General features: G+C 65.9%; 50 protein-coding genes and 2 pseudogenes (2 of these 52 cut by a window edge). 15 read left to right on the forward strand and 37 right to left on the reverse strand.

Translation table 11 applies throughout. The annotated features are described in order from the left end of the window. Window positions 1-84, forward strand: partial view of a response regulator gene (locus tag DES44_RS19185; RefSeq protein ID WP_170156702.1) — the final stretch only. Its footprint begins 294 nt before the window's first position; only the last 84 of its 378 coding nucleotides appear in the window; its start codon lies off the left edge, out of view; it ends in the stop codon at window positions 82-84. Between the two features lie 89 nt (window positions 85-173). Here DES44_RS19185 and DES44_RS19190 read toward each other — a convergent pair whose 3' ends face one another. From DES44_RS19190 to DES44_RS19230, 9 genes are all read right to left on the reverse strand, one after another. Further along, a complete protein-coding gene (locus DES44_RS19190) occupies window positions 174-629 on the reverse strand; it encodes an SWIB/MDM2 domain-containing protein (RefSeq protein WP_058936949.1) in 456 nt (151 codons plus the stop codon). Between the two features lie 226 nt (window positions 630-855). Next, complete coding sequence (locus tag DES44_RS19195) at window positions 856-2415, reverse strand: sulfite reductase subunit alpha (RefSeq protein ID WP_058936950.1); 1560 nt, start codon at window positions 2413-2415, stop codon at window positions 856-858. 13 nt (window positions 2416-2428) lie between these two features. Next, entirely contained in the window at window positions 2429-3529 is a 1101-nt protein-coding gene (locus DES44_RS19200) for an FAD:protein FMN transferase (RefSeq protein WP_232309877.1), read from the reverse strand. 97 nt (window positions 3530-3626) lie between these two features. Then, window positions 3627-4565: a DUF4198 domain-containing protein gene (locus tag DES44_RS19205; protein WP_058936952.1), complete on the reverse strand. Its 939-nt coding sequence runs from the start codon at window positions 4563-4565 to the stop codon at window positions 3627-3629. Between the two features lie 20 nt (window positions 4566-4585). Next, entirely contained in the window at window positions 4586-5122 is a 537-nt protein-coding gene (locus DES44_RS19210) for a DUF2271 domain-containing protein (protein ID WP_058937676.1), read from the reverse strand. Between the two features lie 181 nt (window positions 5123-5303). Beyond that, window positions 5304-5996: a PepSY-associated TM helix domain-containing protein gene (locus DES44_RS19215; protein WP_058937677.1), complete on the reverse strand. Its 693-nt coding sequence runs from the start codon at window positions 5994-5996 to the stop codon at window positions 5304-5306. Window positions 5997-6007: 11 nt separating this feature from the next. Then, window positions 6008-6688 carry a Fe2+-dependent dioxygenase gene (locus DES44_RS19220; protein ID WP_058936953.1) on the reverse strand — a complete coding sequence of 227 codons (681 nt, stop codon included), beginning with the start codon at window positions 6686-6688 and terminating at the stop codon, window positions 6008-6010. A gap of 82 nt (window positions 6689-6770) precedes the next feature. Further along, entirely contained in the window at window positions 6771-9044 is a 2274-nt protein-coding gene (locus tag DES44_RS19225; protein ID WP_058936954.1) for a catecholate siderophore receptor Fiu, read from the reverse strand. A 374-nt stretch (window positions 9045-9418) separates the two neighbouring features. Then, window positions 9419-10399 carry a TerC family protein gene (locus tag DES44_RS19230; RefSeq protein ID WP_058936955.1) on the reverse strand — a complete coding sequence of 327 codons (981 nt, stop codon included), beginning with the start codon at window positions 10397-10399 and terminating at the stop codon, window positions 9419-9421. A gap of 293 nt (window positions 10400-10692) precedes the next feature. On the opposite strand from DES44_RS19230, the gene DES44_RS19235 reads away from it, so the two are divergent. Continuing rightward, a complete protein-coding gene (locus DES44_RS19235) occupies window positions 10693-11049 on the forward strand; it encodes a phage holin family protein (protein WP_058936956.1) in 357 nt (118 codons plus the stop codon). Between the two features lie 102 nt (window positions 11050-11151). Here DES44_RS19235 and DES44_RS19240 read toward each other — a convergent pair whose 3' ends face one another. After that, window positions 11152-12804: a M48 family metalloprotease gene (locus tag DES44_RS19240; protein WP_058936957.1), complete on the reverse strand. Its 1653-nt coding sequence runs from the start codon at window positions 12802-12804 to the stop codon at window positions 11152-11154. Window positions 12805-12888: 84 nt separating this feature from the next. Between DES44_RS19240 and moaC the strand changes: the two genes are divergently transcribed. After that, a complete protein-coding gene (gene moaC / locus DES44_RS19245; RefSeq protein WP_058937678.1) occupies window positions 12889-13371 on the forward strand; it encodes a cyclic pyranopterin monophosphate synthase MoaC in 483 nt (160 codons plus the stop codon). A 95-nt stretch (window positions 13372-13466) separates the two neighbouring features. On the opposite strand, the gene DES44_RS19250 is transcribed toward moaC, so the two are convergent. The 15 genes from DES44_RS19250 to recA form a co-directional block, all read right to left on the reverse strand. After that, window positions 13467-15392: a PglL family O-oligosaccharyltransferase gene (locus DES44_RS19250; protein WP_083525943.1), complete on the reverse strand. Its 1926-nt coding sequence runs from the start codon at window positions 15390-15392 to the stop codon at window positions 13467-13469. Window positions 15393-15531: 139 nt separating this feature from the next. Then, the gene (locus DES44_RS19255; RefSeq protein WP_083525944.1) at window positions 15532-17322 is read right to left on the reverse strand and encodes a PglL family O-oligosaccharyltransferase; all 1791 of its coding nucleotides are present in this window, start codon (window positions 17320-17322) and stop codon (window positions 15532-15534) included. A 78-nt stretch (window positions 17323-17400) separates the two neighbouring features. Continuing rightward, complete coding sequence (tfpZ, locus tag DES44_RS19260; RefSeq protein WP_147307143.1) at window positions 17401-18153, reverse strand: TfpX/TfpZ family type IV pilin accessory protein; 753 nt, start codon at window positions 18151-18153, stop codon at window positions 17401-17403. Window positions 18154-18157: 4 nt separating this feature from the next. Then, window positions 18158-19594 (reverse strand): O-antigen ligase family protein, encoded by a 1437-nt coding sequence (locus DES44_RS19265; RefSeq protein WP_058936961.1) that lies wholly within the window; start codon window positions 19592-19594, stop codon window positions 18158-18160. Between the two features lie 90 nt (window positions 19595-19684). Then, a complete protein-coding gene (locus DES44_RS19270; protein WP_058936962.1) occupies window positions 19685-20122 on the reverse strand; it encodes a pilin in 438 nt (145 codons plus the stop codon). Window positions 20123-20352: 230 nt separating this feature from the next. Beyond that, window positions 20353-20805 (reverse strand): pilin, encoded by a 453-nt coding sequence (locus tag DES44_RS25705; protein WP_058936963.1) that lies wholly within the window; start codon window positions 20803-20805, stop codon window positions 20353-20355. 329 nt (window positions 20806-21134) lie between these two features. Continuing rightward, the gene (locus DES44_RS19280; protein WP_058936964.1) at window positions 21135-21917 is read right to left on the reverse strand and encodes an MBL fold metallo-hydrolase; all 783 of its coding nucleotides are present in this window, start codon (window positions 21915-21917) and stop codon (window positions 21135-21137) included. Between the two features lie 221 nt (window positions 21918-22138). Next, a complete protein-coding gene (locus DES44_RS19285; RefSeq protein WP_058936965.1) occupies window positions 22139-22804 on the reverse strand; it encodes an FHA domain-containing protein in 666 nt (221 codons plus the stop codon). Between the two features lie 39 nt (window positions 22805-22843). Continuing rightward, window positions 22844-23638: a Stp1/IreP family PP2C-type Ser/Thr phosphatase gene (locus DES44_RS19290; protein WP_058936966.1), complete on the reverse strand. Its 795-nt coding sequence runs from the start codon at window positions 23636-23638 to the stop codon at window positions 22844-22846. Continuing rightward, window positions 23635-24762: a serine/threonine-protein kinase gene (locus DES44_RS19295; protein WP_058936967.1), complete on the reverse strand. Its 1128-nt coding sequence runs from the start codon at window positions 24760-24762 to the stop codon at window positions 23635-23637. The genes DES44_RS19290 and DES44_RS19295 overlap by 4 nt, the downstream gene beginning before the upstream one ends. An 18-nt stretch (window positions 24763-24780) precedes the next feature. Beyond that, window positions 24781-25512 carry a TerC family protein gene (locus DES44_RS19300; protein ID WP_058936968.1) on the reverse strand — a complete coding sequence of 244 codons (732 nt, stop codon included), beginning with the start codon at window positions 25510-25512 and terminating at the stop codon, window positions 24781-24783. A 192-nt stretch (window positions 25513-25704) separates the two neighbouring features. Continuing rightward, window positions 25705-26598, reverse strand: a complete 894-nt coding sequence (gene sucD / locus DES44_RS19305; RefSeq protein WP_058936969.1) for a succinate--CoA ligase subunit alpha — start codon at window positions 26596-26598, stop codon at window positions 25705-25707. A gap of 27 nt (window positions 26599-26625) precedes the next feature. Beyond that, window positions 26626-27786, reverse strand: coding sequence for an ADP-forming succinate--CoA ligase subunit beta (gene sucC, locus DES44_RS19310; protein ID WP_058936970.1), 1161 nt, complete (start codon window positions 27784-27786; stop codon window positions 26626-26628). A 479-nt stretch (window positions 27787-28265) separates the two neighbouring features. Then, window positions 28266-28982, reverse strand: a complete 717-nt coding sequence (locus DES44_RS19315; protein WP_058936971.1) for a regulatory protein RecX — start codon at window positions 28980-28982, stop codon at window positions 28266-28268. Between the two features lie 9 nt (window positions 28983-28991). Beyond that, entirely contained in the window at window positions 28992-30035 is a 1044-nt protein-coding gene (recA, locus tag DES44_RS19320) for a recombinase RecA (protein WP_058936972.1), read from the reverse strand. A gap of 259 nt (window positions 30036-30294) precedes the next feature. On the opposite strand from recA, the gene DES44_RS19325 reads away from it, so the two are divergent. Both DES44_RS19325 and DES44_RS19330 read left to right on the forward strand, forming a co-directional pair. Continuing rightward, window positions 30295-30966: a response regulator gene (locus tag DES44_RS19325; RefSeq protein ID WP_058936973.1), complete on the forward strand. Its 672-nt coding sequence runs from the start codon at window positions 30295-30297 to the stop codon at window positions 30964-30966. 78 nt (window positions 30967-31044) lie between these two features. Next, window positions 31045-32532 carry a sensor histidine kinase gene (locus tag DES44_RS19330; RefSeq protein ID WP_058937679.1) on the forward strand — a complete coding sequence of 496 codons (1488 nt, stop codon included), beginning with the start codon at window positions 31045-31047 and terminating at the stop codon, window positions 32530-32532. A gap of 26 nt (window positions 32533-32558) precedes the next feature. Here the strand turns inward: DES44_RS19330 and rodA are convergent, their stop codons facing one another. The 5 genes from rodA to DES44_RS19355 all read right to left on the reverse strand — a co-directional run bounded on the left by rodA (window position 32559) and on the right by DES44_RS19355 (window position 38714). Beyond that, the gene (gene rodA / locus DES44_RS19335) at window positions 32559-33713 is read right to left on the reverse strand and encodes a rod shape-determining protein RodA (protein WP_058936974.1); all 1155 of its coding nucleotides are present in this window, start codon (window positions 33711-33713) and stop codon (window positions 32559-32561) included. Then, window positions 33710-35932: a penicillin-binding protein 2 gene (gene mrdA / locus DES44_RS19340; protein ID WP_083525945.1), complete on the reverse strand. Its 2223-nt coding sequence runs from the start codon at window positions 35930-35932 to the stop codon at window positions 33710-33712. The genes rodA and mrdA overlap by 4 nt, the downstream gene beginning before the upstream one ends. 20 nt (window positions 35933-35952) lie before the next feature. Continuing rightward, the gene (gene mreD / locus DES44_RS19345; RefSeq protein ID WP_058936975.1) at window positions 35953-36474 is read right to left on the reverse strand and encodes a rod shape-determining protein MreD; all 522 of its coding nucleotides are present in this window, start codon (window positions 36472-36474) and stop codon (window positions 35953-35955) included. After that, a complete protein-coding gene (mreC, locus tag DES44_RS19350) occupies window positions 36471-37538 on the reverse strand; it encodes a rod shape-determining protein MreC (protein WP_083526134.1) in 1068 nt (355 codons plus the stop codon). Before mreC ends, mreD begins: the two co-directional genes overlap by 4 nt. 132 nt (window positions 37539-37670) lie before the next feature. Next, window positions 37671-38714, reverse strand: a complete 1044-nt coding sequence (locus DES44_RS19355; protein WP_058936976.1) for a rod shape-determining protein — start codon at window positions 38712-38714, stop codon at window positions 37671-37673. 403 nt (window positions 38715-39117) lie between these two features. Here DES44_RS19355 and gatC point away from each other — a divergent pair, with 403 nt between their 5' ends. Genes gatC through gatB form a run of 3 tightly spaced genes read left to right on the forward strand, consistent with a single transcriptional unit; the run spans window position 39118 to window position 42376 of the window. Further along, on the forward strand, window positions 39118-39417 hold the full coding sequence (gatC, locus tag DES44_RS19360; RefSeq protein ID WP_058936977.1) for an Asp-tRNA(Asn)/Glu-tRNA(Gln) amidotransferase subunit GatC: 300 nt from the start codon (window positions 39118-39120) through the stop codon (window positions 39415-39417). Beyond that, the gene (gene gatA / locus DES44_RS19365) at window positions 39414-40916 is read left to right on the forward strand and encodes an Asp-tRNA(Asn)/Glu-tRNA(Gln) amidotransferase subunit GatA (protein WP_058936978.1); all 1503 of its coding nucleotides are present in this window, start codon (window positions 39414-39416) and stop codon (window positions 40914-40916) included. The genes gatC and gatA overlap by 4 nt, the downstream gene beginning before the upstream one ends. A gap of 5 nt (window positions 40917-40921) precedes the next feature. After that, window positions 40922-42376, forward strand: a complete 1455-nt coding sequence (gene gatB, locus DES44_RS19370; RefSeq protein WP_058936979.1) for an Asp-tRNA(Asn)/Glu-tRNA(Gln) amidotransferase subunit GatB — start codon at window positions 40922-40924, stop codon at window positions 42374-42376. 96 nt (window positions 42377-42472) lie between these two features. Here the strand turns inward: gatB and DES44_RS19375 are convergent, their stop codons facing one another. The 3 genes from DES44_RS19375 to DES44_RS19385 all read right to left on the reverse strand — a co-directional run bounded on the left by DES44_RS19375 (window position 42473) and on the right by DES44_RS19385 (window position 46441). Next, entirely contained in the window at window positions 42473-43273 is an 801-nt protein-coding gene (locus DES44_RS19375) for a hypothetical protein (protein WP_147307144.1), read from the reverse strand. An 83-nt stretch (window positions 43274-43356) separates the two neighbouring features. Further along, a complete protein-coding gene (pyrE, locus tag DES44_RS19380; RefSeq protein ID WP_058936980.1) occupies window positions 43357-44052 on the reverse strand; it encodes an orotate phosphoribosyltransferase in 696 nt (231 codons plus the stop codon). A gap of 154 nt (window positions 44053-44206) precedes the next feature. Further along, window positions 44207-46441: a TonB-dependent receptor gene (locus tag DES44_RS19385; RefSeq protein WP_058936981.1), complete on the reverse strand. Its 2235-nt coding sequence runs from the start codon at window positions 46439-46441 to the stop codon at window positions 44207-44209. A gap of 392 nt (window positions 46442-46833) precedes the next feature. Between DES44_RS19385 and DES44_RS19390 the strand changes: the two genes are divergently transcribed. Then, complete coding sequence (locus DES44_RS19390; RefSeq protein ID WP_058936982.1) at window positions 46834-47619, forward strand: exodeoxyribonuclease III; 786 nt, start codon at window positions 46834-46836, stop codon at window positions 47617-47619. A gap of 69 nt (window positions 47620-47688) precedes the next feature. On the opposite strand, the gene DES44_RS19395 is transcribed toward DES44_RS19390, so the two are convergent. The 3 genes from DES44_RS19395 to DES44_RS19405 all read right to left on the reverse strand — a co-directional run bounded on the left by DES44_RS19395 (window position 47689) and on the right by DES44_RS19405 (window position 50331). Further along, window positions 47689-48447: an aldose epimerase family protein gene (locus DES44_RS19395; protein ID WP_058936983.1), complete on the reverse strand. Its 759-nt coding sequence runs from the start codon at window positions 48445-48447 to the stop codon at window positions 47689-47691. Between the two features lie 123 nt (window positions 48448-48570). Next, window positions 48571-49704 carry an HD-GYP domain-containing protein gene (locus DES44_RS19400; protein WP_058936984.1) on the reverse strand — a complete coding sequence of 378 codons (1134 nt, stop codon included), beginning with the start codon at window positions 49702-49704 and terminating at the stop codon, window positions 48571-48573. Window positions 49705-49860: 156 nt separating this feature from the next. Then, window positions 49861-50331 carry a Cd(II)/Pb(II)-responsive transcriptional regulator gene (locus DES44_RS19405; protein ID WP_058937680.1) on the reverse strand — a complete coding sequence of 157 codons (471 nt, stop codon included), beginning with the start codon at window positions 50329-50331 and terminating at the stop codon, window positions 49861-49863. Window positions 50332-50386: 55 nt separating this feature from the next. On the opposite strand from DES44_RS19405, the gene DES44_RS19410 reads away from it, so the two are divergent. From DES44_RS19410 to DES44_RS24745, 6 genes and pseudogenes are all read left to right on the forward strand, one after another. Next, window positions 50387-52918 (forward strand): heavy metal translocating P-type ATPase, encoded by a 2532-nt coding sequence (locus DES44_RS19410; protein WP_058936985.1) that lies wholly within the window; start codon window positions 50387-50389, stop codon window positions 52916-52918. A 165-nt stretch (window positions 52919-53083) separates the two neighbouring features. Continuing rightward, window positions 53084-54619 carry a peptide MFS transporter gene (locus DES44_RS19415; protein WP_058936986.1) on the forward strand — a complete coding sequence of 512 codons (1536 nt, stop codon included), beginning with the start codon at window positions 53084-53086 and terminating at the stop codon, window positions 54617-54619. Window positions 54620-54971: 352 nt separating this feature from the next. Further along, window positions 54972-55088, forward strand: a pseudogene (locus DES44_RS26080) (ESPR domain-containing protein); the annotation flags it as partial. A 339-nt stretch (window positions 55089-55427) separates the two neighbouring features. Next, a pseudogene (locus DES44_RS26085) lies at window positions 55428-55826 on the forward strand (two-partner secretion domain-containing protein); the annotation flags it as partial. Between the two features lie 45 nt (window positions 55827-55871). Continuing rightward, window positions 55872-56273: an Imm45 family immunity protein gene (gene imm45, locus DES44_RS19425; RefSeq protein ID WP_116001784.1), complete on the forward strand. Its 402-nt coding sequence runs from the start codon at window positions 55872-55874 to the stop codon at window positions 56271-56273. Beyond that, window positions 56254-56508 carry a hypothetical protein gene (locus tag DES44_RS24745; RefSeq protein ID WP_147307145.1) on the forward strand — a complete coding sequence of 85 codons (255 nt, stop codon included), beginning with the start codon at window positions 56254-56256 and terminating at the stop codon, window positions 56506-56508. Before imm45 ends, DES44_RS24745 begins: the two co-directional genes overlap by 20 nt. A gap of 28 nt (window positions 56509-56536) precedes the next feature. Here the strand turns inward: DES44_RS24745 and DES44_RS26030 are convergent, their stop codons facing one another. Beyond that, window positions 56537-56756, reverse strand: the 3' end of a protein-coding gene (locus DES44_RS26030; RefSeq protein ID WP_269465240.1) for a methyl-accepting chemotaxis protein. 1331 nt of this gene lie beyond the right edge of the window; 220 of the gene's 1551 nt are visible here — the last part of the coding sequence; its start codon lies beyond the right edge, outside the window; it ends in the stop codon at window positions 56537-56539.

The raw sequence follows: 56756 nt of genomic DNA on the forward strand, positions 1-56756 counted from the left end.
CGCGCCCGCGCGGCCGGTTTCCAGGACTACTGGCTCAAGCCAATTGACGTGCGTCAATTGCGCCTGGCGCTGGAGCGGATGTAGGGCCCATCCAGCCCCACCCGATGCCGATAAAAAAGCCCGCTTGAGGCGGGCTTCATTCTGATCACAGGCCCCGAAGGGCCCGCTGGACCTCAGTCCTTGAGATGGCTGTTGATCAGCTTGGTCATCTCGAACATGTCCGCCTTGGCCTTGCCGAAGACTTCCTTCAGCTTGGCGTCGGCATTGATGACGCGCTTCTGCGCTTCGTCCTGCAGCTTGTTCTTCTTGATGTATTCCCAGACCTTCTTGATCACGTCCGTGCGCGGCAGCGGCTTGTCGCCGACGATCGCGCCCAGGGCGGGACTGGGGGTCAGGGCCTTCATGAAGGCTGCATTGGGCGTGCGCTTCTTGGCGGGCGCAGCAGCCTTCTTTGCAGGAGCGGCCTTCTTGGCAGGAGCCGCCTTCTTGGCGGGGGCTGCTGCCTTCTCCGTGGCCTTCTTTGCAGGCGCAGCCTTCTTCGCAGGAGCAGCGGCAGCCTTCTTTGCAGGAGCCGCCTTCTTGGCCGGTGCTGCCTTCTTGGCGGGCGCGGCCTTCTTCGCAGTTGCCATTTCGATTCTCTCCATCAAGGGTTGTTGATGTGCCGGGCCCTGGTGAAGGTCTGACGCCTTCGGTACTCGTTAGCACCCTGCGCGGGCAATGGTACTGCGGCCCTCTGTCATTGAGAAGGCTTTACTGGAGAGAAATCGGCCCTCGAGTCAATGGCGAGCCCACTGTTTGTCGCGGTCTCGCATCATTTGAAGCGGTGCATCGACCACAGCAGGCGTCTGCGCGGGCTCAGTAGACGTCGCGTCGGTAGCGTCCCTGCTGCAGCAGCGCGTCCACGACGGGCTCGCCGAGGACCTCGCGCAGCACGTCATCCACCGCGCCGGCCATGCCTTGAAGACTGCCGCAGACATAGATCGCCGCATCGTCCGCCACCCATTCGCGCAGTCGCTGAGCGTGCCGGGCGAGCAGATGCTGGACATGCAGGCGCTCAGCCTGATCGCGTGAGAACGCCAGGTCCGCGTGACGCAGAACACCGTCACGAAGCCAGCTGTCGATCTCGTCGCGGTAGAGCGCGTCGTGGGCGGACTGGCGTTCACCAAACACCAGCCAGGCGGCGGCGGGTGGTGAGGCGGGCTGCGGTTCACCCTCGCGGGAGGGCACGGCGGCATCGCGCATGGCGTGGGCCCGTGCCAGTGCGCGCGCCTGCAGATGCGCACGCAGTCCGGCCAGCCCGGTGCCATTGCCGATCAGGATCAGCGGACGCTGATGGTTGTCCCCAATGCGGAAGCTGGGATGCGCGCGCACGCGCAGCGAGAGCTCGCCGTCCAAGGGCAGACCCTCTGTCAGCAATCCGGAGGCCTGGCCCAATTGGCCGTCGTCGCGGCGGGTCTGCCGGACCAGCAATTCAATGCGGCCACAGCCCGGCAAGGAGGCGATGGTGTATTCCCGAGGGCGGGTGCGCTCCGGATCGGCGAGAGGCTCATCGGCGGAGGAGGAGGCCGAGGCCGTGGCGGCGTTGGTGGCGTTGGTGGCGTTGGTGGCGTTGGTGACGACTGTGGCGGCGGCGGCGCTGGGCAGGAGGGACACCGGCAGCACCTGCACCAGGTCCCCGGCTTCCCACGTCGGCAGCGGCTGCCCCGGTGGGGGCACCAATGCGAGATGGAACACCGGTCCGCCCTGACTGCCCGGATTGAGATGCCGACGTTCGATCAGACGCCAGGGTTCGAATGCCGGTCCGGACCAGTCGCTGGTCTCCGGCAAATCCGCCGTCCCCGCGACATGACTCAGCCGCTGCTGCCACAGCGCCACCGCCGCAGGATCTTCCCGGTCCACCTCGATGCGATCGAACAGCGGCTGGGCGCCGCACTGCAGCAACCAGGCGTCCACCGCGCGGCCGAAACCGCAGTAGTGGGCATAGGTCGCATCGCCCAGCGCCATCACCCCCATCTTCAGATGACGCAGGTCCAGGCCCCCAGGTCGGCCCATCAGATCCCGCGCAAACGGGGCGGCACTGTCGGGGGCATCCCCTTCCCCGTAGGTGCTGGCAATCACCAGCAGATGACGGGAGGACTGGAGGTCCTGCGCGCTCACCGTTCCCAGCGGCGCCACCCGTACCGGCATACCGGCCAGATGAAGAAACTTGCCGGTGTGCCAGGCCAATGCCTCGGCCTGCCCCGTCTGGCTGGCATGCAGCACCAGCACGGGAGGGCCCGCGTCGGCGGTCGGCAGCAAGGCGGCGGCCTGCGCGGCTGCCGCGCGCTGCAGCCGGCGGTGGCGCCACCAGACCGCCGCGCACAGTACGCCATAGAGCAGGACAAACAGCAGCGCCAGCGCCGGACGAGACCCCATCACAACAGAACCATCACATCAAAAGCGCCTGCAGCGCGGAAGACAATCGCTCATCAAAGCGGCCCGACGGACGTCGGATCACGAAGCGGGCAGCCAGTTGCTGCTGCTCGGCCAGTCGCAGACCCTCATCGGGGCCCAGCACCATCAAGGCGGTGGACCAGCCGTCGGCCCACATCGCGCTGGGATGGAGCACGGTGACCGACGCCAGCCCATGCATCACCGGTCGCCGCTGGCGAGGGTCGATGGTGTGGGAGACGCGTTGGCCCTGCGGGTCCAGGTAGGTCTTTCGGTAGTCGCCGGAGGTCGCGATGGACAGGCCATGCAGGGCGACCCGCATCGGCGGCAGTGCGAAGTCGGACTGCGGCGGCTCCAGGTCCACCCACCAGGGCTGGCCCTCCGGCTTGAGACCGGCGCCGCGCAATTCGCCGCCCACTTCCACCAGATGATGCGCAAGGCCCAGGCCGGTCAGCAGCTCACTGAGCCGATCGACCGCATCGCCCTTGGCAATGGCCGAGAGGTCCAGCGTGGCGCCCCCCGGTTGGGTCAGCAGGCGACGCGCGGCATCCCAGCGCAGCGATTGCCAGCCGCAATGGGCCTGGGCGCATTGCTCTGGCGAGGGGGTGCGGAATTGCGGATCGTCGTGGCGGGGCCAAGTGAAAAGTCTGGCGTCGCCGGCTCCAGCTCCAGCTCCAGCTCCAGCTCCAGCACCTGCACCTGCACCTGCACCTGCATCAGCATGTTCGGACTGGCCGGCGGGACCAAAACCCCACATGCCGACCAAGGCGCCCGCAGTAGGGTCGTACGCGCCGTCGCTGAGCTCCGCAATGTGCAGCGCCGCCTGGAGCACCCGCGCAAAGCCTTCCGGCAGCGGATGGTCCGACCCAGGCGCTGCGTGATTGAAACGGCTGAGCACCGAGTCGGACGTCCACTGACTCATCTCCTGGATGACGTCGTTGCAGACCCGCTGGATGGCGCTGTCGATGGGGCCCAGCCGCAACCCCGGCGGCCCCACGAATGCGACCGACCAGGTGGTGCCCATGGTGGTGCCGGACAGCCGATGGACCGGCTGTCCGAGCGCTGGCGGCTCGCCCGCGATCTCATGAGGAACGGCCACCCGCGGCGCCAGGGGATGACCCTGGGGCGCACGGGAAGCTGTTTCCCCGGACCGGGACGGCACCGTCGCGCTCATCGACTCACCTTTTGATGCCGCGTTACTTGGGCAGGACTTCAAAGGTCGCGCTGACCGCGGCACGCTGCAGCGGTGCATCGCGGGTGCCGCGGTTGGCACCAGCGGCTGCAGGAGCCCCGGCATTGCCGCCGGCACCAGGCCCTGCTGCGCCGCCCTGAGCGCCCGGGCCCCCTTGACCTGCGGGGCCAGCCGGGCCGCCGGCATTGGCGCCCGCACTGGCACCGACCCAGTAACGGCCCGGCTCGGCCCACGACACGGTGAACTCGCCCTGCGCATCCGTCTTGAGCGACACCTCGCCCAGCTTGTAGCGGTAGCGGTTGCCATCACGCAGCACCTTCACCGCCACATCCGCCGCAGGCTTGCCGTCCAGCAGCAGGCGAAAGCGCGTCTTGTCGCCATGGCTCAGATCGGTCACCGGACCCAGCGGCAGCAGTTCCAGGCCCTGGCCTTCCGGCGCGAACTGCACCTTGCCCGGTTCTTCCTTGCTGACGAAGGTCTGCTGGCGGTTGGTCATCAGCGTCAGCGACGTGATCTCGGCGTCGGCCGGCACGTCCTTGGAGAACGTGGCCGGCGTGCTGCGGAAACGCTTGGTCTCCGTGCCCTGCTTGTAGGTGCCCATCAGCGACTGGCTGACGTTGCTGATGCGATAGGTGCCGTCCTGCGGCAGCTTCACATCGAAGCTCTCGCGGTGACGGGCGCTGCTGCGGTTGTCCGCGTCCAGGCTCTGGCCGTTCGGGCCGGTGATGCGCAGCGTGTCCAGCTTCAGGGCCCGTTCGAAGTTGAACAGGTCTTCCGACACGGCGGCGTCCACCGACACCACGCCATCGCGGCCGGTGACATTGGCGGTGTTGGGCAACAGCCAGGTCATGTGGGCGCTGGCCGACAGCGGCAACAGCAGCGCAGTGGCCAGGGCCAGCGGGGACAGGCGGGCCAGGACAGCAGGGGTCGAGAAAGTCTTCATGGAGGGCTCCTCAGTTCGTCTCAGGGCTTGGCCGTGAATTCCAGGGCGCCGAGCTCGTGCTCGCCTTGCGCCGCAGCCTTTTGCGCCGACTTGATCGGCCAGGTCAGCGGCAGACGCTGCACTTCGCGGCCGCCGGCTTCGCGGCTGGACTCCACGACGATCTCGTAGTTGCCCGCCGGCAGGTTGGCCAGGCTCGGGTGGTTGTCCAGGCTGATCACCTGCTCGCCGGGCGCGCGGGTGGCGCCGCTGATGCCGTCGGCCGGCACCGTCAGGTTGCGGCCGCCCTGGCGCCACCACTGGCGCATGTCCCGCAGCCATTTCGTGCCGCCGTTGTTGGGTTTCTTCAGGTCATACCAGACGGCCAGCTGGGCCACGGCCGGACCCGATTCGCCGGCCTTTTCCAGCCAGACCGCCACATAGGGGCGGTGGTATTCAGCGACGTTGAGCCGGGGAATTTCCAGCTTGAGCTGCGCGGTGGCGGCCCAGGCGGACGATCCGGCGGCCAGGGTGCCAAGGGCGCCGAGCGCAACGAGAGAGTGACGGGTGGTGGGATTCATGGTCATCGTTCGTGGTGCTTGATTCAACAAGGGTGGAGGCTTGCAGGAGCCCTGGCGGCGGCTGGGCGGACTGGAGTTGTCGCGGATGGGTGTTGCTGGCGTGTGTGTGGGGTCTTGATGTCGGGGGGCTTGCGGGTGGCTGGTGGCTTGCTGGGCGGCTGGTGGCTCCGGTCGCTACGGATCAGTGCATGAACAGGAGCGCCAGCAGCGCCGGAATCAGAAAGCCCAGACCCACGATCGGCCAGGTGGTGGGCCGGCTGACCGCATGGAACTTCAGGATCAGCAGACCGGTGATCGAGAACAGCAGGCAGGCGACCGCGAAGAGATCCAGGAACCAGCTCCACGCCACGCCCGCATGGCGGCCCTTGTGCAGGTCGTTGAGATAGGAGATCCAGCCGCGATCGGTGTCCTCGTATTCAACCTCTCCGGTGCCGCGGTCGATGCGCACCCAGGCGTCCCCACCGGGCCGAGGCATGGAGAGATAGATCTCGTCGCGCGACCATTCGGCCTCGCGGTCATCGATCCTGCGGCCCAGGGTGTTGGTGAGCCAGTCGCGCAGGGGGGTGGGCAGCGCGGCCTTGTGGTCCTGGGTGTGGCGGGACGTCGGGGCGGGGGCCTGTGCCTGTGGCTGTGCCTGTGCTTGGGTCGGAGCAGATGCAGCGGCGTCCGGGTCCAGCGCGGCGAGCAACTCCGGCGGCAACTGCGCCTGCCGGTTCACCACTGTCGGCGTGGCCTCGATGCTCGACGCGTGGTTGAGCGTGATGCCGGTGGCAGCAAACAGCAGCATGCCGATCAGGCACAGAGCGGAGCTGATCCAGTGCCATTGGTGCAGCGTCTTGAGCCAGGCCGAGCGGGAGGCGTTGGATCGTGGCATCTCTTGCGACATCAGGTCTCAGCCCAGAGGCGCAGCAGGTTGTGATAGTGGCTGGTCAGGGTGGTCGTCTCGGCGTTGTCGCCCAGGGTCGCCCGCAGGCGCTGGATGGTCTGGTCCAGCTCGAACAGCATGTGGCGCTGCCAGTCCTGGCGGATCATGCTCTGGGTCCAGAAGAACGAACACACGCGTGCGCCGCGGGTCACCGGCATCACCCGGTGCAGGCTGGTGCTGGCGTAGACCACCATGTCGCCCGCCGGCAGCTTGACCTCATGGGTGCCGTAGGTGTCCACCACCTCGAGCTCCCCCCCGTCGTATTCCTCCGGCTCGCAGAGGAACAGCGTGGTGGACACGTCGCTGCGCAGCGGCTGCGGCGTGCCCTGCTGGCGCATGATGGCGCCGTCCACATGGAAGCCATAGTGCTCGCCACCTTCGTAGCGATTGAACAGCGGCGCCAGCGTTCGCAGCGGCAAGGCGGCCGACAGGAACAGCGGATGGCGCGACAGCACCTGCTGGATGTGCTCCCCGATCTGCCGTGCCGCCGGATGGTCCACCGGCAGCTGCCGGTTCTGCTTGACCCGTGCGCCCTGCTCGCCAACGGTGGCGCGGCCATCGGTCCAGTCGGCGGCGTCCAGCAGGCGGCGCATCTCGCGCACGTCCTGTTTGCTGAGCACTTCGGGAATATGAAGAAGCATGTCGGTCTCGGTCTTGAATGCCCGCAGGCCCGCCCGCCCCTCGAGCGGGGCGGAACGGGCCTGCTACCCTACACCATGCGGATCAGAAGCCGAAGTTGGCCGTCAGCATCGTGGTGCGCGGGGCTCCCAGGCCTACACGCACGCCGCCGTTGTTCAGGGAGGACATGTACTGCTTGTCGAGCAGGTTGGTGACGTTGAGCTGCAGGTTGACGTTCTTGTTCACGCGGTAGGCGGCCATGGCGTTGACCACGGTATACGCGGGCAGTGCGGCCAGACCGGTGCTGGGAGCGGCCGCCACCGTGATGACACGTTTTTGCTCGGCGGTGTGGCTGACGCCGCCACCGAAGGTGAAGTCACCCCACTGGTACGACGTCCACAGCGTCGCGGACCACTTCGGCGACCAGCGGACACCGTCGGTGATCGTCTGGACACCAGTCGTGGTGTTCACGCTGCGCTGGTTGATCTGCTTGGTGTTCATCGTCTGCACACCGGCGGTGATCTGCCAGAAGTTGGTCAGTTGACCGACCGCGGCCAGCTCAATGCCTTCCACCCGGGTCTTGCCGCCCTGGGTGGCGACGTTGGTGACCGGATCCACGCTGACCTGGCCATCGTTCTCGCTGCGATACAGCGCGGCCGTGAGGTTCAGGCGCTTGTTCAGCAGATCCCACTTGGTGCCGACTTCATAGTTCTTGGCTTCCTGCGGGTCGGAGGCCGTCGCGTTCTGGCCGGATGCGGCCAGCGTGAAATTACTGCCGCCCGGGGGCAGGATGGAATTGGCGGCGGCGGCGTACACCGTGCCGTTGTCCGCCAGCTTGTAGAGCAGCGCGGTGTTCCAGCTGGTCACCCACTTGCCGGCGTTGAACGACGCGGTGGCGGTGGCGTACTTGCTGGTGTAGTGATCGGTGCGCAGGCCCAGAGTCAGCTTGAGCGCATCCGTCAGGGACACCGTGTCCAGGGCGTAGATGGCCTGAGTCGTCGTGCTGCCGGACGTGTCACCGGCCGGGTTGCGCACCGACCCGCCCAGGTCCACGTACGGGTTGGGGTTGTAGAGGTTCGCGGCCGGGACGGCGCTCTGGCCGGTCGGCGGCGTGGCGGTGAAAGCCTTGTTGTCCTGGCTTTCGTAAGTCAGCTCAATGCCGGTGGCCAGATCATGCTTCACACCAGCGGTGGTGAAGCTGGTGCTCAGGCTGGTCTGGTTGGTCAGGATCTCGTTGGTCTGGTTGATGTGCTGACGCGAGCGGCTGATCGTCCAGGTGTTCGGATCCGCTGGGGTGACGGCGGTGATATTGATGATGCCGGTGACCGTGCGGTCCATGTAGGTGCGACCGTATCGCGCGATGTTGCGCACCGTGGTGCCGCCGCCCAGGTCCATCTCCAGCTTGGTGGTGACCATGTCGGCCTTCACGTCCTCGTAGTCGTGGACGCTGCCATAGAAGTTGCTGGTGTCCACTTTACGGGCGGACAGGAGCGCACTGCGGGCCGGCTCGGTGACGGTGGCAGCCAGGCTGTAGCCCGGCCAGCCGATGGCCGGAATGCCGCCGTCAGGCAGGTTGTTCTGGCGGATGTGCTGCGAGTAGAGATAGAAACGGGTGGGTGTGCCCAGGCCAAAGGCCACCGACGGGGCCAGGCCGTAAGTCTTCTTCTTGACCACGTCGCGGCCCGGCACGCCGGAGTCTTCCCAAACGGCATTCAGGCGCACGGCCGTGCCTTCGGCCAGCTTCTGGTTCACATCCACCGAGGCGCGCTTGCGGTCGGCGGTGCCCACGGTCGCGGTGCCTTCGATGAAGGAATCCGCCTGCGGCAGCTTGCTGATCAGGTTGATGTAGCCGGCGCTGGCGGCACGGCCGGTGTCGGCACCGGCGGGGCCCTTCACCACTTCGATCTGTTCGGTGTTGAACACGTCGCGGGTCACGGCGCCCAGGTCGCGGATGCCATCCACAAAGGTGGAGGTGCTGGCGGAGAAACCGCGCATCTGGAAGGTGTCACCGGCGGAGGTGTTGCCGTTCTCGCCCAGCTGCATGGTGATGCCCGGGGTGTTCTGCAGCGCGTCCATCAGCGACACGGCGCCCTGCTCGCGCAGCACTTCCTTGCGGATCACCTGGATGGTCTTGGGCGTTTCCAGCAGCGGCTGCGTCAGCTTGGACGAGGCGCTCTTGTCCACCTTGTAGTCAGAAGCGGCCGTTCCATCGACCCGCACGGTCGGCAGGAAGGTCGAGCTGCTGGTCGAGGGGGTCGTCTCGGCCGCAGCGGGCGCCGGGGCCGGGTCGGCCTGGGCGACCATCGGAAGGGCAAAGGAAGCTGCCAGTGCCGCCAGCGGTGCCACCGCATGCTTGCGGCTCTTGATGTACGTAGCCATGAAGGAAGAGCTCCGAAATCTTGTCTGAATAGGGTCGATGGGCTCTGCTGGCTGCGTGGGGTGGTCGGCATTGGCGCTTGTCGGCGCACCTGATGCATCGGCCCCTCCCTGTCCACGACTGGCTGGCGGCAACTCGTTTCCGTCGCCGGATCCGAAAGCGCAGATGCTAATTATTCGCATTTGGGTGGTCAAAGCCTTCCTGCCGGCCCTGACATCCGTTCGTGGTGGGCACACCACGAAATGATCCGGAAACACGCTGCAAAAGAGAAACGGGCACCGCTGGGGTGCCCGTTGTGAGGAGTGGGACGAGGGGCCGCAGCCCTGTCCTGACGCGGCCTAGGCCGCCGAATGGCTGGTTTTGCGGGGCTGGTCCGTCAGCCTTGCGTGTCGAGCTGCTCGCCCGCCTTCAGCTTGGGCGCGGTGCGCACACTCATGATCATCGTGACCGCCAGGATGCCGATCACCACCCCCAGCGAGATCAGCACCGGGATCTTGATCACGTCGATCAGGATCATCTTGGTGCCGATGAACACCAGCACCAGCGCCAGGCCATAGCTGAGCAGATGGAACTTGGAGGCCATGGCCGACAGCAGGAAGTACATCGCCCGCAGGCCCAGGATGGCGAAGATGTTGGACGTCAGCACGATGAACGGGTCGGACGTGATGGCGAAGATGGCCGGGATGGAGTCCACGGCGAAGATCACGTCGGTCATGCCCACCAGAGCGATCACCAGCAACATCGGTGTGGCAATGCGCTTGCCGTTTTCGATGGTGAAGAACTTCTCGCCATCAAACTGCTTGCTCACCGGCATGATCTTGCGCAGCAGCTTCAGGGCCGGGTTGCTTTCCAGGTCTGGCTCCTGACCCGCCGCCCACCACATCTTGATGCCGGTGACCAGCAGGAACACGCCGAACAGGTAGAGCACCCAGTGGAACTTGGCGATCAGCAGGCCGCCCACCAGGATCATCACCGTCCGCAGCACGATGGCGCCGATGATGCCGATCATCAGCACCCGCTTCTGGAAGGCGCTGGGCACCGCGAAGTAGGTGAAGATCATCAGGAAGACAAAGATGTTGTCCACCGCCAGGGATTTCTCAATGAGATACCCGGTGATGAACTCCAGCGCTTTGGTATTGGCCAGCTCGGTGCTGCCGGTGCCGTCCCGCACCGCCCACCAGAGCAGTCCCATGAAGGCTACGCTCAAGGCCACCCAGACGATGGACCAATTCACCGCTTCCTTGACGGTGACGTCATGCGCGCCCTGTTTGCGCAGCACCACGAAGTCCAGGATGAGCGCCAGCACCACGATGCCGACGAACACTCCCCACAACCAGACAGGCACGATCGTGCTCATGAAATCCCCTTGCAAGCAGAGCGCCCATGATGATGCGGCGCTCCGAGTGACACCAGTGCCTGTCCCCTGTGCGGGCCCAAGCGCTTCACGCCGAAAGGTCTTGCAAGGCTGGCGATGGGACCGAGGCGTCCCCGCCAGGTGCAGCGTCCGGCTGTCCGCAGACAACGTATTGACGAATCGCTGCCGCGGCAAAACCGCGTGGCTACTCCCCTTTCGGAAGTTCGGATTATGCGGATGGGTCGTCAGATTTCAATTCGGTTTTTTCTACGCTCAGCTCCCGGTATGCTGACGGTATGAAGACCTTGATCCGTTGGTTGCTGCTGGCTGGCGCCCTGCTGCTGGTGGCTCATCTTTATCCTGGCGTCCAGGTGAAAAGTTTCACCACCGCGCTGATTGCGGCGCTGGTGCTGGGCCTGTTCAACACGCTGCTGCGGCCGGTGCTGGTGCTGCTGACGCTGCCGGTGACGCTGCTGACGCTGGGGCTGTTCCTGTTCGTCATCAACGCCTTGCTGTTCTGGGCGACGGCTTCGGTGCTGGACGGATTCACCGTGACCGGCTTCCCGGCTGCCTTGATTGGGTCGCTGATCTACAGCCTGTGCGGCATGGCGATCGATGTGCTGATGGAACGGCTGTTCCCGGACAGCGAGTGACGGCCCTCGCCTCCCCAATGAAAAGGGCCTGCCGCGACACCGCTGGCAGGCCCTTGTGTATTTGTCTGTGGTGAACGCCGCCGCGCCAGTGGCCCAAGACGTTCACTGCTCGGCGCCGGGCGGCACTCCGCGCGGGTACATCTCTGCCAGCATCTGGCGCCGTTCGTAGACCAGCGTGCGCAGGCGCGCATCGATGACGGAGGCCTCGATCTGATCGGAATCCCGGCCCCGCGACAGCCGCGACGCGGACCGCAGACGATCGATGGCCCCCACGATATCGCCCATCGCCGCACGTGCTTCTCCCTGCGCCCGCACCGACCGCAGCGGCTGATCGAGCTGCTGCCACAAGGGGGCGATTTCCTGCCACCCCAGCGCATCGTTGCCGTTGAGGCTGAGCCAGGTCTGCAGCGAATCGGCCACGGCCCGCTTGACCTCGGGCCGCTCATCGGCCTTGGCCAGCTCGGCCTTCATCATCAACAGCGGGCGGGACCGCTCGTCCTTCAGCGCTTCCAGGGCGGCCATGCCGGCGGCTGGTTTTCCGCGGGCGAGCTCGAACTCCGCATGCAGGTAGACCATCATGCGCTTGGCGCCGGCATCCGCGCCCAACATGCCGGCAATGGCGTCGGCCGTCTTGAGGGTGGTTTCTGCCCGGGAGAAGTCCCGCAGCTTGATCGATGCCAGCGCACTGGCGTAACGCGCGGCGAGTTGGTCCATCGGCGCGCCGCCCTGGCGCGCGCCCGCATCCAGCCCCTGCAGTTGACGCCAGGCCTCGGCGCGCTGATCCATCAGCACCTTGGACCGGGCGGCCATCAGGGCATGTTCGGTGGTGCCCACCACACGCGTTTCACCGTTGGTGCCCAGACGCGCCCGGGCTTCACCGATCCGCTCGCTGGTCAGCGGGTGGCTGCGCAGATAGGGATAGGAGCCGGAGTCCATCAGGTGATAGGCCTGCTCCATGCGTTCGAACATGCTGGCCATGCCGGCAGGCGCGTAGCCGGCCTGGGTCATCACCTGGAAACCGACGCGGTCTGCTTCCCGCTCCATGTCCCGCGAGAAGTTCAGCGAGGCCTGTGCGGCCGCGGCCTGGCTGCCCAGCACCGCGGCCTGGACACCGTCCGTGCTGCGGCTGCGGGCGGCGGCCAGGATGCCCAGGATCATGCCGGCGGTGGCCAGCAAGGAGTTGCGAGACTCCCCGATATAGCTGCGGGCAATGTGCCGCTGCGTGACGTGGGAGAGTTCGTGGCCCAGCACCGAGGCCAGCTCATCCCGCGCGCCCGTCATGGAGATCAAGCCCAGATGCACCCCGATGTAGCCGCCGGGGAGCGCAAACGCGTTGACCGACTTGTCCCGCACCAGGAAGACCTCCCAGGCGAAGCGGTCGGACGTGTCGTCGCTGATGTTGCCCAGCTTGCGCGCGGCCTGCACCAGTGGACTGAAGGTGCCCTGCACGTATTCGAGCAGCAGCGGGTCATCGAGGTAGTCGGGGTCGGGACGGATCTGGCGCATGACCTGATCCCCCAGCTTCTTTTCCGCGCTGATGCTCACTTCGGCCGACACCGAGTCCCCCAACGCCGGCAGGTTGACCTGGGCCCAGGCGCTTGGGGTGACGCTCTGGGTCAGCAGCGCGGCACCGAGCAGCGCGGCTAGGCAGCGCCGGAGCGGTCGCACCGGCTCACGCCGCGACGCTGGCGGGCAGACCGCGCCCGTGTCATGACGCCCCGCATCACGGCGGGCGGTGGGACCGATAGCATTCACTTGCTTCAAGGCATCTCCAAGACCACGATCTATCATGGCGCCATTCTGGTTTCCCGATTGTTGCCCTTGTGGCGCTACCCACGCATGAGCTCACCTCTCACCCATTTTGACGCCGAAGGGCAGGCCCACATGGTGGATGTCGGTGGCAAGGCAATCACCCATCGGGTGGCTCGGGCTGCTGGCCGTATCCGTATGCTGCCAGAGACCTTGGCCTTGATCGTCAAAGGCGAGGCAAAAAAAGGCGATGTGCTGGGGGTTGCCCGCATCGCGGCCATCCAGGCCGCCAAGCGAACGTCCGATTTGATTCCGCTGTGCCATCCGCTGCCCATCACCCGGGTCGCCATCGAATTCGAGATTGATGAAGCGGCCAATGCGGTGGTGTGCACCGCGCAGGTGGAGACGCTGGGGCGCACGGGCGTGGAAATGGAAGCGCTGACGGCCGTGCAGATCGGCCTGCTCACCATCTACGACATGTGCAAGGCGGCCGACCGCGGCATGGTGATGGAGCAGATCCGGGTGCTGGAGAAGCACGGCGGGAAGTCGGGCGATTGGGTCGCAACGGTTTGACGAGAGGCTCTGCGCAGTCCCATGCGCAGTCGCCCCCGCGCAGTCTCCTTGCGCGCGCCCATCGCTACATCAGCGCCATCAGCGGTGAAGTCACCTCACCGCATCTCGCGGAACCCATAGTCGCGTGACGGCACTTCGCACTGGAAGGGCCGGGGCACGAGCCGGGCCTGGTCAGCGATCTTGCATTCCTCGAAGAACTCGTCTCCGACCGGATTGCGGAACTCCTTGAGTCGCTGGGCGAGATACCGGGCCTTGTCCACTTCGCCCACGGCGGCCAGCGAGCGGGCCCAGGCCACCATCAGGCGGGTGTCGATCAGATGATGGCCCGTCCGCTGCGCGGCGACCAGGGCCTCGGCACCGGCCGGGAGGACCGTCGCCACGGCATAGTCGGCCTGCAGATCGAACAGCGGCGAGCGCTGGCCCGCGGCCATGCGGTCTTCCAGCGACGCGGCATCGGCCGGCGGCGCGTAGATGTGCACGATGCGCAGATAGTCCCACACCGTCAAAGGGACCAGCAGGACCGCGGCGGCGCCCAGCAGCACCAGATCCCAGCGCTTGGTGGCCCCAGGGGCGGCGACAGCGGCATTGGATGCAGGGCTCTGGCGGCCCTGACCTTGAGGGGCAGCGGACCACGAGGCTTGCGTCGAGGTTGCAGGCGCGGATCCGACCGGCGCGCGCCGCAGGGACAGGCCGAAGGCAAACGCGGTCGGCAGCAGGAAGTAGGCGTACCAGAGCGGGTATTCCGACATGCTGTGCAGCCCGATCATCAAGACCACCATGAAGGCGCAGAAGCTCGCGCCGCTGCGGTCGGCGTGGCTGCGCACGCCGGCCAGCACAAACCCGGCCAGCAGCAGCAGCACGACCAGCAGGCCGGCGGGCCACCCCAGCTCCACCAGCAGCTGCAGCACGATGTTGTGGCAATGATCGAAGAACGCCACGGGGCGATCGGGGAACGGGGTCATCGTCCAGGCGAAGTTGAAATCGCCCCAACCGGTGCCGGTCCAGGGGTTCTGCTGGAGCAGCGACCAGGTATTGCGCAGGATGGCCAGGCGCGAGGGCGACCCGGCGCCTTCATCACTCAGGCGTGTCTCGGCGCCGAAGGCATGGCCGCTGGCATGGGTCCAGAAGCGCACCAGAAGCCAGCTCAGACCGAACATGACTGGCGTCAGGGACAGCGCCAGCCGGGGTCCCGATCGAAGGCGGGTGGCCGCGGGCTTGACCACGCTCAGCAGCGCCTCGACCAAGCCCCATGCGGCGAGCAGGCCGACACCGATGAAGCCCGTGCGCGAGGCGCTGAACAGCACGCACAGCACGAAGAGAAACAGCAGGAGGCACAAGGCGACGGTGGCGCGGCGTGCCGATCCCAGGCGGCGCTCCAGCCAGCCGCCCTGCCCCAGCCAGACGGCTGCCACACAGCTCCACAGCAGCAGGCTGGCCAGATGGTTGGGCTGGCGCATGTTGCCCACGGCCCGGCCGGCCAGGCCCGTGCGCGCGATGACAGTGCCGTCCGCCCAGGAGGGCACGAAGAACTGCACAAAGCTGACGGCGGCGCTCAGCAGGCCAGCACCCACCAGGGCCAGGCAGAACAGGGTGATCAGTCGGTCGCGCTGGTCGGTTCGCACGGCCTGCGCGGCTTGCACCAGCACCACGGCGCCCAGCAGCATGGCCGCACCCGAGAGCGAGATCGACCAGGGCAACCCGTTGAGCATCGGCGCGGTCAAGGCCGCCGCCAGCATGACCAGCAGCGCGATGGTGACCGGCTCCGGTCGCCAACCGCGCTCCAGGACGCCGCCCAGGCCCAGGCCGATCAGGGTCAGGCCGAAACCGAAAAGGGCCAGGAGTTGGTTGTAGAGAGTGGCTGAAGGGGTTTGGTTGAAGGCGAAGAGGGGGGCGAGCGTGACGCCGATGGCCAGACCCATCACGATCCACCAGTGCCCACGCCCCCACGATGCCTGGGAGCTCGGGGCGGCGGCGGAAGCAGGCACAGATTGCGTCACGGGCGGGCGCGCGTCGATCGTCATATGAAATCCAAGGCGGCGGACAAGGCGGAACTCTAAACGGTCCGGGCGGGCGACCGGGTGCTAGCAGCGCGCGAGGGCAGCGCAGAGCATTTCCGGAATAGCTGCTGCCCAATGCCTCCCGTGCGAATGCTGCGGTCCTCTAGCGGAGCTGATCCCAGGAATACGACTGCATCGGCGCTTCACATTGATAGGGCTGTTCAGCCCCCGCTGGCGCACCTTTGCAGTCCTTGAAAAACTGCTGCGCGGCGCGCTGCTCCGACGGCCGGATGATGGCGGCGAGAAAGCGCGCCTTGTCCATTTGGCCCGTCGCGTTCAGTGCATTGGCCCAGTCGATCAACGTCTGGGTGTCGATGAAGCGACGAGACGCACGCTGCACCAATTGCAGCGACAAAGGTCCGGGAGGGAGAACCTGCGCAGCGGCACCATCGGCGTGCGGGCTGAAGAACAGGGATCGCTGACCTTGGCCCAGTCGGTCGATCAGCTCGGCAGGACTGCTGCTGGGTTGATAAATACGAACGATGTCCGCGTATTCCTTCGCTGCCAGCACGGTACCCAACGCCATCACAACTCCGGCAAAGGCCAGTTTGCTATTCGCTCTGGCCGGCATATTGTCTGACGCCCCAGTGCCGGGGCTGGCCCGAAAAACCGCCAGACAGCAGCCGACCACCAACGCCGATGGGAGCAGAAAGTAGGCGTACCAGAACGGATACTCCGTCATGCAATGCGCGCCAATGGTGAGCAGTAGCATCAGGCCGCACACGCTGGTCGGGGAGGCATCGCGTGGGACGGATTTCACCAGTTGCACGCCCCCCCACAGCAGCAGCAGGCTGGCCAACCCGCCAAGCAGCAGGCCCATTTCTGCAAACAGCTGTAGGAAAAGGTTGTGCGTGTGATCCACCAGCAGCAGATGTCCCTGCGGGAACGGCGTCACCGTCCAGACAAAATTGAAGTTGCCCCAGCCCGTACCCCACCAAGGATGCTGCATGATCAGCACCCACGCATCATGAAGAATGCTCATCCGGTCCGCAGAATGGGTGGCTTGGTCCCCTATCTTTTGCTGCGCGTAGAAGCCCAAACCGCGGGTTTCCATCCATCCGCTCACAAGGGGCCAGGCCACCGCAAACGCAGGAGCCATCAGGGCCAGGCCGAGGCGGCTTTCGCGGCTCAGCCGCCCTGCACCGCGGCCCCGACCAAAGGCGTCCCAAAGAACCCAAACGACCAACAGCGCAATCCCGACCATTCCGGTACGCGACGCGGTGAGCAGCACGCCAACAGCGAAAGCTGACGGCATCACCAGTAAGGCGGCTCGGGCCGCAGCGGCGCTCCACAGCAGCCTTGTCAGGGCGCCACTCTCTTTCAGCGCGACGAGCGCAATGCAGCTCCACAGAAACAAGCTGGCCTGATTGTTGGGCTGGCGCATGTTGCCGATCGCCCGTGCTTCTGCACCCGGCACAGCTACGAGGAGTCCGTCTGCAATCGAGGGCAGGAAAACCTGAATCCATGCGACCGCAAGGCTGGCAAGCCCTGCCACCACCAAGGCGCCGCAGAGCGATGCAAACACCGTCTGGCGCGTGGACGCCGCCAAGTTGGCCCCCACTTGCACCAGCAAGAGGGCCGACGCCACCGCCACGGCCATCGTCAGCATGACGGCCATAGGCAAGCCCGTGGTGGCGGGCACCACCAGCACGGTCAGCAATATCAGCACGAGCGCCAGGCTGACCCCGTCCTTGCTGAAGTGGCGCACGTTGATTCCGGACACCGCCAGCCCCAGTAGGAACAACCCAAAACCGCCGTAAGCCAGCAATTGGTTATAGATTGACAGTAGCGGGCGCTCGCTGAAGGCACACAGGGGTGCAAGCGCCACGCCCACCAGAAGCCCGATGGCGATCAACCATTGCCCGGCGCGTTGCTGGGAAGAAGAAGGTGGCATGGGGCGAGCGATGGTGTAAGGGGTGAAAGATACCGAATGCGTCAGGTCGCCGGTGCGAGGTACTGCCGAGTATGTCGATCAATGATCGATAGGAGCGAAACCGACCGGATCCCCGGTAGTGCGGTCCACCAGGACGGACCAGTCTGTCCGGCGGGCCAGCATGGGCAGGAACAGCAGTTGTTCGACCGGTCGTCCGGTGCGAGCGGCCGCGTCGCGGACGGCGGTCGCTTGCTCAGGGTTGCGCTTGAGCCAGTCGTCGAGCGGCTGGCCTTTCTTAACCGTCTGTGCGCGCGCAGCGGCGTCCCAAGGACGCCAATAGCTGGGGCGCGCGCCCAGATCAAAACCACTGAAGCTGAGCATGATCGCGTCGGAGCGCTGCTCATTTGTCGGCGTGGCCGTGTTGACGAGTTCGGGGCCCGTCATCGACAGGGAGCGGTACTGGGGCAGCGCCTCGGGCAACTCTGAGACGCGTACATCGTTCGCGGTGGTCACCCTGAAACGATCCACTTCAAGCGCCAGGACAGCGGGCCGAGCCAGATACACCGTGCGCAGCCCATAAGCCAGTGCCAGCACCTGCAGCACCACGATGATGAGCAGGTCACGCCGAAGCTCTTTGCGCGGCTTGGCGAGATTGAAGACGGCCAAGGTAAGCAGCGGCCCGATCACCACATCCACCGCCATCAGGATGAAGAGCAACTCTTGCCCACCCGACACGATGCGGTAGGGCCAGGGATACCACATCAGCAGCACAACGGCCGCAGCCAGCGCGGCCACGAGGAGCGAGGCAAGCAAGTGGAAGCCGAACGCACGAAATCTGACACGCCAATTCATTTGATCAAAACCAGCCGTGGGTCCAAAAGCGAGGATTGGTATTGTCTACGTCCGGGCGTCCCGCAACGGGGCCGGAGGTGTCGAACTGTGGCGATGAGGTGACGGCGCACGTGACCAATGCCTTTATTGCCATGACCGAGATGGCGATGGCGAGAGTGGCCTTCAGCGCAAAAATGAGAAATGTCGGCAGGACACGGGCACGGGTCCACGGCGATGCTAGGAGCGGTGGACGGGCCGATGTGATGGCCACGCCCTGCGCGAAAATCCTAGCGGTGGCCATACACAGTCCGATCAACACGGCGATCCACAACTGAGACACTGGCATGACGAAATTGCCAGAGAAAGCACCGTCCACCGCGACACCGACCAAAGCGACCATCAGGCCGATCGCGATGCCGGCATGGGCCGGGATCGCGGCGCGCAGCGAACCAAGCATGCGGCCCATCCATTGCAAAGCCGGGCCCAGAATCAGTACCGCGCCAATGGCGCCGTATTCCGCCAGGACCTGCGCGTAGATGTTGTGCGGGTGTGCAGCCTCCCCGTTGTACCAGTGCGAGAAATGCATCGGACCAACACCGACCCAAGGCGACGTCTGCCAAAGCTTGAAAGCACATGCCAGTAGGTAGTCCCGGAAATGAGCGCTGGACAGTCCCTGCACGTCAATGGAGTGGCCCGCCGGTTGCAGCCAGTGCAGGTAGACCAGCCACATCAGGCCCATGCCTAACAGTGTGAAACCTGCCGAGCGACGGGCATAGGCCGCTGCGTTGCCGCGGAAACAGACTAAGGCTGTCAGCAATCCGAGTAACAAGGCCAAGATGGTGGCACGGCCCAGCGTGATGAAAAGAATCATGCCGCTCAGGACCAGCGTGACGACCGCCCACCGCCGCCATAGCGGCCGGGCATCGTGCGTCGCGACCGCAGCCACCAGCGGCAGCACCACGGTCTGTGCGTGATTGAGAAAGCGAGGATTGTCGAATCCCACCAGCGCTTCCCAGGGGTAAACGTTCCCTCCGCCAGCAATGGCAAGGGCAAGAATCAGCAGCACCAAGATGGCATGCGCAGCCGTTCCCACCACGACGAACCGCAGAAATATGCAGATCTCGTCGGCGGATCGCAGACCCTGGCTCAACAGAGCCATCAGTCCAAGAAGCCCTGCCCACATCACGACTTCGTGAACAGCCACGACTGGGTGGGCAGCAAGAAGAGAGGAGACGGTCACCAGCAGCACGATGGCGCTCCATCGGACGACGTTCCGCAAGGACACCTGAGCAGGCCGGTTGGGCGTCGACAACAACAGTCCGATAGCGGCGGCCGCGATGATCACCAACTGACAGACTCGGGCCACGTCATGCGCGGTGGAGCCTGTTTGCAGGGCCGGATAAAGCAGCGGGATGCCCCACAACACGAGGGGAAGCCCGAGCAACACTCTGCCTTTTCTCATCTCCGAGCTGCACTTCCTTCAGGGAACATTTCAAAAAAGCAAAAAGGGGAGCAAACGCTCCCCTTTTGTGCTGAATCAACGAGTCGTTGATTAGCTGTGCTTGCAAGAAGCCGACAGGTACTTATTGTCGATGTCGCCAGCGGCGCCGCAAGTCCAGGCCAGAGCTTGGGTGCTGGAGTCAGCCACACCCACCAGGCTCAGCGTACCACCGTCAACACCGGCGCCGATGTTCTGGGCCGTGGCAACCAGCGTAGCGGTGCTGCCGCTCGGCTTGTACTCGATCTTGGACATGTACTTGCTGGTGCCGCTCACCGGCAGTTCGGCCGTGGTCGGCAGCTTGTTCATCGTGGTGGTGAACTCTTGCAGCGGCTGCTTGTAAGCCGACAGAGCCAGGATCAGTTCGCTGACCTTGGACTTCTTCATGTAGTCCGAGTAAGCCGGCAGTGCCACAGCAGCCAGGATACCGATGATGGCCACAACGATCATCAGTTCGATCAGGGTGAAACCCTTTTGGATAGCGCGCTTCATAAAAACTCCTAAGGAAAAAGGGAGGGAGATTCGGTCGAGACACTGCTTCTGAATGCAGGGGATGTGCCAGGGCCTGCGCAGGTCAAAATCCGTGGAAAACAGCACATCCGAGGGGTGATGGAACGATCTGGGTGACGATTTCTGTCCGGCGCACTCGCAAAGTTCGTCCACCTGTCGGAGCCGGACAAAATTTGTCAGTCGCGCCGAAACGAGCGGTTACCGATGCCAATTCATGCGTTCGGCCGGCAAGCGGCCGCCAGGTACCGGGCCGGGATGGTGCCAGCGCACGTCCACTCGACAGAGCCGTTGGACAGTCCGCCGGATCCCGGCTTGCCAGTGAGCACCAGCTGAAGCCCATCCACATCGGGGGCAATCGACCCGCTGCGGACCACGGCGGTGATGTTGACCTCCGCGTCGCTGACCTTGTTGTAAGTCACGCTGTCGACATACTTGCTGCTGCCCCCAGACCATGACAGCTGACTGGCCGCGGGAAAACTGGCGTTAGTGTTCACATGCTCCATGACCAACGCCTTGGGCGGTGTCAACGCCAGCAGCACTTCGCTGAGCCGAGTTTTCTTGATGTAGTCGGCATAGGTGGGGAGCGCCAGGGCGGCGAGGATGCCGATGATGGCCACCACAATCACCAGTTCGATGAGGGTGAAGCCTTGTTGAGAGCGTTTCATGACGGGAGGCGGTTGAAGGGATTGCCTTCACAACTGCAGGGGTCATGCCACCGGCGGCCCAGCATCCCGCGTGGAAGCCCGCCATAGGTGCCCGCTCCGGCGTCTGTCATGAAAGTGACAGGTTGCGTCAGCACCTCACGGCGCGGTTGGTCGCTTTGGCACGATGGGCGCCGAAAAATGTCACGTTTTATTCGGGGTGGCTGCGGCGTAACAGTCGCTAGCGCCATCGCTTGCGACGTCCGTCGTGCCCCGCGAATCGGGCACTGCACCCCGCCCGTCGCTACCGGGCTGCTGCCCGGGGGGTCATCGAGACCCGCTCCGAATTCGGGCTATTTCAGGCTGAATTCCTGAAAATGCTCCAGCGCCGTAATCCGATGCTCGGTCTCCAGCGCTTCCACCGCCACCATCACGGCGGCCCGCTCGCCCGGCTTGATATGGGTGATGTGCACCCGCATCGGTGTGCGCAGCTTCTTCAGCTCCTCCCCCAGCGTGCAGGGGCAGTGATGCTGGCTGATACCCGCCAGCTCACATTCGTCATTCGCGAATGCGCATTCGATGACCAGGTCGGACAGCGAGAGCTGGCCCAGCCGCTCCCACAGCGCGGGGTTGGGTCCGGTATCCCCGGTGAACACCCAATGCGTCCCCGAGCCAGGATTCACCGCAAATCCCACGGCCGGCACGGTGTGCGCCGCGCTCAGCACCTCGATCTCACGCCCGGCGCCCAGGTCCAGCCGATCCCCCACGGCAAACGGATGAAAACTCAGCGCCGGTCGCTCCACAGACGGCAGGCGGGTGAAATCCGGCCAGATGACGCCATTGAAGATGTGATCCTTCAAAGCCTTGAGCGTGTCCGGGAGGGCATGCACCTGCACCGCCGGTCGCCCTTGCTGCGCGCGGCTGCGCTGCACGGTGTCGGCCAGAAGGCCCACCGACAGCACATGGTCCAGATGGGAATGGGTCAGGAAGATGTGATCAACCCGGGCCATCGCATCGGCCGACAGCTCGCCCACGCCGCTGCCGGCGTCGATGAGCACATCGTCGTCCAGCAGGAAAGAGGTGGTTTTGTGGCCGGCTGCCATGGCACCGGCGCACCCGAGCACGCGAATCTTCATGAGCCCACTGTAGGGCCAGCCACCGTGCTTGCTAAGCGCTGAATTGGGCAATCCCCGAGTTTTTGCCTCAGGTTACGACTGCCCAGGGCAATGCCGTGAAAACCTCCACGTGTAGGCAATTGCACTACACGGGCCAGCCGTGCATCGGCGGCGCCATGCGGACGTCAAATCCGCGTTGTTGGCGCTTGGTTACGTGCGCCACCGCACGCTCCAAAGCCGATTCAGCCCTGCATGAACTGCATCTGCGTGCCGGCCAGCTCAATCACGTCGCCGTTCTTGAGCGGGACCGATTCAGCGGCCAGCGGCGCGCCGTTCACCACGGGCCGGGAGACCCCTTCCACGTGGGCAAACACATACCCGCTGGGGCGCTTGGTGATGGAGGCGACCTGGACGCCAGGCTTGCCGACGGTGGTGACCACCTTGGACAGCGCCACCTCGCGGCCTGCAGCCGGACCATTGAGCACCTTGATGGCAGCCGGCGCGGCAGTCGCCGCCGGGGCGCCGCCACCCAGCCCGCCGAAGGACGAGGGCAGACCGAAACCGCTGCTGGGGGCCGTCTGGCCCGGGCGCAGGATCATGGTCTTTTCGTAGTCGGCGTTGTCCTCGACCAGATACTTGATCTTGTACTTGCCCACTTCAATGACGTCGCCGTGGGACAGCAGCTGCTTCTTCACAGCCTTGCCATTGATGTAGGTGCCGTTGGTGGAGTTCAGGTCTTCGATGAAGACGTCCGACCCAACCATCTGCATCACGGCATGCTCACCGCTGACGGCGAGGTTGTCGATCACGATGTCGTTGTAGGGGCGCCGACCCAGCGTGGTCTTGTCCTTGGTGACTTGCACCTCTTTGATCACCACACCGTCGAGCGAAACCACCAGTTTGCCCATCTTTGACCTCGTGTCCTGTCTATAGTTGTGATGGCGCGCTCAGCGACGCCCGTGGTTACGACTGAAGGGCCACCATGCCCACGGCTTGGTACGACTTTCCGCGCGAACCAGAACGATCGCAATATTATCCTTGCCGCCCATGTCATTGGCGGCGTCCACCAGCGCCTGCGCAGCCTCGGGAAGATCCGGGTGACTTTGCAGGATTTGTGCGACGGAGGCGTCATCCACCATATCAGACAGCCCGTCGCTGCACAGCAGGATCTCGTCGCCGGGTTGCAGTTCATGCTGGTGGATTTCCAGCATGACGGTGTCTTCCACCCCCACCGCCCGGGTCACCAGATTCTTGTTGCTGGAAAACACCGCTTCTTCAGGCGTAAGCAGACCAGCATCGATCTGCTCTTGCAGTAACGAATGGTCTCTCGTCATCTGGACGAGTTGCCCGTCCCGCAGGCGGTAAGCGCGAGAATCGCCCACATGCCCCAGCAGCACACTTTGCTCCCGAAACACGGCCACCACCAGCGTCGTGCCCATGCCGGCATAACGCGGATTGGTATTGGCGGCGTTGAAGATGGCGCGGTTGGCGTTGTCCACGCAGATGTCCATCGCACGGCGTACATCGGCATCGGAGGCATGCTGCCCGGCTTCGGCCAGCCAGCGACCGAGTTCCGCCTTGATGAAGGACGTCAGCATCTGGCTGGCGACTTCACCGGCGTTGTAACCACCCATGCCGTCCGCGAGAACAGCCAGGCCGACGCCTGGATCCAGGGCGATCGAGTCTTCATTGTTGTCGCGCACTCGTCCGGTGTCGGTGGCGCTGAAGAACTCCAGGGTCATGTCTTGCGGGCGGGATCGTCTGGGGGAGGATGATTGTGCACCGCCGCGCTGCTGCGCAGGCGTAAAGTTTCCTCGAAAGCCAGCCCCGCTGTCGGGGGGGTTGTGGTGGGATCGCCCTCATCGGTGCGCTTTGCGCTCCCACCTGCGGGGGATGCTGAAACGTCGCCCCGGCTGTTGGCCAGACCGACCGGAAGGTCGGCCAGGACCGCTTCCAGGTCCTGCGCCAGTTGCTCACCGGACTGATAGCGAAGTTCAGGCCGCTTTTCAAGCGACAACGCCACCACCATGGCCAGCGACTCCGGCAGTTCCTGGCGGTACAGACGGACGTCGGGCGGGGGCTGGTTGGCGATTTGATGCATCAGGGACGCCATGGACTCCGATTGATGGGGCAGATGCCCTGTCAAAAGCTGAAACAACATGACGCCTAAAGAATACAGGTCGCTGCGGCCATCCACCTTCAATCCGGCCAACTGTTCCGGGGACATGTAGGAGGGGGTGCCCAGGACCAGCCCGGTCCGGGTGCGGCTGCCGTCCGCCACGCGGGCGATGCCGAAATCCATGATCTTCACGCTGCCGGTGGGCCGGTCGAGCATGACGTTGGCCGGTTTGATGTCCCGGTGCACCACCCCGTGGCTGTGGGCGTAGTGAAGCGCCCGCGCGAGCCGGGCGCCCAGCAGCAGCACCTCGCGCAGGGGCAGGCGCTGGCTTTCGCGGGTGTAGTGGCTCAGGTCGTGCCCGACCACCAGTTCCATCGCGATCCAGGTGTCGCCGCCACTTTCGCCAGCATCGAGCACCCGTAGGATGTCCGGATGCGTCAGATGCAGAGCCGCGCTGGCTTCGCGGATGAAGCGCTCGCGCACATCCACCAGGTCTTCCGGCGCGAACTCGCGCTGCAGGGACAGCCGCTTGATGGCGACCGAACCGCCGCTGCGCCGGTCCACCGCCTGGTGGACCTTGGCCATGGCGCCCCGACCGATTTCCTGGCCGAGCTCATAGTTGTCCAGCCGGGAGCCGGCCCACCGGGGCATGGGCTGCGTGGTCTGCAGCGCGCTGGGCAGGTCCTCCACCGCCGGCGGCGGAAGGGATCGTCCCAGCAATCGCTTGAAGAACCCTGCAGCGGTCATGACATGGTGGTGCTTTCGTCAGGCTTGGGACGGGCGGCGGTTGGCCAGCATCTTGCCGATGCCCAGCACCAGAAGGGCACCCACCACACCGGCGCCGTACTGAAGCCACGGCACCACCACCGTCGTGCCAGGCTTGCTGCCCGGCTGATCCAGAACCCAGCCCCGGAGGGCCGGATCCGTCACGAGCATCGTACCCGCAATCCAGCCCAGCAACATGGCGCCCAGGGTGATCACTGCGGGATAGCGGTCCATCAGTTTGATGACCAACTGGCTGCCCCAGACGATGATGGGAATCGAGACCAGCAGGCCGAAGATCACCAAGATCAGCTGGTGATCGTGACCCGCCCCCTCGGCGGCACCGGCGATGGCGATCACGTTGTCCAGCGACATGACGAAATCAGCCACGATGACGGTCTTGACGGCCGCCCAGAGTTTGTCGCTGGCCTGGATGTTGGCGTGGTCGTCGTCCTCTTCCGGCAGCATCAGCTTGATGCCGATCCAGAACAGCAACAGGCCACCGACCAGCTTGAGGAACGGCAGTTGCAGCAGCTGCAGCGCAAAGAAAATCAGCACCACCCGCAGGATGATGGCGCCCGCGGTCCCCCAGAGAATGCCCTGGGTGCGGAGCTTGGGTGGCAGCTTGCGGCAGGCCAGGGCGATCACGACGGCGTTATCGCCGCCGAGCAGGATGTCGATCGCGATGATCTGGAGAACCGCCAGCCAGAACGGGGCGTGGAGAAGCATGTCCATAAGCGAAGACCTGCTGGATGCGACGTCAGGCGCCCATCCAGTGTAGAGCGGTTGCGGGATGCAAACGACAGAAGGGGCCTTGCGGCCCCTCCTGGATCGTTGGCGGAAGCTGACGCATTGTCCGCGCCCGCCCCACAGGTTTCCGATGCGTGGAACTACGCACCAGACGAACCTGCAGGTTTTTCCTGTCGCTTACAGCAGGCTCTTGAGCAGCTTGCCCATTTCCGACGGATTGCGGGTCACCTTGAAGCCGCACTCTTCCATGATGGCGAGCTTGGCATCGGCGGTGTCGGCACCGCCGGAGATCAGCGCGCCGGCGTGGCCCATGCGCTTTCCGGGAGGGGCAGTCACGCCAGCGATGAAGCCCACCACCGGCTTCTTCATGTTGGCCTTGCACCAGCGGGCGGCTTCGGCTTCGTCCGGACCACCGATTTCACCGATCATGATCACCGCATCGGTGTCCGGATCGTCATTGAAGGCCTTCATCACGTCGATGTGCTTCAGACCATTGATCGGGTCGCCGCCGATACCCACGGCAGAGGACTGGCCCAGGCCCAGGTCGGTCAGCTGAGCCACCGCTTCATAGGTCAGCGTGCCGGAGCGCGACACGACGCCGATGCGGCCCTTGCGGTGGATGTGACCGGGCATGATGCCGATCTTGATCTCTTCCGGGGTGATCAGGCCGGGGCAGTTTGGGCCCAGCAGCAGCGTCTTCTTGCCGCCAGCGGCTTCCTTGGCGCGCATCTTGTTGCGCACTTCCAGCATGTCGCGGACGGGGATGCCTTCCGTGATGCAGATGGCCAGGTCCAGGTCGGCTTCCACGGCTTCCCAGATGGCGGCGGCTGCGCCGGCCGGCGGCACATAGATCACGGACACGGTGGCGCCGGTCTGTGCAGCAGCTTCCTTGACGGTGCCGTAGATGGGGATTTCAGAGAACTTCTCACCGGCCTTCTTGGGGTTCACACCCGCGACGAAGGCATTCTTGCCGTTGGCATAAGCCTGGCAGCCGAGAGTGTGGAACTGACCGGTCTTGCCCGTGATGCCCTGGGTGATGACCTTGGTGTCCTTGTTGATATAGATGCTCATGTCGTATTCCTTGGCTGGGTCTTCGGCTTACTTGACGGCGGCGACGATCTTCGTCGCGGCTTCGGCCATGGTGTCGGCGGAGATGATGGGCAGGCCGGACTCGGCCAGCATCTTCTTGCCCAGCTCTTCGTTGGTGCCCTTCATGCGCACGACCAGCGGCACAGACAGGTTGACGGCCTTGCAGGCGGTGATCACGCCTTCGGCGATGGTGTCGCACTTCATGATGCCGCCGAAGATGTTGACGAGAATGCCCTTCACGTCGGGGTTCTTCAGCATGATCTTGAAGGCTTCGGTGACCTTCTCAGCGGTGGCGCCGCCGCCCACGTCCAGGAAGTTGGCCGGCTCGCCGCCGAACAGCTTGATGGTGTCCATGGTGGCCATGGCCAGACCGGCACCGTTCACCAGGCAGCCGATGTTGCCGTCCAGCGAGATGTAGGCCAGGTCGAACTTCGACGCTTCGACTTCCGCCGGATCTTCTTCGTCCAGGTCGCGGTAGGCGACGATTTCCGGATGACGGAACAGGGCGTTGGCGTCAAAGTTGAACTTGGCGTCCAGGGCGATCAGGTTGCCCTTGGAGTCGCAGTTCAGCGGGTTGATTTCCACCAGCGACGCGTCGGTGTCCATGTAGCACTTGTACAGCTTGGCGAACAGGTCCACGGCCTGGTCCACCGATGCGCCGGTCAGGCCGATGGCCGTGGCGATCTTGCGGGACTGGTCAGCGGTGATGCCGGTCAGCGGGTCGATGTACTCGGTGATGATCTTCTCGGGGGTGGAGTGCGCCACCTCTTCGATGTCCATGCCGCCTTCGCTGGACGCGATGAAGGCCACCTTCTGGGTGCCACGGTCGGTCACCAGGGACACGTACAGCTCGTTCTTGATGTCCGCGCCTTCTTCGATGTAGAGGCGCCGGACCTTCTGGCCTTCCGGACCGGTCTGGTGCGTGACCAGCTGCATGCCCAGGATCTGCTCGGACAGCGCCTTCACGTCATCCAGGCTCTTGCCCAGCTTCACGCCGCCGCCCTTGCCGCGACCGCCCGCATGGATCTGCGCCTTGACCACCCACACCGGGCCGCCCAGCTTTTGCGCGGCTTCCACCGCTTCTTGCACCGTGAACGCGGGAATACCGCGCGGCACCGGCACGCCGAACTGGCGCAGGATTTCCTTGCCCTGGTACTCGTGAATCTTCATAGGGAGGTCTCGCTTGATGAATGATCAGGAAGAGAAAGCCGAGGCCGCGGCGCGAGCGTGGCACTGGCTCGGGTATTGGGTTTGCCGGGTCACGGCGATGGTCAAGGCCATGGGCGCGGACCCAGAGAGTCCGGCGGACCAATGGACCAAACCGTCGGCAATGCGACGACCCAGCCAGTGGCGTGCGGAGGTGGCGATGGAAGACATAGACCCGATGCAAACACGCAAAAACAGGCCCGCGGCCAAGGGCGAGCGGGCAGCTTGCGAAGCCGCCAATGTAGCATGCTGCATAGCATCAAGGCTTTCACGGGAATGACACGCGCCCGCAGATGCCTGAATTAGGGGCATGGCACCACCGCAAAAAGGGCAAGAGTGGGCGGATGGCGTTCACCATGCTGCGGGGTGGTGCGCGGACGTTGGGGGTGGGCTCACGCGGCAGGCTTGGGCGGCAAGCCGAAGCGTGTGGCGCGGCTGAGGGATCAGCTAGCGGCGGGATCCGCGCCGAAATCCGCGTCGCCATCCGCGTCGCCATCCGAGTTGGAATGCATCGCGGCGAGTGCAGCCCGCACCGCTCGGATGGCCCGTCGGGCCACATCAGACTGGAATCCGCGCCCCATCAGGAAGCGCATCTGGCGGGCCTCCTGGGCGGCATCCCACGGCAGCGCAGCACTGAACTTGCGGCGCAGCACCTCGCAGGCCCGGTCCAGTTCCGTGCCGGACAGCGCTGACCGCTGCTCGGCATCCAGGCTCAGCCCATGCTGGGCCAGTTCCTGCTCGATACGGCGCTGGCCCCAGCGCGACGCACGGGCGTTGAGCCGGGACTCCACGAAGCGGGATTCATCCAGATAGCCCTGCTGACGGAGCCAGACCAGGACCTCGTCGACCTGTTGCTCGATATGCGCCGGGTCGGGGACTTCTTCAGACGCCGCATCGATCGGTTCGTGGAGCTCTGCATCGTGCGCTTCATGGTGCGCTTCATAAGACGCTCCATCGAACGTCTCATCGGGTCGCCGCCGCCGTGCAGTTCGCTTGCCGAGGACGCCACTGGAACGGTCATCGGTCTTTGCGCCGCCCGTGCTGGCGGCGCTCGACATCGCAATCCGGCCCAGTTTGCGCCGCAGCTCCAGTTCGCTGTGGTCTCGCTGGGCCAGCAGGGTGACGGCCCGCGCTCTGAGAGAGAGCGGCTGACGCGTCACAGCCGCTCCTTACTGCGCAGCGTCCGGAACAGCGCCCAGCAGCGGGATGCCCAGCGAATCGCGGATCTTGTTTTCGATCTCGACCGCCAGGTCCGCGTTCTCACGCAGGAACTCACGAGCGTTGTCCTTGCCCTGGCCGATCTTCTCGCCGTTGTAGGCATACCAGGCGCCGGCCTTGTCCACGATCTTCGCGGTCACGCCCATGTCGATGATTTCGCCTTCGCGGCTGATGCCTTCGCCGTAGAGGATGTCGAACTCTGCCGTCTTGAACGGGGGCGCCACCTTGTTCTTCACCACCTTGACCTTGGTTTCCGAACCGATGACTTCTTCACCCTTCTTGATGGAGCCGATGCGGCGGATGTCCAGACGGACCGACGCATAGAACTTCAGCGCATTGCCGCCGGTGGTGGTTTCGGGCGAGCCGAACATCACGCCGATCTTCATGCGGATCTGGTTGATGAAGATGACGGTGCAGTTGGTCTTCTTGATGGTGGCGGTCAGCTTGCGCAGGGCCTGGCTCATCAGTCGGGCCTGCAGGCCGGGCAATGCGTCGCCCATCTCGCCTTCGAGTTCGGCCTTGGGCGTCAGGGCAGCGACCGAGTCGATGATGATCAGGTCCACCGAGCCGGAGCGCACCAGGGCGTCCACGATCTCGAGCGCCTGTTCACCGGTGTCCGGCTGGCTGATCAGCATTTCCTGCAGGTTCACACCCAGCTTCTGGGCGTACTGGACGTCCAGCGCATGCTCGGCGTCGATGAAGGCGCACACGCCTTGCAGCTTCTGCATCTGGGCGATGACCTGCAGCGTGAGCGTGGTCTTGCCCGACGATTCAGGGCCGTAGATCTCGATCACGCGGCCACGGGGCAGACCGCCCACGCCCAGGGCGATGTCCAGGCCCAGCGAGCCGGTGGAGACGACCTGGATGTCCTCGATCTTCTCGCCTTCCGCCAGGCGCATGATGGAGCCCTTGCCGAACTGCTTTTCGATCTGGGCGAGAGCGGCCTGCAGGGCCTTGGCTTTTTCAGTATTGGCGTTTTTGACGGGGGCGTCCATGAAGCATCTCCAAGTAGCTGCGGCGGATTATGGCCCAATCTGTATATCTGTACAGTGGTTTTGTCGCCGCGCCGCAGCGGTTGCAATGAAGGCATCGTAGACATTCTCTGGCTCATGGCGTGAGCCACCCCAACGAATCCCGTCGAAAGTCTGTGGGCGGCTCCCGAGTCGGGAGGATGGCCCAGACTCGCAAATGCCTACTCCCACCTTGGCGTCCCATCCCTAGAATGGGCTGATTCAAGAAGAACGGGAGACATCGATGCGCATCCTGATAGCCGAGGACGACCAGGTGCTGGCCGACGGCCTGCTGCGCTCGCTGCGGGCCTCCGGTTGCGCTGCCGATCAGGTGAGCAGCGGTACCGAGGCCGATGCGGCACTGGCCTCCCATGAATTCGACCTGCTGATCCTGGACCTGGGCCTGCCCCGCATGCATGGCCTGGAGGTGCTGCGACGGCTTCGCGCCCGCGGATCGGCCGTGCCGGTGTTGATCCTGACGGCCGCCGACAGCATCGAGGAGCGGGTCAAGGGGCTGGACCTGGGCGCCGACGACTACATGGCCAAGCCGTTCTCGCTGCAGGAGCTGGAAGCCCGGGTGAGAGCCCTGACCCGCCGCGGCCTGGGCACGGCCTCCAGCGTCATCAAGCATGGGCCATTGAGCTTCGACGCCACCGGTCGCGTCGCCTACATCAACGACCAGATGGTGGAACTCTCGGCGCGGGAGCTGTCGCTGCTGGAAGTGCTGCTGCAGCGCGCGGGCCGGCTGGTCAGCAAGGACCAACTGGTCGAGCGGCTGTGCGAGTGGGGCGAGGAAGTCAGCAACAACGCCATCGAGGTCTACATCCACCGCCTGCGCAAGAAAATCGAGCAGGGCCCGATCCGCATCGCCACGGTCCGAGGGCTGGGCTACTGCCTTGAAAAGATCCCCGGCTAAGAAGCCCCGGTGCGGCGGGGTACGCTCCGGCCCCTGCCCCATTCGCCGCCCCATCGGCCTCGCGTGCGGGAAGCCGGCATGAGCGCCTCCAGCGGCCACCGCTCCCTCTTCGGCGAGATCCTCGACTGGATGCTCGCCCCGCTGCTGGTCATCTGGCCGATCAGCGTCGCCCTGACCTGGCTGGTCGCCCAGGGCATTGCCAACAAGCCCTACGACCGGGAACTCGGCGAGATGGCCCGCACCCTGGGCCTGCAGGTGGCCACCGAGCCGGGCCCGGGAGACCTGCCCAAGGGCCGCTCCCGCTATGCGCTGGCCCCGGAAGCCGCCGCGCTGCTGCGGGCCGACGAGTCCGACACCATCTACTACCAGGTGCTGGGCCTGCGCGGCGAGCTGCTCAGCGGCGACCGCCACCTGGCCGTGCCCGAACGCGAGCCGCCGGTGGTGCCCTGGGAACTGCACTTTCGCGACGATGAGGTGAGCAACGAATCGGTGCGGGTGGCCTTCCTGTGGGTGGTCCCGGAAGGCATGGCCGGCAGTGACCGCATGATGCTGGTCCAGGTGGCGGAGACCCTGGGCAAGCGCTCACGGCTGACCAACGAGATCATCAAGGGCGTGATCCTGCCGCAGTTCGTCATCCTGCCGCTGGCGGTGCTGCTGGTGTGGCTGGCGCTGGCGCGGGGCATTGCGCCGCTCAATGAACTGCAGCGCCGCATCCGCTCGCGGGACAGCTCCGACCTGAGCCCGATCGACGAGCACCGCATTCCCGATGAAGTGGCGCCGCTGGTGCAGGCCATCAACGACCTGCTGGAGCGGCTGGACCAGTCCATCCGCGCCCAGAAGCACTTCCTGGCGGACGCGGCCCATCAGCTCAAGACACCGCTGGCGGGGCTGCGCACCCAGGCGGAACTGGCGCAGCGCGAGATCGACGAGGGCCGCAGTTCGCCGGCGGATCTGCGGCGCTCGCTGCAGCAGATCGCGCTGTCCAGCCAGCGGGCGGCGCACATGGTCAACCAGTTGCTGGCCATGGCCCGCGCCGAAGACCAGGAACATGCGTCCCGACGCAGCGAGGTGAACCTGCCGACCCTGGCCATGGAAACCGTTCGGGACTTCGTGCCCCGAGCGATGGAAAAGCGCCTGGACCTGGGCTACGAAGGGCCGGAACCCGACCATGCGGGCCTGCGGCTGAACGGGCACCCGCTGCTGATCCGCGAGCTGATCCGCAACCTGGTGGACAACGCCCTGCTCTACACGCCGCCGGGCGGCACGATCACGGTCCGGGTGGTGGAGGACCCGTTCGGCCAGGTGTGCGTGCTGCAGGTGGAGGACTCGGGCCCCGGCATCGCGGAGTCCGAACGGGAGAAGGTGTTCCAGCCCTTCTACCGGGCGCTCGGGACCGATGTGGACGGGTCAGGACTGGGCCTGGCCATCGTGCGCGAGATCGTGCAGCAGCATGAAGCGGACATCAGCGTGGACGACACCCGTGCAAGGCGCCAGGCCGAGGCGGAGGGACAAGGCCCGGGGGCCCGCTTCACCATCCGCTTCCCGGCCCATCCGCATCGCGACTGAACCGCGGGCGGCCGCTCTCTGGCCCGTCAGCGCTGCATCGCCCCCCGGCTGCGGGCAATCGACATCAGCATGCCCAGCGCCAGTCCCAGCGTCACCATGGCGGTGCCGCCGTAGGAAATGAAGGGCAGCGGCACCCCCACCACCGGCAGAATGCCGGTCACCATGCCCATGTTCACGAACACGTAGGTGAAGAAGCTCAGGGTGATGGCGCCGGCCAGCAGCCGTGAGAACAGCGTGGGGGCCTCATGCGCGATGACCAGCCCCCGCAGGATCAGCGCGGTAAAGCCCACCAGCAGCCCCAGCGCCCCGACCAGGCCGAACTCCTCGCCATAGGCGGCAAAGATGAAGTCGGTCGTGCGTTCGGGGATGAATTCCAGATGGGTCTGGGTGCCCTTCATGAAGCCCTTGCCGGTGACCCCGCCCGAGCCGATGGCGATCTCGCCCTGGATGATGTGGAAGCCCTTGCCCAGCGGATCCTTGGTCGGGTCCAGCAGCGTGCAGACGCGGTCCTTCTGGTATTCCTTCAGCACCACCCACTTCACGTCCGGCTGGCAGATGTGGTCCTCGCTCATCACCAGCGCCGTGATGCCGGCGCCGGCCAGCACCAGCGCGGGCAGGATCAGCTTCCAGGACAGGCCGGCAAAAAAGATCACGTACAGCCCGGCCGCCAGCACCAGCAGGGAGGTGCCCAGGTCCGGCTGCTTGGCAATCAGGCCCACAGGCACGGTCAGCAGCACGAAGGCGGCCACGAAGTCCGGCAGGCGCAACTGCCCTTCCCGCTTCTGGAACCACCAGGCCAGCATCAGCGGCATGGCGATCTTGAGAATCTCGGAGGGCTGGAACTCCACCCCCAGGCGGATCCAGCGGGTCGAGCCCTTCTTGGTGATGCCGAACAGCGCCACCGCCACCAGCAGGACAACGCCCACCGTGTAGAGCGGCACGGCCACCTGCATCAGCCGCTGCGGCGGCACCTGCGACACGACGAACAGCACCACCAGGGCCAGCACGCCGTTGCGCAGATGGTCGACGAAGCGGGTGCCGTGGTCATAACCGGCGGAGTACATGCACATCAGCCCCAGCCCCATGATCCAGAACAGGGCCAGCAGCAGCGGCAGGTCAAAGCCGGAGAACCAGGGCTTGAGGCGTTGCAGCCAGCTGGGCTTGCTGAAGACAGCACTCATGGTGATGCTCCCGGAGTGGGTCGTGACGCCCCGCGCTGGGCGGACGGTGGGAGGGCGGGGGTGGCCGTGGGACGGGTCGGCGCAGGGGCCGATCGGAGGCTGGACGATGCCGGCCGGGCGGGCTGCGTCACCGCGTTGGCTGCCGGCACCGATGATGCCGCGGATGCCGCTGGCGCACCGGACGCCGCTGGCTCAGGCCCCGCATTAGGCCCCGCAGAAGACGCGGAAGACGCCGCCGACGCCGCCGACGCCGCCACCCCCGGCACGTTCATCTGACCCGGCAGCGGCACATCCACCGCGCGCCGCGGCGTGCCAATCGGTGCGGTGGTCTGGCCCAGCTGCGTCTTGGCGATGTCTTCCTCGCTGGGGTAGAGGCCCTCCAGCACATAGTCGAACACCCGGCGGGCAATCGGTGCGGCCGAGGTGGAGCCGAAGCCCGCGTTCTCCACGATCAGCGCCAGCGCGATCCGTGGCGAGTCATACGGCGCAAAGGCGATGTAGAGCGAGTGGTCCCGCTTGCGCTCGTCCGCCTTGATGCTGCTGTAGGTCTGGCCGGCGCGCAGGCCGATGGCCTGGGCGGTGCCGGTCTTGCCGCCGCTGGCATAGGGCGCGCCCGCAAACACTGCGCGCGAGGTGCCCTCCAGCGTCACGTCATGCATCGCATTGCGGATCACCTCCACATCATTGCGGCGCAGCGCCAGCGGTTCCAGGGCATCGCTGGCGGTGCGGTGCTCGGTATGCCGCACCACGTCCTCGATCTCCCGCACCAGGCGTGGCCGGTAACGCTGGCCGCCGGTGGACAGGGTGGACATGGCCGTGGCCAGCTGCAGCATGGTGAAGTTGTTGTAGCCCTGGCCGATGCCCAGCGAAATCGTCTCGCCGGCAAACCACTTCTGCTGCTCGGGCCGGCGGAACTTCTTCTTTTTCCACTCGGTCGACGGCAGGTCGCCGGTCACTTCGCCCAGCAGGTCGATCTCCGTCTTGCGACCGAAGCCGAAGGGCTCGAGCTGGTCATGGATCATGTCCACGCCCATCTCGTTGGCCAGCGAATAGAAGTAGACGTTGGACGAGGTGACGATGGCCAGCCGCATGTCCTTCGGACCGGCCCGGTCGCCTTCCGCGCTGCCGAAGGTGCGGCCGCCGAAGCTGTAGGTCAGGTTGTCCTGGATCACCAGGCTGGGCGAGCGCTTGCCGGTGTTCAGCGCCGCCATGGCCATGTAGGGCTTGAAGGTGGAGCCTGGCGGATAGGTACCCCGCAGCGCGCGGTTGAGCAGCGGCTTGTCGATGTTCTCGTTCAGGTCGCGCCAGCTGTCGGCGTCGATGCCGTCCACGAACAGGTTGGGGTCGAAGGACGGCTTGGAGACAAAGGCCAGCACCTCGCCATTGCGCGGGTCGATGGCCACCAGCGCGCCGCGGCGGTCGCCATAGAGCTTCTCCACCAGCGCCTGCAGCTTGATGTCGATGGACAGGTGCAGCGTGTTGCCCGGCGTCGGCGGACGGTTGCGCAGGCGGCGGATGGCGCGGCCGCCCGCGCTGGTCTCCATTTCCTCGAAGCCGGTCTGGCCGTGCAGCTCCCGCTCGTAGGCCTGCTCCAGGCCCAGCTTGCCGATGTACTCGGTGCCGCGGTAGTTGCTGACGTCCTCTTCCGGCCAGTCGTCCATGGCCTTCTTCTCGGCCTGGTTGATGCGGCCGATATAGCCCAGCATGTGGCTGCCCACCTCGCCCATCGGATAGCTGCGGAACAGGCGCGCCTTGATGTCCACACCGGGAAAGCGGAAGCGCTGGGCGGCGAACTTGGCCACTTCGGTGTCGGTCAGCTTGGTGCGGATGGGCAGGGACTCGAAGTTCTTGCTTTCTTCCATCAGCCGCTTGAAGCGGCGGCGGTCGCGCGGCTGGATGTCGATGACGCCGGCCAGTTGGTCGATCGTCTCTTCCAGGTCCGCCACCTTCGACGGCGTGATCTCCAGCGTGTAGGCCGAGTAGTTGCTGGCCAGCACCACGCCGTTGCGGTCCACGATCAAGCCGCGGTTGGGCACGATGGGCACGACCGAGATGCGGTTGGATTCCGCCCGCTCCAGCAGCGTGTCGTGCTGCGCCACCTGCAGGAACAGCAGCCGGGCCACCAGCAGCCCGAAACAGAACAGCACGAACAGGGCGGCCGCGACCAGCCGCAGCCGGAAGCGCGACAACTCCTGATGCAGGTTCTTCAGAACCGTCATGGCTGCCTGTGTCCTTCAGCTCAAAGCGGGCGGTGGGCGTCGGGATCCGGCGCCCGGCGCTGCGGGGCCAGCAGCAGCAGCGTGGCCAGCGGCCACAGCAGCGCCTCCAGCAGCGGTGCCAGGAAGAAGCTCCAGTCCGGCCACATGCCGCCCACCATCAACCGCACGGTCAAGGCGATGACCTGCGCCAGCATGAACAGCGGCAGCACATGCAGGGCCTGCGCCCAGAGGGAGAACCACAGCAGTCGGCGGTGCAGGGCCACGGCGCCGAAGGCCAGCAGGCTGTAGGCCAGCGCGTGCTGGCCCAGCAGGGCGCCGTGATGCACGTCCACCATCAGTCCGAAGAAGAAGGCCCAGCCCACGCCCACGCGGCGCGGCTGGTGCACGTTCCAGAACACCAGCGTCAGGGCCAGCACGTCCGGCATCCAGGGCTGGCGACCCACCGGCACCATGTCCACCAGCAGGGCCACGACCAGGCTGAAGGTGATGAACAGGGGGTTGGCCGGCAGCAGGAGCTGGCTGGTGCCACGCGGCATGATCATCGCGATGCTCCTTTGGGGGCGGCGGATGCGGGGCGGGCGGCCGCCGGGATGGCTGAAGCGCCGGATGAAGCGCCGGATGAAGCACCGGAAGCGGCCTCACCGGCCGTGGCTGGGCTCCGGGCTGCGCGCCCGGACTTGCCCTTGCCCTTGCCGGCCGCCTCTGCCGTCGCCGCGGCACTGGCCGCTTCGGCTTCGGCCTCGGCACGGGCGGCCTCCTGGCCGACCAGCGGCTCCAGCACCAGCACATGGCGGGCGCTGTCCGGCTGGGCCACCGGTGCCAGGCCCACGCGGGCGAAACTGGTGTCGCCCCGGCGTTCCACTTCACTCACCTTGGCCACCGGCAAGCCGGGCGGATAAACGCCGTCCAGGCCCGAGGTGACCAGGTCATCCCCGGCCTTGATGTCGGCATTGGCCGCAATGAAGCGCAGCTCCATCACGCCGCGCTCGCCGCCATATGCGACGCCGCGCTGCTGCGTGCGGGCATTGAGCACCGGGATGGTCGCCTCGCGGTCGGTCAGCAGGGTCACCTCGGCCGACAGCGGATACACCCGCGTCACCTGCCCCAGCACCCCGGCATCGTTGACCACCGGCGCGCCCAGGCGCACACCCCGATGACCGCCCCGGTCGATGACGATGCGGCGGGAGAAGGGGTCCGGCGCCTCGTACAGCACCTCGGCCGCCAGGCCCTTGACCGGCAGCGCCTCGCGCAGGTCCAGCAGCGAGCGCAGACGCTGGTTCTCCGCCTGCAGCTGGTTGGCCCGGCTCAGGATGACGGCCTGTTCGGCCAGCTGTCGGCGGGCCTGGTTCTCGGCCTCGGTGGCCCGTTCCATGCCGCGGGAATAGTCGCCGGCCTGCTCCCAGGCATCCACTGGCACCAGCAGCACCCGCTGCAGCGGATGCAGGGCCAGCGCCAGGCCGGCGCGGGCCGGGGCGGTGACGTTGAAGCGCGCGTCCGCCACCATGAGAAACACCGCCAGTGCCGCACAAAAGGCCAGCTTCGTCAGCGCAGACGGCCCTTCGCGGAACAGAGGCGGTGGATTGCGATCCAGAGTGCCCAGTGGCATGACCATCTCAACGCATGAGAGTCAGGGAACAAGAGGGGGCCAACGAGCAACTGCTGCTGGCCACCGAAGGACGCCAGCGGCCACCGGTGGACCACCCCGGTGGTGGGGCCGCCGGATGTCCGCGCATCACGGTCACTCCGAGGTGAAGATCGAGCCCAGGCGTTCCATGCGCTCCAGTGCCATGCCGCAGCCGCGGACCACGCAGGTCAGCGGGTCTTCCGCCACCAGCACCGGCAGGCCGGTTTCCTCGGCCAGCAGGCGGTCCAGGTCGCGCAGCAGGGCGCCGCCGCCGGTGAGCATCATGCCGCGTTCGGCGATGTCGGCGCCGAGTTCGGGCGGCGTCTGCTCCAGGGCATTCTTCACCGCCGAGACGATCTGGTTGAGCGGATCGGTCAGGGCTTCCAGGATCTCGTTGGACGAAATGGTGAAGCTGCGGGGCACGCCTTCGCTCAGGTTGCGGCCCTTGACTTCCATTTCCTTGACTTCCGAGCCGGGGAAGGCCGAGCCGATGTTCTTCTTGATCGATTCCGCCGTCGGCTCGCCGATCAGCATGCCGTAGTTGCGGCGGATGTAGTTGATGATGGCTTCATCGAACTTGTCACCGCCCACCCGCACGCTGCCCTTGTAGACCATGCCGCCCAGCGAGATCACGCCGACCTCGGTGGTGCCGCCGCCGATGTCGATGACCATGGAGCCGGAGGCTTCCGACACCGGCAGGCCCGCGCCGATGGCGGCGGCCATGGGTTCCTCGATCAGGTAGACCTCGGAGGCGCCGGCGCCCAGGGCGGCGTCGCGGATGGCGCGCTTTTCCACCTGGGTGGAGCCGCAGGGCACGCAGATGATGATGCGGGGCGAGGGACGCAGCAGCTTGGTGTCGTGCACCATCTTGATGAACTGCTTGATCATCTGCTCGGTGACGACGAAGTCGGCGATCACGCCGTCTTTCATCGGGCGGATGGCCTCGATGTTGCCGGGCACCTTGCCCAGCATGGCCTTGGCTTCGTGGCCCACGGCCTGGATGGTTTTCTTGCCGTTGGGGCCGCCTTCGTGGCGGATGGCGACGACGGAAGGTTCGTCGAGCACAACGCCTTTGCCGCGGACATAAATCAGCGTGTTGGCGGTACCCAGGTCAATGGCGAGGTCGGTGGAGATGTAGCGGCGCAGTGAGGCGAACATATTGGATGGCACTTGCCGGACCGTTCTGGCTCATCTGCCTGCACCCGCTGGCCGTTGCTCCGAAGGGGACCTCATCGGATGCATCGGCGGCCCTCAAGGGCCATGGGGGACATCAGGCGGTTTCGTCTGTGTTCGGTCCGTGCGGCTGCAATGTCGGGGGAGGACGATTCGGGGCGGTTCGTCGATCACCACGTGGCCCAAGAAGGCCACGCGAACGAGGTATTCCTGACCATAAGCAGCGAGGCTGCCATGGCAGCCCCGACTTATGGAGATAAGCGGGGATAATAACTGATCGACCCCTGGTTTGGCCTGCCGGCAAGCCTCAAACAAGCGATTGGCGATTGTTTGGTGAATGTTTCAGCGGCCCGACCGGACTCCCTTCCCACGAAGCCTTCCCCATCCCATGGCCCTGACCCAAGACGACGTCAGCCGGATCGCCCATCTGGCCCGGCTGGAACTCTCCGGCGACGAGCAGGCCGCCCTGCTCCCGCAGCTCAATGGTTTCTTCTCCATCGTGGAGCAGATGCGTGCGGTGGACACCAGCGGTGTCGCCCCTTTGTACACCCCGCTGTCGGCGGTCCAGGAAGTGGCCCTGCGCCTGCGGGAAGACCGTGTCACTGAAACCGACCAGCGCGCGCTGAACCAGCGCAGCGCTCCCGCCGTGGAAGACGGCCTGTTCCTGGTTCCCAAGGTCATCGAATGACGACGCCGCTTCATCTCCTGGGCGTGGCCGACCTCAGCCGCGCACTCCGTCAGAAACAGGTCAGCAGCCTGGAAGTCACGCAACATCTGCTTGCGCGTGTTGCCGCCTCCAACGATCTGGGCGCATTTCTTCATGTGGACGAAGCCGCCGCGCTGGCCCGCGCCCGTGCGGCCGACGCCCGCCTGGCCCAGGGCGACGGCGACCTGCCCGGTGGCGCCCTGATCGGCGTGCCGCTGGCGCACAAGGACATCTTCGTCACGCAGGACATGCCCACCACCGCGGGCTCGCTCATGCTCAAGGGCTACATGAGCCCGTTCGACGCCACCGTGGTGGACCGGCTCAATGCCGCCGGCACCGTGTCGCTGGGCAAGCTCAACTGCGACGAGTTCGCCATGGGCTCGGCCAATGAAAACAGCGCCTATGGCCCGGCGCTGAACCCCTGGGACACGCAGCGCGTGCCCGGCGGCTCCTCGGGCGGCTCGGCCACCGCCGTCGCGGCGCGCCTGGTGCCGGCCGCCACCGGCACCGACACCGGCGGCTCCATCCGTCAGCCGGCCAGCTTCACCGGCATCACCGGCATCAAGCCTACCTACGGCGTGTGCTCGCGCTACGGCATGATCGCCTTCGCCTCCAGCCTGGACCAGGCCGGCGTGATGGCCCGCTCCGCCGAGGACTGCGCCCTGCTGCTGTCGGCCATGAGCGGCTTCGACGAGCGCGACGCCACCAGCGTCCAGCAGCCGCCGCAGGACTTCAGCGCGCAGTTGCATCAGGCACGCGACGGCGCCACGGCCAGCCAGCCGCTCAAGGGGCTGCGCATCGGCCTGCCGCGCGAGTTCTTCCCCGCCGCGTTGAGTGCCGACGTGAACCAGGCGGTCCGCGCGGGTCTGGCCGAGCTGGAAAAGCTGGGCGCCACGCTGGTGGATGTCAGCCTGCCGCGCACGGAACTGGCCATCCCGGTGTACTACATCATTGCGCCGGCCGAGGCCAGCTCCAACCTCTCCCGCTTCGACGGGGTGAAGTTCGGCCATCGCGCCCAGCAGTACGACGACCTGCTGGACATGTACAAGAAGACCCGCGCCCAAGGCTTTGGCGCCGAGGTCAAGCGCCGGATCATGATCGGCAGCTACGTGCTGTCCCATGGCTACTACGACGCCTACTACCTGCAGGCCCAGAAGCTGCGCCGCATGATCGCCGACGACTTCCAGCAGGCCTTCCAGCACTGCGACCTGATCGCCGGCCCGGTGGCCCCGACGGTGGCCTGGAAGCGCGGCGAAGGCTCGGACGATCCGGTCAAGGCCTACCTGGCCGACATCTTCACCCTGCCCGGCTCGCTGGCCGGTCTGCCGGGCATGAGCGTCCCGGTGGGCGTGGGGGACGGTGGCCTGCCGGTCGGCCTGCAATTGCTGGGCAACTATTTCAAGGAAGGAATGCTGCTGCATGCCGCCCATGCGCTGCAGCAGGCCACTGACTGGCATCAAAAGGCGCCGGCGGGGGTGTGAACGCTATGAGCAAGAACAGCAAACTGGTGCGCGGGTACGAGGTCGTGATCGGCCTGGAAAACCACGTGCAACTCTCCACGGCCTCCAAGATCTTCAGCGGTTCCTCCACCGCCTTCGGGGCTGCCCCCAACACGCAGGCCAGCGCGGTGGACCTGGCCCTGCCCGGCACGCTGCCGGTGCTCAACCGCGGCGCGGTGGAGCGGGCCATCCGCTTCGGTCTGGCCGTCGGTGCCAAGGTGGCGCCGCTGTCCATCTTCGCCCGCAAGAACTACTTCTATCCGGACCTGCCCAAGGGCTACCAGATCAGCCAGTACGAGATCCCGGTCGTGCAGGGCGGCAAGATCGAGTTCATGGTGGACGGCGAGCGCAAGGTGGTGAACCTCACCCGCGCCCACCTGGAAGAGGACGCCGGCAAGAGCCTGCACGAGGACTATCACGGCCAGTCCGGCATCGACCTGAACCGTGCCGGCACGCCGCTGCTGGAGATCGTCTCCGAGCCGGAGATCCGCTCCGCCGCCGAGGCCGCGGAATATGCCAAGACGCTGCATGCGCTGGTCATGTGGCTGGGCATCTGCGACGGCAACATGCAGGAAGGCTCCTTCCGCTGCGACGTCAACGTGTCGGTGCGCAAGCCCGGTGAACCGTTCGGCACGCGCCGCGAGATCAAGAACCTCAACAGCTTCCGCTACCTGGTGGACGCGGTGCACTATGAGGTGAACTGGCAGATCGACCGCATCGAGGACGGGCTGGAGATCCAGCAGGCCACCGTGCTCTACAACCCGGACACCGGCGAGACCCGGGCCATGCGCACCAAGGAAGATGCGGCCGACTACCGCTACTTCCCGGACCCGGACCTGCCGCCGCTAATGATTGCGCCGGACTGGATCGAGCGGGTGCGGGGCGACATGCCGGAGCTGCCGGCGGTCATGGCCGCGCGCTTCCAGGACACCGATGGCCTGCCCGCCTACGACGCGCTGATGATGACGCAGAGCCTGGCCACGGCCCGGTTCTACGAGGCGGCCCGAGAGGTCAGCGGCGCGCCCAAGCTGGTGGCGAACTGGCTGATGGGCGAGGTCTCGCGCCGGCTCAATGCCGAGGAACGCGACATTGAGTCCGCCCCGGTCACGCCGACGCAGCTGGGCCAGCTGATCCGCCGCATCCAGGACGGCACCATCTCGAACAACTCCGCCAAGCAGGTCTTCGAGGCCCTGTGGACCGGCGAGGCATCGGACGTGGACGCCGTCATCGACGCCAAGGATTTGAAGCAGTCCAACGACACGGGTGAGCTCGAACGCATCCTGGACGAGGTGCTGGCGGCCAATGCCAAGTCGGTGGAGGAATTCCGCGCCGGCAAGGAGAAGGCGTTCAATGCGCTGGTCGGCCAGGCCATGAAGGCGACCAAGGGCAAGGCCAATCCGGCGGCGGTGAATGAGCTGCTGAAGAAGAAGCTGGGCGCTTGATCGGCGCTTGATCGGCATTTCAGCGGGCGCCTGACCGGGCGCCCGGCCTGAGCTTGGTGGGGCTCGATCCGCAGGCCCCTTTTCAGCAGCCGATCTTCAGCGGCTGGCGGGCCCGGAAGGTGGCACCGTCGGGGCCACCTTCGTGGCTACCGGCTTGTCCGGCATCCCGGGCGGCTGGCCCGCCCACATGCGGCGAAGTCGAGCCAACTCGTCATCAAAAATCCGGTTCAACCGGACGATCTCGGCCCGCTGGTTTTCAATCGATTCGCGCTGCGCGGCGGCTGCGGCCTCGTTGGTATCCAGCTGGTGCTGCAGCTTGAACGGCAGCCGCTTGCCCTTGTAGAACTCGGTTTCCTCCATCAGCGGCTTGCGCTCGGCCGACAGGTCCTTGAGCCGCTGCTCGGACAGCTGCATGGCCTTGCGGATGTCGTCCAGCGCCGCTTCACGCGCCCGCTGATGGGCGGCTTCGTCCTTGTAGCGCTGCAGCAGATTCCGGTCGCGCCGGATGGCGTCCTGCTGGAGGGCTTTTTCGTTGTCCAGCTGTCGCTTGCGGGCCTCGGCGGCCGCCTGCTCTTCGGGCGACATCGCCGGCGGCACCATGCGACGGGTAGAGCCGTCGGTGTTGAGCAGACGCTGCTCGCGGCTGGCGCATTCGGGAATCGGCCGGTCGGAGGTGAGCTTGCGGCCGTCCTGCGTCACGCAGGTGTAGATGCCGCCGATCGTGGTGGACTTGTCCTGGGCATGCACCGGCAGGGCTGTGAGCGTCATCGTGATCGCCGTCACCGCCGTCACTGCCGTCAGCGGCATGAACACCGCAAGAGGCATCACCGCCGTGCCTCGGCCCGCGGCTCCCCCCTGGCGACCCACGCCCGCATCGGCCAGGACGATACCGTCCAAGCCCCGGGGGATCAGACCGCATCGACGAAGACGAGCCATCAGCGAAGGCAGGCGGGGCAGCGGCAGGAACGAGGGCGGGCGCATCAGACTCCGTAGCGATCTCTGTAGGCGTGAACGGCGGCGGCGTGGGCGGCCACGGCCGCGCTGCTGGTCGATCCGAGATACTGAAGCAAGTCAGCGAGCCCGGCAATCGCGATCACCGGAAGTTGCAATTGCTCGCGCACATACTGTACTGCCGACCAAGGCAGATCCTGGCCGTTCTCTGCCGCCTTTTCCTGGCGGTCCAGGGCAATGGACACGCCGCAAGGCGTGGCACCAGCGGCCTGGATCATCGCAATGGATTCCCGCACGGACGTACCGGCGGAGATCACGTCGTCAATGATCAACACCCGGCCATGCACCTTGGCCCCGACCAGGGTCCCGCCCTCGCCGTGGTCCTTGGCTTCCTTGCGGTTGTAGGCGAAGGGCTTGTTGTGACCCAGGCGGGCCAGCTCGATCGACACGGCCGCGGCCAGGGTGATGCCCTTGTAGGCCGGGCCGAAGATCATGTCGAAGTCCAGGCCCGAGGCAATCAGGCGCTGGGCATAGAAGTGCGCCAGGCGGCCCAGCTTCACGCCGTCGTCGAACAGTCCGGCATTGAAGAAGTACGGGCTCAGGCGACCGGCCTTGGTCTTGAACTCACCAAACCGCAGCACACCGGCCTCCACGGCGAAGGCGACGAAGTCCTGGGCGAGCCCGTCGAGGGCGGGCGCCGAGGCGGAACCGGAAGTGGCGGTCATGGCGGAATCTGGAAGTCGTGCTGGCGCGGGATTGTAGGTGCCGCCCGCAAGAAAAAGCCCGCCCCCCGGAAGGGGGCGGGCGGCAGGGCAACACCGGGCTGGCGGGACGGGCCCCGCCGGCCTCAGGTCCTCAGTCGATCAGGAGATCAGAAGATCAGAAGAGGGCCTTGAACTGCACACCGTAGGTACGCGGGTCGTTGATGAAGCCGGTGCGGTTGTTGAAGTCGATTGCACCCGTCACCCGGATCTGGTTGGTGATGTTGCGAACGAACAGGGCTGCTTCGTACTTGCCGTTGTTCCAGATGTAACCGCCACGCAGGCCGCCTTCGGTCATGGCCTTCCCGGTGAATTCGGTGGACTCATACAGGAAGAAGTTGACCTTGGAGCGGTAGGCCCAGTCGGTGTAGATGTAGAACTCGTTGCCGGCGGCGGTCGGGATCGAATAACGGGCCGTCAGGTTGTAGACCCACTTCGGCGCCTGGGGCAGCTGATTGCCGTTGATCAGGTAACCGCCGTTCGGGCCCACCGGGTTCAGCACCGTGCAGGCGCTGGGGTTGCAGCCGGACACTTCCAGCTTGTTGTCACGAATGGTGGCCTTGTTGTAGCTGCCGCCCATGGTGATGAACAGGCTGTCCACCGGCAGCAGTTCCAGGTTGAACTCCACGCCCTGGCCGATGACCTTGCGGGCGGTCTTCACCGAGTTGCTGTTGCCAGCGGCGCCGCCGACTTCGGTCAGCTGCAGGTCCTTGGTCTCATAACGGAACACGTCGGCCGACAGGCGGGCACGGCGCTCCCAGAAGTCGCTCTTCACGCCCACTTCCACCGAGGTGGTGTTCTCGGGATTGGTGCGGCTGAGCGGCGCGAAATTCGACGCCGGCAGCACGGCGGAGGCGCGGAAGCCGGTGGCCACACGGGTGTAGACGTTGGTGTCCTTGGTCAGTGCGTACAGGGCCGAAGCGTCCCAGTTCCACTTGCTGTCCTTGGTGTCCGCCGCCAGGCCGAAGGTGGTGTTCAGCGGCAGATTGTTCAGGGCGACGGTGGACAGAGACTTGGTGTCGCGCGTGAAGCGCACGCCGCCGCGCAGCTTGAAGTCCTGGGTCACGTCATAGTTGACCGAGCCGAAGACGGCATAGGCATGGTTCTTCTGACGCGTGGCGGTGCCGTCCACGAATTTGTCGGAGCCGGTGGCGTAGTTCAGGCTCTCGATCTCGTACTTCTCATTGAAGTAGAACAGGCCAGCCTGGTAGCGCAGCGGGCCGGCCGGGTTGTATTCCATCCGGAATTCCTGCGTCACCTGGCGGTGGTCATGCAGCGCATCCGAGGTTTCGCTCTGGAACGGGATGTTCGTGTTGGCGGGCGTGCCGCCGTCCACATCGCCGCGGGAGAACGGCTGGACGGTCTCGATCGCGGTGATGGAGTGCAGCACCACGTCGTTGAAGGACCATTGCAGGCGGGCGCTGCCGCCGGTGGCGTGGAGCTTTTGCTCATTGCGGCCGTTGATCGACACCTTCTTCGGGTCAAAGCCATCCACCAGGTCGTTGGTGCCGGGCTTGATGATGTCGCCGCGGAACAGGCGCGGGCTGCCGTCCAGCTCGCGGTTGTGCACATTGAACAGGGCGGAGAACTGCTTGTGCGGCTGGTAGAGGACCTGGGCGCGGATGGCGCGGTCGTCGTAGCCTTCCGTCTTGCGGGTGGGGCCTTGATTGCTGGTGTTGTCCACCCAGTCATCACGGTGCTGCACCTGGGCCGAGATGCGGGCTGCCCAGTCGCCGGTCAGCGGCAGGTTGGCGGCGCCTTCAGCATTGATGGTGCCGAAGCGGCCATACGACAGGCTCAGGTAGCCTTCCTGCTTCTGCGAGGGCTTGACCGAGTCGAACTTCACCACACCGGCCGGCGTATTGCGGCCGTACAGGGTGCCCTGCGGACCGGCGGCCACTTCCACCGCGCGCAGGTCGAAGGCCGGGAAGCCCTTCAGGATCGGGTTCTCCTGCACCACGTCGTCATAGATCAACGACACAGGCTGGGAAGCATTCAGGCGGAAGTCGGTGTTGCCGTAGCCGCGGATGTAAAAGCGCGGGAAGGCACGGCCGAAGGACGACTCGATGTTCAGGCTGGGCACGCGGCCCGACAGGAAACGGATGTCCTGGCCGCTGGAGTTCAGCACGTCCAGCTTTTCACCGGAGATGGTGCTCACCGAGTTCGGCACATCCTTGATGTTCTCGACGCGGCGCTCGGCGGTGATGGTCACCGTTTCGAGCTGGCTCTTTTCAGCCTTGGGGGCGGCCTCCTGGGCGAAGGCGGGCCAGGCCAGGACTGCCAGCGACACAGCCGCGGCAGCCTCACGCAGAACGGGGCGGGCCAGGCGGCGCTGGTGGGCGATTCGAGTCATCGTGAACTCCGGAAATGCAGATAAGAAGGGGAAAAATCGGGAAACCTTGGGGGACCTGACGCACGCAAAGGGGCGAGCGGCGGCCCGGATGCGGCGAATCTAGCAAGTTCGTCATCAAACCGACACCTCAAGCACCAGCCGGGTGCATGGACTGTTGTCGAAACACTGCACTCTGGACGCCCCACGCCCCGCGATCCCCAGTTCGGAGCGTGTCGGATCCCCAAGCGGGGCGTTCTGGCGACAAGCGCCCCGCTCATCTCACCGCCTCTTCCGGCCGAGGGGCCGCACAGCCGTCAGGGCCTGCTGACACCCGGCGGCGACCCGCTTTGCGATACTGCCGGCCCGGCACCGCCCGCACTGGCGGCGCCCTGACCCGACTTCCTCCAGCAAGCATGCGTTTCATCACCCTGAACCTCAACGGCATCCGGTCCGCCGCCAACAAGGGCCTGTTCGACTGGCTCCCTCCGCAGCAGGCGGACGTGGTGGGGGTGCAGGAGCTCAAGGCCCAGGCCGACGTGGTGGAGTCCCAGTTCGGCAGCTACGACCAGCTCACCGGCCACTTCCACTATGCGCAGAAGAAGGGCTATTCGGGGGTGGGCCTGTACACGCGGGAAACGCCCAGCGACGTGATCGTCGGCTTTGGCAGCGAAGAATTCGACAACGAAGGCCGCTGGATCGAAAAGCGCTTCGACAAACCCGGCCGCAAGCTCAGCCTGATCAGCTGCTATTTCCCCAGCGGCTCCAGCGGCGAGGACCGCCAGGCCGCGAAGTTCCGCTTTCTTGAAGCGATGTATCCCTACCTGATGGCCCTGCGCGCCGAGCGGGAGTTCATCCTGGTGGCGGACGTCAACATCGCCCACAAGGAAATCGACCTGCGCAACTGGAAGAGCAACCAGAAGAACAGCGGCTTCCTGCCGGAAGAGCGCGCCTGGATGACCCGGCTGCTGGAAGTGGAAACCGGTCTGGTGGACGTGTTCCGTCTGCTCAACGACAAGCCGGACCAATACACCTGGTGGAGCAACCGCGGCCAGGCCTGGGCCAAGAACGTGGGCTGGCGCCTGGACTATCACCTGGCCACGCCGGGCCTGGCGCACCTGGCGCGGCGCGAGTCGATCTATCTGGAGCAGCGATTCAGCGACCATGCGCCGCTGACGATTGACTACGACCTGACGATCTGAGGCTCTGACGATCTGGTGATATGACGCTGTGATGCCTTGAGGTGCTGAGGCCCTGTCGCTCCGAGGCGATCAGTCCTCCCCGGCCAACAGCTCCATGCCCAGCGACACGGCCCACTCCTCCCCCGGCGCCAGGGCCCGCTCGGCCCCGGAGGCGGTGAGTGCCGTCAAGGTCATCCACGGACGCTCCGGATGGCGCCGCAGGGTCAGCGACGGGAGGGCGCCGGCCAGCCGCAGGCGAATCTGGTGACCATCCGCCATGGCGAGCGTCGCCAACCCCCGCCAGTCGTCCAGCTGGATGCCGGTGCCGCGTGCGGGCCGGGGCATGCCGACCATGGATGGGTCCAGGGTGACATGGCTGCTGAAACCATCCGGCACCTGCAGGCGCAGGCCCATGCGCAGATCCAGCGGGTGGCGTCCCAGGTTGCGCAGCGCCACCGCGATTTCCAGCCGGCCCGGGCCGAGGCGGAACACCTGATGCGCCTGGTATCCCCTCTGCGGCCCGGACGGGTCCCGGTAGCCCTGCATCAAGGTCACGCAGCGCGGCGAGAGTTCGGTCAGTTGCCAGGGCGCATCCAGCGCTGACAGGCGGAAGTCGTCGGGGCGATCCTCCAAGGAGGCGCCGGCGGCGTCTGCGGAAGCGGCATCGCCCGGGGCCTCCAGCCACAGCCCGGCCCCGCCCACCAGCACATCCGCATGGCGCTCCACCTGCTTGAGCCAGTTGAAGCGGCGTCCGTGGTCCAGGGAGGTGAGCGACCGCAGCCGACCGCCTGCCTCCGGCGCCACCAGGGCACGCCAGCCTTCCACCTGCAATTCAATGTCGCGATCCACTTGCCTGCCCTCCCGTTCAAGGGCTGGAAGTATTTGCGCTTTTATTAAATCGTCCTTTGACGGGAACGGGTGTCCGCGCACGAAACCCGTCAGAAAAGGGACATCGGCCGCCGAAGGTGTTGCTCAAACGCCGGTGATCAGCGCGGCCACTCGTTCATCGGACAACCGGATCGGGGCCGCATGGCTGGGCAATAGCGCCACCACCGCATGCTCATCCCGGCTGCTGTCCCGCATCACCGGCATCTGCCGGGGTTCCCCCGCGGCATTGGTCAGGGCCGAGACCATCGGGCGATGGGCCTTGTCGCCGTTGCGGATCACCAGGCCCACTTCGCCGCTGGCCAGCCGCACCAGGCTGCCCGGCGGGAAGATGCCAAAGGCCTTGATGAGCGCCGCCGCCAGCGGGCTCTGCGCCCCCATCTGATGCAGTTCCCGGCCGGCCTGCTGTGCGCTCATCGCGGGGCGGCTGGCCCGGCTGCTCAGGCGGGCGGTGTAGATGTCGGCATAGCGCAGCATGGTGGCCAGCTCCCCCACATCGGTCAGCCCGTGGGGATAACCCGACCCATCCGGCACTTCATGGTGATGCAGCACGGCGTCGAGCCAGTCGGCATCCATCACGCCGGCCGCTTCCAGCATCTCGACGCTGCGGATCGGGTGTTCGTTGATCACTTCCCGCTGCATCGGCGTCAGCGGGGAGACCTGGCTGGAGAGCCGGGCCTGCAGGTCCAGCATGCCCAGGTTCATGGTGAGCGCGGCCTGGAAGGCGCGCCGCTGGTCGTCCTCCGACCAGCCCAGGTAACGCGCAGCTGCATGGCAGGCGGTCGCGGCATGCATCGAGTGGTTGATGCCGTAATGGCCGTTGCCGTTGCCGGGCTGCCGCACGATGTGGGCCAGGGCCATTTCCGGCGAGCAGTGGATCAGCGACAGCATCAGCTCGGTGGCGCCGTCCAGCGCCTCCACCAGCCGCTCCGGCGGCGCGGACAGCGCCTTGCGGACGTCCTGCATGCCGCGGTCCCATTCGGCGGGCAGCCGGGCCAGGCGGTCGGCCTGGCTCTCCTGACGAGTGGGCTTGACCGCCTCGGTCAGCTCGGTGATGTCCACCAGCGCGCCGCGCAGGAACAGCGCATTGAGCTGCTCGGCGTCCGCGATGATCTGTCCGCGCGCCAGCAGCAGCATGCGTTCGGAGTCCCGCACGCTGAACGGCAGCGGGTGGCCCAGAACGATGCGATTTTTGACGGAAGACAGGGAGCAGAAACGCATGAGAGGCGCTGATGAGGGGTCGCCGGGCCTGCAGCGGCAGTGCGGCTCAGGACTCTACATCGGCAGAATCCTCCCCCATCCGTAGCTCTGGCGTTCGCAAAGCGCGCAGTGGGCCTGCGCGAGCAGGACGTCACGGATCGTGTGGGTCCCTGGGCCTCACGCAGAGTCGCGGGGCTCCCGAAGATCCCGGACCTCCCGGACCTCAGTATGGCAGGCGCACGCCTCGCCATGGGCGGCCGCCACCAGTTCCTCCAGCACGCGGCAGGGATGGGTGTGGTGGTCTGCATCGCAGCGGTTCTGCAGGGCCACCAGTTGGGCTTCCAGGGCCTGCATGCTCTTGAGCCGCGCACGCACCTTGCCCAGTTGGGAGGCCACCAGACGGTCCACCTGGGCCAGTTCGGCCGGATCGCGGGTGTTCAGGCTGCCCAGCAGCACCGACACATCGGCCAGCGACATGTCCAGCGCCCGGCAGTGCCGGATGAAGGCCAGACGCTCCAGATGGTCCTGCGTGTAGGCGCGGTAGCCGTTGTCGCTGCGGGCCGGGGGTGGGAGCAGTCCGCTCTTTTCATAGAAGCGGATGGTGTCCACATCGACCCCGGTGGCCTGGCTGAGTGCTCCGATTCTCATGACGTCCAGCATAGCCGCTTGACCCTGGAGTGGCTCCAGCGTGTGAAATACCCCCATGGCATCCCATGACCACGATCAGGCCCTGAGCGGCCGCCCCAGCCCACCCACGCCGCAACAGAGCGACCAGTCGGACCGCCACCACGGCCACGGCCACGGCCACGGCCACGGCCACGGTCACGAGCACGAGCACGAGCACGAGCACGGGCACGAGCATGGGCATGGGCATGGGCATTCGCATAGTCATCGTCATGGCCACATTGACGGTCATGACCACAAGCACGAGCACGGTCATGCTCACGCCCATGCTCACACTCACGCGAGCGAGTCCGCCTGCTGCAGCCCGGGCGACCTGACCGCATCCCCGAAGGCGCCCGCCTTCACCGACGCCGAACTGGCCGGCACCACCCGCAACCGCTACTACATCGGCGGCATGGACTGCCCGACCGAGGAAGCCCTGCTGCGTCGCCGCCTGACCCAGGAGTCCGGCGTGGTGGCCTTGCAGTTCGACCTGATCAACCGCGTGATGGACGTCCATCACCGCCTGCCGGACGACGCCCCGCTGCGCGCCGCGATTGCCGACACCGGCATGACCGCCGAGCCGCTGGCCGACACCAGCCCGCCCCCGGCGCCGATGCCGGCGGTCAGCCGTTCCCTGCGCTGGCGCATGGCGGTGGCCGGCGTCGCGGCCATCACGGCCGAGGTCCTCGCATTTGCCGGCTGGCATGAGGCCGGACTCCCGGTGATCGCCCTGTCGGTCGCTGCCATGCTGCTGGGGGGACTGCCCACCTTGCGCAAGGGCTGGATCGCCCTGCGCAGCTTTACCCTCAACATCCACCTGCTGATGAGCCTGGCCGTCATCGGGGCCGTGGTGCTGGGCCAGTGGCCGGAGGCCGCGATGGTGGTCTGGCTGTTTGGCCTCTCGGAGATGATCGAGAGCCTGAGCCTGGCCCGGGCCCGCGATGCCATCCGCGCCCTGTCCCAGCTGGCGCCGGAAACGGCCTGGGTCAAGACTGACACAACGACCGATGGAAAGAGCGAGGGCCCCCACGCCGGCATGAACAGCGGCACGGCCGGCGGCGACCCGTTCACCCGCATCCCGGTGGAGCAGGTCCGCGCTGGCAGCATCCTGCGCGTGCCGCCCGGCGAGCGCGTGCCGCTGGACGGGCAGGTGCTGCAAGGCCGCTCCAGCCTCAATGAAGCCGCCCTCACCGGCGAAGCCATGCCGGTGGACAAGGCGCCCGGGGACCGCCTGCTGGCCGGCAGCGTCAACGGAGACGGCTTGCTGCTCATGCAGGTCACCTCGATCAAGGGGCAGACCTTGCTGGACCGCATGGCCCAGGCGGTCCAGCAGGCCCAGTCCCAGCGCGCGCCCAGCCAGGCCTTCATCGACCGCTTCGCCCGTGTGTACACCCCGGTGGTCGTGCTGGCGGCGCTGGCCCTGGCAGTGCTGCCGCCGCTGCTGGGCTTTGGCGACTGGCATGCCTGGCTCTACAAGGGCCTGGTGCTGCTGGTGATCGCCTGTCCGTGCGCGCTGGTGATCTCGACGCCGGTGACCATCGTCAGCGGCTTAGCCGCGGCTGCCCGGCGCGGCATCCTGATTAAAGGCGGGCTGTATCTGGAGAAGATGCGGCAGCTGCGCACCCTGGCCTTGGACAAAACCGGCACCCTGACGGAAGGACGCCCCGCCCTGGTGGCGGTCCACAGCTTCGATGCCGCCCTGAGCGAGGACGATGCCCTGCACCTGGCCGCGCGGCTGGATGCCGGCAGCGCCCACCCGCTGGCCCAGGCCATCGTGGCGGCGCAGGCCGAGCGGCTGCGCCGGCCGTTGGCGCCGGTGGACCACCTCCAGAACCAGCCCGGCCTGGGGATCACCGGTGAGATGGAAGGGCAGGCTTATGCGCTGGGCAATGAGCGCCTGGCCCGCCAGCATGCGACGGTGGAGGAGCCGGCACAGCGCGCCGCCGAGGCGCTGCAGGCCCAGGGTCACACACTGGCCTGGCTGCTGCGCGGCGGCCGTGTGATCGCCCTGCTGGCCCTGGCCGACACCCCGCGCCCGGCCGCCGCACCGACCCTGGCGCGACTGCGCGCGCAGGGGCTGGACCTGGTGATGCTCAGCGGCGACCACCGGGCCAGCGCCGAGGCCATGGCGACCCGCCTGGGCCTGCCGACGCAGGCCGTCCAGGCCCCGCTGCTGCCGCAGGACAAACTCGATGCCGTCGCCGCGCTGGCGGCCCGGGGGCCGGTGGGCATGGTGGGGGACGGCGTCAACGATGCGCCGGCCATGGCCCGCGCCGACGTCGCCATCGCCATGGGCGCGGCCGGCAGCGCCACGGCCCTGGAGACGGCCGACGTGGCGCTGATGGGCGACGACCTGACCCAGTTGCCGGTGCTGATCGACCTCTCGCACCGCACAGCCCGGGTGCTGACCCAGAACATCGTGCTGGCCCTGGGCCTGAAGGTCGTGGTGGCCGGACTCACGCTGGCCGGACTGGGCTCCTTGTGGCTGGCCGTGCTGGCCGATGCCGGCGCCAGCCTGCTGGTGGTGCTCAACGGCCTGCGCCTGTTGCGCGATCAGCGCCCATCCTGAATCGCGGCTTCCCCAACCGGGCGACCCTGACCTTTCTCACCTAGGGCCACTCCTAATACGGACGGGGCGGTGACGAACGGCCTTTCGCGGAGAATAGCGGGCCTGCCGCTGGTGACCTTCCGGGTCCCAGCGGCACCGTTCTTCTGATCCTTCACGGAGCGACGTTTGAACAAAATTCAAACCCCCGGAGTGCCGCATACCATCCTCGGCCAGCCGGATAGCCTGTTCGTCTTGTTCTTCACAGAAATGTGGGAACGGTTCTCCTATTACGGCATGCGTGCCCTGCTGGTCCTGTACCTCATCTCCGAGGCCTCCAAGGGCGGCTGGGGCTGGACCCGCGAATCGGCCACCAGCCTCTACGGCTGGTACACGATGCTGGTCTACCTGACCCCCATCCTGGGCGGCTATCTGGCGGACCGCCTGCTGGGCACCCGCCGGGCCGTGGTGCTGGGCGGTTTCATCATCGCCGCTGGCCACATTGCGCTGTTCTTCGACACCCGCGTGAGCTTCTTCCTGGGCCTGGGCCTGGTGATCATCGGCACCGGCCTGTTCAAGCCCAACATCTCGGCCATCGTCGGCCAGCTGTATGGCAAGGACAACGAAGGCGCACGGGACGGCGGCTACACCCTGTTCTACATGGGCGTGAATGCGGGCGCCTTCTTCGGCATTTCGCTGTGCGGCTACATCGGCGAGAAGATCTCCTGGCACTTTGGTTTCGGCCTGGCCGCGGTGTTCATGATCCTGGGCGCGCTGCAGTTCTACCTGGGCCAGGGCATCTTCGGCGACATCGGCGCTGCACCCGACAAGAAGCCGGCCCAGGCCGTGCAGGAAGCCGACGACACGCCGTCGAACGTCGTGCGTGACCGCCTGATCGCCATATGCGTGTTCTCGTTCTTCACCATCTTCTTCTGGTTCGCTTTCGAGCAGGCCGGCGGTTCGATGACCATCTTCGCGGCCGACTACACCGACCGCACCCTGGTGGGCACCAGCGGCACGATCTTCAAGATCGCCAACTCGCTGATGACGCTGATCCCGGTGGCCATCCTGAGTGCGCTGCTGATCCAGCTGATGCGTGGCACGGGCAAGCGCTACCTGAGCTCCAACCTGCTGCTGGTGCTGGCGCTGGGTCTGATCTGGGCGCTGGCGCTGTGGATGCTGGGCCGTGAGTTCGGCTTCGACCAGTCCGAGATTCCCGCCACCTGGTTCGGGGTGCTGAACTCCTTCTTCCTGGTGATCCTGGCGCCGATGTTCTCCAAGCTGTGGGCCCGTTACTGGAACCCGAGCGGTCCGGTGAAGTTCGGTCTGGGCCTGGTGCTGCTGGGGCTGGGCTTTGCGGCGCTGTCGTATGGCGCGTCGGGCATCCCCCAAGGCGCGAAGACGGCGCAGATCAGCATGGTCTACCTGACGCTGGCCTACCTGCTGCACACGATGGGTGAGCTGTGCCTGTCGCCGGTGGGTCTGTCCTACATCTCGAAGCTGGCGCCGGCCCGTCTGCTGGGCCTGATGTTCGGGGTCTGGTTCGTGAATGCGGCCATCGCCAACTTCCTGGCCGGCTTCACCGGCGGCTACATCGACAAGATCTCCGAGACCTACTCGATGTCGGTCTTCTTCCTGATCTTCACCGCCATCCCGATCGGTGCTGGCGTGCTGCTGATGCTGCTGAACCCCTGGATGAAGAAGCTGATGCACGGCGTGCGCTGAGCCCTCCGTCCCCTCCCTTCGCGTGCGGCATCTGCCGGCGCGGAGGCTCAAGAACCCGGCCGATGGCCGGGTTTTTCTTTTGTTTGCGCCTCAAGCTCTCGAACCGCGCGGTGCGGACGCGCATATCGGATGGTGTGGGAGGGTCGCAGCCTGTATGGCTGACTCCTATCCCGATCGGTCAGGGTCAAGCGTGGCAATCCCCCCAAGGGGCGTTGTCGCCTGGGAATGCCGGCGCGGAATGGCATGCATAGGCCATTTCTGAGCCCAGCACCGCTCCCTAGAGTTCGCGGCCAAGTGGCCCGCTGGCGCAATGGCTGGCGGGCCGTGGGATCAACCCACCAGCACGCGAGCCATGAACCGACTTCATTTCCGGATTGTTTTCAACAAGCGGCGCGGCCAGTTCATGGCGGCGGCGGAGACGGTGCGGTCTCGAGGGAAGGCGCCCGGGGAGAGCGGGGCGGTGGCGGCCGTGGCACGCGTGGCGCCGCAGGGCGCTCGTTGTGAGGCGGCTGTTGGTGGCGGTGGGCCGCCTGGTCCAGGGCTGAGGCTTTCGGTGACCGCCCTGGCGGTCGGTGGGGCGCTGGGAATGGCGCTCTTCGTGGCCGAACCGTTGGCGGCGCGCGCGGAGCCGTCGATGGCGACCCAGTCGCCTGGCAGCGGGCGCGGGGGAGCTCGGGGCGATGAAGCGTCGCAAGCGCGAGCCCGGGTCGAGCAGGCCATGAAGCAACTGCAGGCACGGTTGGGCGCAGTGCGGGACGGGGCGCGTAACGCGGCGGGGAACGTGGCAGCGTCCGCGGACTCTCGGGTGATTGCGGATCCCTCTGCCCCCGGATCTCAGCGGCCCACGGTGTTGACCGCACCGAATGGCACGACGCTGGTGAACATCCAGACCCCCAGCGTAGCGGGTGTGTCCCGCAACACCTACAGCCAGTTCGATGTCGGCGCGACAGGCGTCATTCTCAACAACTCACGGACGGACACGAGCACTCAGTTGGGAGGCTGGGTGCAGGGCAATCCTTGGCTGGGCAGAGGCGAGGCGCAGGTCATCCTCAACGAGGTCAACAGCAGCGCGCCCAGCCAGCCCCATGGCTACGTGGAGGTGGCGGGGCGCCGTGCAGAGGTGGTCATTGCGAACCCGAGTGGCATCCAGGTGGACGGCGGTGGGTTCATCAATGCAAGCAGCGCGACGCTGACGACGGGGACGCCTTGACCTCAGCAAGGTTCCGCACGGACATAAATTAAAGGTGAAATAATGAACTGGACTAAACTGTTGGATTATGAGTCAGAAAACCTTTTTGCCGGAACCGTTATTCGCGTCCCGACCATGCGGCACAGCGGAAATTGGTACTACGATTCGGTTGTGGATTTTTTGGTATTCGATGCTATTTCATATGAAGAGGGTTGTGGTCTCGGTTTGATTGTGATGTCGGGCCCAAAGGCGGGAAAGATAAACACGATACTGCCAGGCGTTTCATTGGCGAAAGGTGCGCAGGCAATTAGCAAGTCATGGCTGGTTAAGAATTGGAATGAATATTTTTATTCGGATGGAACTCCGGATCAGGCATGGGTGTCTATCGTGGAGTCGATAAATTCGTTGCCGGATGGGACAGTTTGGGAAATACCGGAAACTGAAAATGATGACTTTTCGCTCTGAATTAAAGCGCGCAGGGTTCGGCCGACTCAAAGTCGAAGTGCAACACAGCCAGTTCAAGGCCTCATCGGCGAAGGCCGTCCATGCGCTCATTCACGGGCGGCCCGAGGCAGACACGGTCGAACGTCCGGACATCGCATCGCATGACGCGGCCGTGCCGCAGGTCCCAGTGAAGGTGCAAGCTCCATCCGTCTCGGACTTCCTCGCGAAACAAACGACAGCCGGCAAGAACCCCTGACGAAGATCCCTTCGTAGCGGTCCAGTCCTCAAGCAGTCAGCCGAAACCTCCCCACCACCTGCGCCAGCCGCGCGGCCTGGTCCTTGAGCGACTCCGCCGCGGCCGCCGACTCTTCCACCAGCGCCGCGTTCTGCTGCGTCATGCCGTCCAACTGCGTCACCGCGGCATTCACCTCCGTCAGGCTCTGCGTCTGGTTGCCCACCGTGCCGGCAATCTCCCCGATCAGGCTGGACACTCGGTCCACCGCC

The sequence above is a fragment of the Roseateles depolymerans genome (genome assembly GCF_003387155.1).
GTDB classification, from domain to species: domain Bacteria; phylum Pseudomonadota; class Gammaproteobacteria; order Burkholderiales; family Burkholderiaceae_C; genus Roseateles; species Roseateles depolymerans.

Bases quoted from the DNA above. Each gene is read 5' to 3' on its own strand.
- DES44_RS19190 (WP_058936949.1), bottom strand. From the start codon at position 629: ATGGCAACTGCGAAGAAGGCCGCGCCCGCCAAGAAGGCAGCACCGGCC.
- DES44_RS19195 (WP_058936950.1), bottom strand. From the start codon at position 2,415: ATGGGGTCTCGTCCGGCGCTGGCGCTGCTGTTTGTCCTGCTCTATGGC.
- DES44_RS19205 (WP_058936952.1), bottom strand. From the start codon at position 4,565: ATGAAGACTTTCTCGACCCCTGCTGTCCTGGCCCGCCTGTCCCCGCTG.
- DES44_RS19210 (WP_058937676.1), bottom strand. From the start codon at position 5,122: ATGAATCCCACCACCCGTCACTCTCTCGTTGCGCTCGGCGCCCTTGGC.
- DES44_RS19215 (WP_058937677.1), bottom strand. From the start codon at position 5,996: ATGCCACGATCCAACGCCTCCCGCTCGGCCTGGCTCAAGACGCTGCAC.
- DES44_RS19220 (WP_058936953.1), bottom strand. From the start codon at position 6,688: ATGCTTCTTCATATTCCCGAAGTGCTCAGCAAACAGGACGTGCGCGAG.
- DES44_RS19225 (WP_058936954.1), bottom strand. From the start codon at position 9,044: ATGGCTACGTACATCAAGAGCCGCAAGCATGCGGTGGCACCGCTGGCG.
- DES44_RS19230 (WP_058936955.1), bottom strand. From the start codon at position 10,399: ATGAGCACGATCGTGCCTGTCTGGTTGTGGGGAGTGTTCGTCGGCATC.
- DES44_RS19235 (WP_058936956.1), top strand. From the start codon at position 10,693: ATGAAGACCTTGATCCGTTGGTTGCTGCTGGCTGGCGCCCTGCTGCTG.
- moaC (WP_058937678.1), top strand. From the start codon at position 12,889: ATGAGCTCACCTCTCACCCATTTTGACGCCGAAGGGCAGGCCCACATG.
- DES44_RS19250 (WP_083525943.1), bottom strand. From the start codon at position 15,392: ATGACGATCGACGCGCGCCCGCCCGTGACGCAATCTGTGCCTGCTTCC.
- DES44_RS19255 (WP_083525944.1), bottom strand. From the start codon at position 17,322: ATGCCACCTTCTTCTTCCCAGCAACGCGCCGGGCAATGGTTGATCGCC.
- tfpZ (WP_147307143.1), bottom strand. From the start codon at position 18,153: ATGAATTGGCGTGTCAGATTTCGTGCGTTCGGCTTCCACTTGCTTGCC.
- DES44_RS19265 (WP_058936961.1), bottom strand. From the start codon at position 19,594: ATGAGAAAAGGCAGAGTGTTGCTCGGGCTTCCCCTCGTGTTGTGGGGC.
- DES44_RS19270 (WP_058936962.1), bottom strand. From the start codon at position 20,122: ATGAAGCGCGCTATCCAAAAGGGTTTCACCCTGATCGAACTGATGATC.
- DES44_RS25705 (WP_058936963.1), bottom strand. From the start codon at position 20,805: ATGAAACGCTCTCAACAAGGCTTCACCCTCATCGAACTGGTGATTGTG.
- DES44_RS19280 (WP_058936964.1), bottom strand. From the start codon at position 21,917: ATGAAGATTCGCGTGCTCGGGTGCGCCGGTGCCATGGCAGCCGGCCAC.
- DES44_RS19285 (WP_058936965.1), bottom strand. From the start codon at position 22,804: ATGGGCAAACTGGTGGTTTCGCTCGACGGTGTGGTGATCAAAGAGGTG.
- DES44_RS19290 (WP_058936966.1), bottom strand. From the start codon at position 23,638: ATGACCCTGGAGTTCTTCAGCGCCACCGACACCGGACGAGTGCGCGAC.
- DES44_RS19295 (WP_058936967.1), bottom strand. From the start codon at position 24,762: ATGACCGCTGCAGGGTTCTTCAAGCGATTGCTGGGACGATCCCTTCCG.
- DES44_RS19300 (WP_058936968.1), bottom strand. From the start codon at position 25,512: ATGGACATGCTTCTCCACGCCCCGTTCTGGCTGGCGGTTCTCCAGATC.
- sucD (WP_058936969.1), bottom strand. From the start codon at position 26,598: ATGAGCATCTATATCAACAAGGACACCAAGGTCATCACCCAGGGCATC.
- sucC (WP_058936970.1), bottom strand. From the start codon at position 27,786: ATGAAGATTCACGAGTACCAGGGCAAGGAAATCCTGCGCCAGTTCGGC.
- recA (WP_058936972.1), bottom strand. From the start codon at position 30,035: ATGGACGCCCCCGTCAAAAACGCCAATACTGAAAAAGCCAAGGCCCTG.
- DES44_RS19325 (WP_058936973.1), top strand. From the start codon at position 30,295: ATGCGCATCCTGATAGCCGAGGACGACCAGGTGCTGGCCGACGGCCTG.
- DES44_RS19330 (WP_058937679.1), top strand. From the start codon at position 31,045: ATGAGCGCCTCCAGCGGCCACCGCTCCCTCTTCGGCGAGATCCTCGAC.
- rodA (WP_058936974.1), bottom strand. From the start codon at position 33,713: ATGAGTGCTGTCTTCAGCAAGCCCAGCTGGCTGCAACGCCTCAAGCCC.
- mrdA (WP_083525945.1), bottom strand. From the start codon at position 35,932: ATGACGGTTCTGAAGAACCTGCATCAGGAGTTGTCGCGCTTCCGGCTG.
- mreD (WP_058936975.1), bottom strand. From the start codon at position 36,474: ATGATCATGCCGCGTGGCACCAGCCAGCTCCTGCTGCCGGCCAACCCC.
- mreC (WP_083526134.1), bottom strand. From the start codon at position 37,538: ATGCCACTGGGCACTCTGGATCGCAATCCACCGCCTCTGTTCCGCGAA.
- DES44_RS19355 (WP_058936976.1), bottom strand. From the start codon at position 38,714: ATGTTCGCCTCACTGCGCCGCTACATCTCCACCGACCTCGCCATTGAC.
- gatC (WP_058936977.1), top strand. From the start codon at position 39,118: ATGGCCCTGACCCAAGACGACGTCAGCCGGATCGCCCATCTGGCCCGG.
- gatA (WP_058936978.1), top strand. From the start codon at position 39,414: ATGACGACGCCGCTTCATCTCCTGGGCGTGGCCGACCTCAGCCGCGCA.
- gatB (WP_058936979.1), top strand. From the start codon at position 40,922: ATGAGCAAGAACAGCAAACTGGTGCGCGGGTACGAGGTCGTGATCGGC.
- pyrE (WP_058936980.1), bottom strand. From the start codon at position 44,052: ATGACCGCCACTTCCGGTTCCGCCTCGGCGCCCGCCCTCGACGGGCTC.
- DES44_RS19385 (WP_058936981.1), bottom strand. From the start codon at position 46,441: ATGACTCGAATCGCCCACCAGCGCCGCCTGGCCCGCCCCGTTCTGCGT.
- DES44_RS19390 (WP_058936982.1), top strand. From the start codon at position 46,834: ATGCGTTTCATCACCCTGAACCTCAACGGCATCCGGTCCGCCGCCAAC.
- DES44_RS19400 (WP_058936984.1), bottom strand. From the start codon at position 49,704: ATGCGTTTCTGCTCCCTGTCTTCCGTCAAAAATCGCATCGTTCTGGGC.
- DES44_RS19405 (WP_058937680.1), bottom strand. From the start codon at position 50,331: ATGAGAATCGGAGCACTCAGCCAGGCCACCGGGGTCGATGTGGACACC.
- DES44_RS19410 (WP_058936985.1), top strand. From the start codon at position 50,387: ATGGCATCCCATGACCACGATCAGGCCCTGAGCGGCCGCCCCAGCCCA.
- imm45 (WP_116001784.1), top strand. From the start codon at position 55,872: ATGAACTGGACTAAACTGTTGGATTATGAGTCAGAAAACCTTTTTGCC.
- DES44_RS24745 (WP_147307145.1), top strand. From the start codon at position 56,254: ATGATGACTTTTCGCTCTGAATTAAAGCGCGCAGGGTTCGGCCGACTC.